49 protein-coding genes (1 of these 49 running past the window's edge) are annotated in these 57,671 nt (G+C 42.1%); 20 read left to right on the forward strand and 29 right to left on the reverse strand.

Going from position 1 to position 57,671, the window contains the following annotated elements; translation table 11 throughout:
* Window positions 1-230: 230 nt before the first annotated feature.
* From MMU07_RS02330 to MMU07_RS02340, 3 genes are all read right to left on the reverse strand, one after another.
* A complete protein-coding gene (locus MMU07_RS02330; RefSeq protein ID WP_241124225.1) occupies window positions 231-881 on the reverse strand; it encodes a sterol desaturase family protein in 651 nt (216 codons plus the stop codon).
* A gap of 135 nt (window positions 882-1,016) precedes the next feature.
* Window positions 1,017-2,174, reverse strand: coding sequence for an N-acetyl-alpha-D-glucosaminyl L-malate synthase BshA (gene bshA, locus MMU07_RS02335; RefSeq protein ID WP_241124226.1), 1,158 nt, complete (start codon window positions 2,172-2,174; stop codon window positions 1,017-1,019).
* Window positions 2,175-2,314: 140 nt separating this feature from the next.
* On the reverse strand, window positions 2,315-5,290 hold the full coding sequence (locus MMU07_RS02340; protein ID WP_241124227.1) for a glycoside hydrolase family 3 N-terminal domain-containing protein: 2,976 nt from the start codon (window positions 5,288-5,290) through the stop codon (window positions 2,315-2,317).
* 164 nt (window positions 5,291-5,454) lie between these two features.
* Between MMU07_RS02340 and MMU07_RS02345 the strand changes: the two genes are divergently transcribed.
* The 4 genes from MMU07_RS02345 to MMU07_RS02360 are packed head-to-tail and all read left to right on the forward strand — an operon-like array spanning window position 5,455 to window position 9,466.
* Window positions 5,455-5,865 (forward strand): hypothetical protein, encoded by a 411-nt coding sequence (locus MMU07_RS02345; RefSeq protein WP_241124228.1) that lies wholly within the window; start codon window positions 5,455-5,457, stop codon window positions 5,863-5,865.
* Window positions 5,862-7,733, forward strand: a complete 1,872-nt coding sequence (gene mutL / locus MMU07_RS02350) for a DNA mismatch repair endonuclease MutL (RefSeq protein ID WP_241124229.1) — start codon at window positions 5,862-5,864, stop codon at window positions 7,731-7,733. The genes MMU07_RS02345 and mutL overlap by 4 nt, the downstream gene beginning before the upstream one ends.
* 3 nt (window positions 7,734-7,736) lie before the next feature.
* A complete protein-coding gene (locus MMU07_RS02355) occupies window positions 7,737-8,528 on the forward strand; it encodes a rhomboid family intramembrane serine protease (protein WP_241124230.1) in 792 nt (263 codons plus the stop codon).
* Window positions 8,529-8,536: 8 nt separating this feature from the next.
* Window positions 8,537-9,466 carry a rhomboid family intramembrane serine protease gene (locus MMU07_RS02360; RefSeq protein WP_241124231.1) on the forward strand — a complete coding sequence of 310 codons (930 nt, stop codon included), beginning with the start codon at window positions 8,537-8,539 and terminating at the stop codon, window positions 9,464-9,466.
* A 118-nt stretch (window positions 9,467-9,584) separates the two neighbouring features.
* Here the strand turns inward: MMU07_RS02360 and rlmN are convergent, their stop codons facing one another.
* The 6 genes from rlmN to MMU07_RS02390 all read right to left on the reverse strand — a co-directional run bounded on the left by rlmN (window position 9,585) and on the right by MMU07_RS02390 (window position 16,818).
* Complete coding sequence (gene rlmN / locus MMU07_RS02365; protein WP_241124232.1) at window positions 9,585-10,646, reverse strand: dual-specificity RNA methyltransferase RlmN; 1,062 nt, start codon at window positions 10,644-10,646, stop codon at window positions 9,585-9,587.
* 109 nt (window positions 10,647-10,755) lie between these two features.
* Window positions 10,756-11,652: a restriction endonuclease gene (locus tag MMU07_RS02370; RefSeq protein ID WP_241124233.1), complete on the reverse strand. Its 897-nt coding sequence runs from the start codon at window positions 11,650-11,652 to the stop codon at window positions 10,756-10,758.
* A gap of 184 nt (window positions 11,653-11,836) precedes the next feature.
* A complete protein-coding gene (locus tag MMU07_RS02375; protein ID WP_241124234.1) occupies window positions 11,837-12,778 on the reverse strand; it encodes a TIM barrel protein in 942 nt (313 codons plus the stop codon).
* Between the two features lie 168 nt (window positions 12,779-12,946).
* Window positions 12,947-14,449, reverse strand: coding sequence for a Gfo/Idh/MocA family protein (locus MMU07_RS02380; protein ID WP_241124235.1), 1,503 nt, complete (start codon window positions 14,447-14,449; stop codon window positions 12,947-12,949).
* A gap of 120 nt (window positions 14,450-14,569) precedes the next feature.
* Window positions 14,570-15,724, reverse strand: a complete 1,155-nt coding sequence (locus MMU07_RS02385; protein ID WP_241124236.1) for an acyltransferase family protein — start codon at window positions 15,722-15,724, stop codon at window positions 14,570-14,572.
* Between the two features lie 113 nt (window positions 15,725-15,837).
* Window positions 15,838-16,818 (reverse strand): S41 family peptidase, encoded by a 981-nt coding sequence (locus tag MMU07_RS02390; RefSeq protein ID WP_241124237.1) that lies wholly within the window; start codon window positions 16,816-16,818, stop codon window positions 15,838-15,840.
* A 230-nt stretch (window positions 16,819-17,048) separates the two neighbouring features.
* Between MMU07_RS02390 and MMU07_RS02395 the strand changes: the two genes are divergently transcribed.
* The 3 genes from MMU07_RS02395 to MMU07_RS02405 all read left to right on the forward strand — a co-directional run bounded on the left by MMU07_RS02395 (window position 17,049) and on the right by MMU07_RS02405 (window position 22,472).
* Window positions 17,049-19,403, forward strand: coding sequence for a TonB-dependent receptor (locus MMU07_RS02395; RefSeq protein WP_241124238.1), 2,355 nt, complete (start codon window positions 17,049-17,051; stop codon window positions 19,401-19,403).
* Between the two features lie 455 nt (window positions 19,404-19,858).
* Entirely contained in the window at window positions 19,859-20,791 is a 933-nt protein-coding gene (locus MMU07_RS02400; RefSeq protein WP_241124239.1) for a dihydrodipicolinate synthase family protein, read from the forward strand.
* A 184-nt stretch (window positions 20,792-20,975) separates the two neighbouring features.
* The gene (locus tag MMU07_RS02405) at window positions 20,976-22,472 is read left to right on the forward strand and encodes a sodium:solute symporter family protein (RefSeq protein ID WP_241124240.1); all 1,497 of its coding nucleotides are present in this window, start codon (window positions 20,976-20,978) and stop codon (window positions 22,470-22,472) included.
* Window positions 22,473-22,628: 156 nt separating this feature from the next.
* Here the strand turns inward: MMU07_RS02405 and MMU07_RS02410 are convergent, their stop codons facing one another.
* The 8 genes from MMU07_RS02410 to gcvP all read right to left on the reverse strand — a co-directional run bounded on the left by MMU07_RS02410 (window position 22,629) and on the right by gcvP (window position 32,810).
* Window positions 22,629-23,867, reverse strand: coding sequence for a purple acid phosphatase family protein (locus tag MMU07_RS02410; RefSeq protein ID WP_241124241.1), 1,239 nt, complete (start codon window positions 23,865-23,867; stop codon window positions 22,629-22,631).
* A gap of 130 nt (window positions 23,868-23,997) precedes the next feature.
* The gene (gene treF / locus MMU07_RS02415; RefSeq protein ID WP_241124242.1) at window positions 23,998-25,521 is read right to left on the reverse strand and encodes an alpha,alpha-trehalase TreF; all 1,524 of its coding nucleotides are present in this window, start codon (window positions 25,519-25,521) and stop codon (window positions 23,998-24,000) included.
* Window positions 25,518-26,756, reverse strand: a complete 1,239-nt coding sequence (locus MMU07_RS02420; RefSeq protein WP_241124243.1) for an MFS transporter — start codon at window positions 26,754-26,756, stop codon at window positions 25,518-25,520. Before MMU07_RS02420 ends, treF begins: the two co-directional genes overlap by 4 nt.
* Before the next feature lie 115 nt (window positions 26,757-26,871).
* Window positions 26,872-28,455 (reverse strand): M1 family metallopeptidase, encoded by a 1,584-nt coding sequence (locus MMU07_RS02425; RefSeq protein ID WP_241124244.1) that lies wholly within the window; start codon window positions 28,453-28,455, stop codon window positions 26,872-26,874.
* A 221-nt stretch (window positions 28,456-28,676) separates the two neighbouring features.
* On the reverse strand, window positions 28,677-29,048 hold the full coding sequence (locus tag MMU07_RS02430; protein WP_241124245.1) for a type II toxin-antitoxin system VapC family toxin: 372 nt from the start codon (window positions 29,046-29,048) through the stop codon (window positions 28,677-28,679).
* Window positions 29,035-29,202: a hypothetical protein gene (locus MMU07_RS02435; RefSeq protein ID WP_241124246.1), complete on the reverse strand. Its 168-nt coding sequence runs from the start codon at window positions 29,200-29,202 to the stop codon at window positions 29,035-29,037. Before MMU07_RS02435 ends, MMU07_RS02430 begins: the two co-directional genes overlap by 14 nt.
* Window positions 29,203-29,345: 143 nt before the next feature.
* Window positions 29,346-29,762 carry a hypothetical protein gene (locus tag MMU07_RS02440; RefSeq protein WP_241124247.1) on the reverse strand — a complete coding sequence of 139 codons (417 nt, stop codon included), beginning with the start codon at window positions 29,760-29,762 and terminating at the stop codon, window positions 29,346-29,348.
* A 156-nt stretch (window positions 29,763-29,918) separates the two neighbouring features.
* Window positions 29,919-32,810 (reverse strand): aminomethyl-transferring glycine dehydrogenase, encoded by a 2,892-nt coding sequence (gene gcvP, locus MMU07_RS02445; protein WP_241124426.1) that lies wholly within the window; start codon window positions 32,808-32,810, stop codon window positions 29,919-29,921.
* Between the two features lie 200 nt (window positions 32,811-33,010).
* Between gcvP and MMU07_RS02450 the strand changes: the two genes are divergently transcribed.
* A complete protein-coding gene (locus MMU07_RS02450; protein WP_241124248.1) occupies window positions 33,011-34,498 on the forward strand; it encodes a M28 family metallopeptidase in 1,488 nt (495 codons plus the stop codon).
* 300 nt (window positions 34,499-34,798) lie between these two features.
* Here MMU07_RS02450 and MMU07_RS02455 read toward each other — a convergent pair whose 3' ends face one another.
* Window positions 34,799-35,119, reverse strand: a complete 321-nt coding sequence (locus tag MMU07_RS02455) for a nucleotidyltransferase domain-containing protein (protein WP_241124249.1) — start codon at window positions 35,117-35,119, stop codon at window positions 34,799-34,801.
* Entirely contained in the window at window positions 35,098-35,424 is a 327-nt protein-coding gene (locus MMU07_RS02460; protein ID WP_241124250.1) for a HEPN domain-containing protein, read from the reverse strand. The genes MMU07_RS02455 and MMU07_RS02460 overlap by 22 nt, the downstream gene beginning before the upstream one ends.
* A 203-nt stretch (window positions 35,425-35,627) precedes the next feature.
* Here MMU07_RS02460 and MMU07_RS02465 point away from each other — a divergent pair, with 203 nt between their 5' ends.
* Both MMU07_RS02465 and MMU07_RS02470 read left to right on the forward strand, forming a co-directional pair.
* Window positions 35,628-37,763, forward strand: coding sequence for an outer membrane protein assembly factor BamB family protein (locus MMU07_RS02465; protein ID WP_241124251.1), 2,136 nt, complete (start codon window positions 35,628-35,630; stop codon window positions 37,761-37,763).
* An 18-nt stretch (window positions 37,764-37,781) separates the two neighbouring features.
* A complete protein-coding gene (locus tag MMU07_RS02470; protein ID WP_241124252.1) occupies window positions 37,782-38,969 on the forward strand; it encodes a Gfo/Idh/MocA family protein in 1,188 nt (395 codons plus the stop codon).
* A 2-nt stretch (window positions 38,970-38,971) separates the two neighbouring features.
* On the opposite strand, the gene MMU07_RS02475 is transcribed toward MMU07_RS02470, so the two are convergent.
* On the reverse strand, window positions 38,972-39,289 hold the full coding sequence (locus tag MMU07_RS02475; RefSeq protein WP_241124253.1) for a sll1863 family stress response protein: 318 nt from the start codon (window positions 39,287-39,289) through the stop codon (window positions 38,972-38,974).
* Window positions 39,290-39,385: 96 nt separating this feature from the next.
* Between MMU07_RS02475 and MMU07_RS02480 the strand changes: the two genes are divergently transcribed.
* Window positions 39,386-39,988, forward strand: a complete 603-nt coding sequence (locus MMU07_RS02480) for a hypothetical protein (protein ID WP_241124254.1) — start codon at window positions 39,386-39,388, stop codon at window positions 39,986-39,988.
* Between the two features lie 3 nt (window positions 39,989-39,991).
* On the opposite strand, the gene MMU07_RS02485 is transcribed toward MMU07_RS02480, so the two are convergent.
* Complete coding sequence (locus MMU07_RS02485) at window positions 39,992-41,782, reverse strand: ABC transporter ATP-binding protein (RefSeq protein WP_241124255.1); 1,791 nt, start codon at window positions 41,780-41,782, stop codon at window positions 39,992-39,994.
* Between the two features lie 144 nt (window positions 41,783-41,926).
* On the opposite strand from MMU07_RS02485, the gene MMU07_RS02490 reads away from it, so the two are divergent.
* The 7 genes from MMU07_RS02490 to coaE all read left to right on the forward strand — a co-directional run bounded on the left by MMU07_RS02490 (window position 41,927) and on the right by coaE (window position 47,107).
* Window positions 41,927-43,027 (forward strand): Glu/Leu/Phe/Val family dehydrogenase, encoded by a 1,101-nt coding sequence (locus tag MMU07_RS02490; protein ID WP_241124256.1) that lies wholly within the window; start codon window positions 41,927-41,929, stop codon window positions 43,025-43,027.
* Between the two features lie 140 nt (window positions 43,028-43,167).
* Window positions 43,168-44,352: a transcription antitermination factor NusB gene (nusB, locus tag MMU07_RS02495; RefSeq protein WP_241124257.1), complete on the forward strand. Its 1,185-nt coding sequence runs from the start codon at window positions 43,168-43,170 to the stop codon at window positions 44,350-44,352.
* Window positions 44,353-44,365: 13 nt separating this feature from the next.
* The gene (locus MMU07_RS02500; protein ID WP_241124258.1) at window positions 44,366-44,668 is read left to right on the forward strand and encodes a YtxH domain-containing protein; all 303 of its coding nucleotides are present in this window, start codon (window positions 44,366-44,368) and stop codon (window positions 44,666-44,668) included.
* A 12-nt stretch (window positions 44,669-44,680) separates the two neighbouring features.
* Entirely contained in the window at window positions 44,681-45,220 is a 540-nt protein-coding gene (locus tag MMU07_RS02505; RefSeq protein ID WP_241124259.1) for a DUF1573 domain-containing protein, read from the forward strand.
* A 3-nt stretch (window positions 45,221-45,223) separates the two neighbouring features.
* The gene (yajC, locus tag MMU07_RS02510; RefSeq protein ID WP_241124260.1) at window positions 45,224-45,538 is read left to right on the forward strand and encodes a preprotein translocase subunit YajC; all 315 of its coding nucleotides are present in this window, start codon (window positions 45,224-45,226) and stop codon (window positions 45,536-45,538) included.
* Between the two features lie 8 nt (window positions 45,539-45,546).
* Window positions 45,547-46,518, forward strand: coding sequence for a YbbR-like domain-containing protein (locus MMU07_RS02515; RefSeq protein ID WP_241124261.1), 972 nt, complete (start codon window positions 45,547-45,549; stop codon window positions 46,516-46,518).
* The gene (gene coaE, locus MMU07_RS02520; RefSeq protein WP_241124262.1) at window positions 46,505-47,107 is read left to right on the forward strand and encodes a dephospho-CoA kinase; all 603 of its coding nucleotides are present in this window, start codon (window positions 46,505-46,507) and stop codon (window positions 47,105-47,107) included. Before MMU07_RS02515 ends, coaE begins: the two co-directional genes overlap by 14 nt.
* A gap of 13 nt (window positions 47,108-47,120) precedes the next feature.
* Here coaE and MMU07_RS02525 read toward each other — a convergent pair whose 3' ends face one another.
* On the reverse strand, window positions 47,121-47,363 hold the full coding sequence (locus tag MMU07_RS02525) for a hypothetical protein (protein ID WP_241124263.1): 243 nt from the start codon (window positions 47,361-47,363) through the stop codon (window positions 47,121-47,123).
* Window positions 47,356-48,330, reverse strand: a complete 975-nt coding sequence (locus MMU07_RS02530) for a tetratricopeptide repeat protein (RefSeq protein WP_241124264.1) — start codon at window positions 48,328-48,330, stop codon at window positions 47,356-47,358. Before MMU07_RS02530 ends, MMU07_RS02525 begins: the two co-directional genes overlap by 8 nt.
* 83 nt (window positions 48,331-48,413) lie before the next feature.
* Between MMU07_RS02530 and MMU07_RS02535 the strand changes: the two genes are divergently transcribed.
* Window positions 48,414-48,908, forward strand: coding sequence for a C40 family peptidase (locus MMU07_RS02535; RefSeq protein WP_241124265.1), 495 nt, complete (start codon window positions 48,414-48,416; stop codon window positions 48,906-48,908).
* Between the two features lie 254 nt (window positions 48,909-49,162).
* Here the strand turns inward: MMU07_RS02535 and MMU07_RS02540 are convergent, their stop codons facing one another.
* The 6 genes from MMU07_RS02540 to MMU07_RS02565 are packed head-to-tail and all read right to left on the reverse strand — an operon-like array spanning window position 49,163 to window position 56,342.
* A complete protein-coding gene (locus MMU07_RS02540) occupies window positions 49,163-50,227 on the reverse strand; it encodes an HmuY family protein (RefSeq protein WP_241124266.1) in 1,065 nt (354 codons plus the stop codon).
* A gap of 23 nt (window positions 50,228-50,250) precedes the next feature.
* Window positions 50,251-52,527 carry a TonB-dependent receptor gene (locus tag MMU07_RS02545; RefSeq protein ID WP_241124267.1) on the reverse strand — a complete coding sequence of 759 codons (2,277 nt, stop codon included), beginning with the start codon at window positions 52,525-52,527 and terminating at the stop codon, window positions 50,251-50,253.
* A gap of 46 nt (window positions 52,528-52,573) precedes the next feature.
* On the reverse strand, window positions 52,574-53,620 hold the full coding sequence (locus MMU07_RS02550; RefSeq protein WP_241124268.1) for a hemin-degrading factor: 1,047 nt from the start codon (window positions 53,618-53,620) through the stop codon (window positions 52,574-52,576).
* Window positions 53,621-53,623: 3 nt separating this feature from the next.
* Entirely contained in the window at window positions 53,624-54,424 is an 801-nt protein-coding gene (locus MMU07_RS02555) for a heme ABC transporter ATP-binding protein (RefSeq protein WP_241124269.1), read from the reverse strand.
* A 1-nt stretch (window position 54,425) separates the two neighbouring features.
* On the reverse strand, window positions 54,426-55,484 hold the full coding sequence (locus tag MMU07_RS02560; protein WP_418884499.1) for a FecCD family ABC transporter permease: 1,059 nt from the start codon (window positions 55,482-55,484) through the stop codon (window positions 54,426-54,428).
* Between the two features lie 6 nt (window positions 55,485-55,490).
* The gene (locus MMU07_RS02565; RefSeq protein ID WP_241124270.1) at window positions 55,491-56,342 is read right to left on the reverse strand and encodes a heme/hemin ABC transporter substrate-binding protein; all 852 of its coding nucleotides are present in this window, start codon (window positions 56,340-56,342) and stop codon (window positions 55,491-55,493) included.
* 397 nt (window positions 56,343-56,739) lie between these two features.
* Here MMU07_RS02565 and atpD point away from each other — a divergent pair, with 397 nt between their 5' ends.
* Window positions 56,740-57,671, forward strand: the 5' portion of a protein-coding gene (atpD, locus tag MMU07_RS02570; protein ID WP_241124271.1) for a F0F1 ATP synthase subunit beta. Its footprint extends 571 nt past the window's final position; 932 of the gene's 1,503 nt are visible here — the first part of the coding sequence; it begins with the start codon at window positions 56,740-56,742; the stop codon falls past the right edge of the window.

The raw sequence follows: 57,671 nt of genomic DNA on the forward strand, positions 1-57,671 counted from the left end.
TATTTCGGAGAAAAATTATTTGACAGACTTATTATTGCGGCAGTTCAGACTTACGTGTGAAGTTAGGGGGAGTCATATTATTTTTTATGTGTATCCGCTTTCTTGCGCGAAGCCAAACAATAATTTGTTGGAGGAGCCATTAAACACCCAGTGGACTGTCGTCTGTGGATGAGTATCTGCATTCTATACAATCTCCTATAGCCCAACTCATAACATTGCGGATACACATGTTATTTTTCTTTTTTAGGCATTGTCCCGAGGATGTAGTCCCAAAGAGGTGAACTGACGCCAAAGGCTACATCAGGGTCTTTGTAATGATGTACTGCATGATTTACCCAAAGGACTTTGAGGAAATTTTTTGGAGGCTGGTATGCATGGACGACATAGTGGACACCCAAGTAGGCGGCGTATCCGAATAAGAATCCCGGAAGGAAATACAAGGCATAATCTCCCATAATGAGAGTGAAAACAGCATAAAAGATCAACACATATGCCGCACTTACGAAAGGAGGCATTGCAAGTCTATCTTTGTCCCTAGGGTAGTCATGGTGAACACCATGTACGCTGTATTGGAGCTTATCCTTGATCGGAGTATCAGGTTCCATGTGAAAAAAATGCTTATGCATCATATACTCCACAAATGTAAAGGCAAAGATTCCCGCGAGCATTACCAAAATCCCAATACTAAAAGAGATGGAAGTAGTCGTTGCTGCAAAATAAAGGCAAACTACAGAAATCAAAAAGAACAAGGTTATCGGAATGAGAATATGGGTTCTTGAAAGTTTTTCCAGAAAAGGATTCTGAAACATCTGGGCAGAACCCATATTGTCAGGCCTGTCCAACCTTCCTATTTTTTTCAATGAACTGGTACTTGTTGGCATAGTTTTAATATTTGAGTTACTGAATAATATCACTTACCCTACTTCAGCTTAAAAAGCTTGGCGGAACTCATATTTTATTTACTTCACAAATCTACATTTAAAACATAATAATCTTAATTAGGAACTAAAAATTCCCTACTGATTCAAAGCAAACTTCATACTCAAGGATTTTGTTTCTTCCAAAGTTTTCAAATAAACCCGCTCATACATCGGGAGTATTTTAGAAACATCAAATTCTTGTGCGCGTGCAAGCGCCCTTTTTTTGAACCCTTCAAGGTTCTTGTCATCAAGGATTTCGAGTGCTTTTTCGGTCATTGTCTTCACATCTCCGATTTTACAGGTAAATCCGGTGACTCCGTCAATGTTCAGTTCAGGGATTCCCCCTGCATCAGAACTCAACACCGGGACCTCACATGCCATTGCTTCCAATGCGGCAAGACCAAAACTCTCCTTTTCGGATGGCATCACAAAAAGATCGGCTACCGAGAGCACTTCTTCCACAGCCTCCAGTTTACCCAAAAACCTGATATCATCACAGGTACCAAGATCCCTACAAAGCCTTTCCATCTTGTCTCTTTCAGGACCGTCACCGACAAGTAGCAATTTGGCAGGTATCTTTTTTCTCAATTCATAAAACACATGGATCACATCCTCCACACGCTTGACTTTTCTGAAATTGGAAGTGTGGACCAAAAGTTTTTCCCCATTTGGACAGATTGCCAGTTTGAAATGTTCCTTCTTTTGTCTTTTAAACCGTTCCAAATCAATGAAATTTGGGATAACCTCAATTTTTTGCTTGATATCAAAGTGTTCAAAAGTGGCTTTCCTCAAATCCTCTGAAACGGCTGTGACAGCATCCGACTGGTTGATGCTGAAAGTGACTACAGGTTCATAGCTTGGGTCTTTGCCGACCAAAGTAATATCGGTACCGTGGAGTGTAGTGACTACAGGAATATAAATCCCCTGCTCTTTGAGAATTTGCTTGGCCATATAGGCCGCTGAAGCATGGGGAATCGCATAGTGCACGTGGAGCAGGTCAAGTTTTTCAAAGTTTACGACATTCACCATTTTGCTTGCCAGGGCAAGTTCATAAGGCGCATGTTCAAACAATGGATAGCTTTTAATATCCACCTCATGGTAGAATAGGTTCTGATTGAAAAAGTCGAGCCTCGTAGGCTGTCGGTAAGTGATGAAGTGGACTTGATGGCCTTCTTTGGCTAGGGCTTTGCCTAACTCAGTGGCTACCACTCCACTACCTCCAAAAGTAGGATAACAAACGATTCCTATTTTCATGCTGGCTGAGATGAATGTTTAATAACAAAAAATTAAACACGCTTTATACATTAAATTGTTCAATTCTTTTGATTTAAAATTTTTATATAAAAGCTGTGTTGCTTAAATCTCTTTGTCTTCCCCTAGGTATTCCACTCCTATCAATTGTCCATGGCTTGGTAAATGATATCATGGATTTCCTGACGGACACCATCTTTGAGTAGCAGGTTGTTTTCTGCGTAGGGGTGGACACGGTTGGAAAGAAATACGTAAATCAGGTTATTATCAGGATCTGCCCATACGCAGGTTCCTGTAAATCCCGTGTGGCCAAAAGTACTTTTGGGTGCCAGGTTTCCTGCACTTCCGCCCTTACCCTTCTCAGGTTCCGGTTTGTCCCAGCCCCATCCTCTTCTGCTTTGCGTGGATTGCCTTTTGGTAAATTCGATGACTGTTTCTTTATCTATAAATTCGACATCTCCATATTTTCCACCATTGAGCATCAGCTGCATCATGACAGCGAGGTCATTGGCCTTCCCAAATAGTCCTGCATGGCCGGCTACTCCTCCATACATGGCCGCTCCCGGGTCGTGTACATAGCCTTGGATCTGTCTTTTTCTAAATGCCACATCGTCTTCTGTCGGGGCAACAAGGTCGATAGGGTATTTATTGACCGGATTGAATGTCATAGAGTAGAGGCCAAGGGGTCCGTAGAGATTTTGTTCCAAAAATTCATCTAAAGGTTGATTTGTCAATTCTTCCACCAAGGCCTGCATCAGGTACATGGTCAGGTCAGAATAGACATATCCATATTTTCTTTTATTGGGCTCGGGTTTTCTGAGATCAGACTTCAGTGTCCATGTCCAAATACTGTCACGAAGAGAATTGATCGCAAACATATCATTGGATACCGGAAGGGAAAAACCTTGCTCCGTCACCGGCCGGTAATATTCAGACTTCCATTGTCCTGCTTCTACTGTTTTGGCATAATGGGGCATAAATGCAACAAGACCTGCCTCATGGGCAAGGATGTCTTTTAATATCAGCTGCTCCTTGTTGGAATTTTGCAATGCCGGAATATAGCGACCTATAGGCCTGTTCATGTCGATCATGCCACGACTTTCCAGAAACATTACCGCCTGCGTCGTAGCCAAAATTTTGGTGATGGATGCAAGATCGTACACTGTCTCGGTGTTTACTGGTTTGGTTTTCTTGTAATCATAGTGGCCGTATGCTTTCTCAAAAACCACCTGACCGTTTTTTGCCACCAGTACAACGCCACCTGGAAAGGCTTCCTTGGCGATGCTTCTAGCCATGATCGTGTCAATTTTTGCAAGTTTCCTACTGTCTAGTCCTTGACTCTCAGGTATACTATAGGAAAGCCTCCCCAATCCCTCCAAATATCCGCCAGTTCCCTGCCTCAGGGTCAGGTTGGCCGACACAGGCAGCATTCCATAGGCATTTCTTGCTCCAAAAATAATTTCAGGCACAAGCCTTTGGGTAATTGGATTATTTTCAAAGGCTACAATGTTGTGCGGCATTTCGGGCAGTGACTTGATGGAATAGGCACTTCCAAAAACTGTCAAAATCACCTTTTTGTCTTGGCTTAATTTTTTGACAAATTCCAAATCGCTCAGACTTACACCAAAATTTCTTTTTGGGGTATTGGTGATTCCCATCATCCCGACGATGACGGTTTGGTATTCTTTCAGTTTGGCAGCCATGTCATTGAGGCTTGCCTCATCTGCACCCTTGCTGATATCAAAATGGTCAAACCTTGCATACTTATCCAGTTTTTTCTGAAATTCAGTACCGTTTCCACCTATGGTAAGGGAAGCCATTCGCTCCATATCAAGGTGCCTCAATGGAAGAAGGTTGTCTTTGTTGGAAGTCACGGTAATGGCTCTTTCATAGAGTTTTTCTACCAACAATGCTGCCTCAGGCCTGTTGATTCTTTCGGCAAGTTTGAAGGTTTCTACAGGTCTCCTTTGGTCCAATCCTGCCCAAAATTTGGCTTTGAGTATTCGTCTGATTTTTTCATCCACATCCTCTTGACTGATCTTACCCTCAGCAATGGCCTGTAGGATAAGTGCTTTTGCTTTAGGAACATCCTGAGAGTAAAGCAAAACATCATTTCCTGCCAAAAGTGCATGCAAATCCACTTCTCCCGGCTTCATGTATTTGGATACACCCTTCATATTCAGTGCATCGGTAAATACAAGGCCATTGAAATTCATTTGTTTTTTCAGTAAATCCGTAACGACATACTTCGAAAGGGTAGTGGCTTTGTTGGTTTCGCTGTCCATACTCGGCACATGCAGGTGGGCGACCATGACGCTCATCAGGTCATTTTCGATCAATTCCCGATAGGGATAAAGATCAATATCCTTGATTCTTGTCTCGGAATGCTTGATGACAGGCAAGGTATAGTGAGAATCTGTCTCGGTGTCCCCATGACCGGGAAAATGTTTGGCATTGGCCATGACACCATTGTCCTGCAAGCCCTTCATGTAAGCCAGGGATTTGCGGGTAACCAATCTTTTTTCTTCCCCAAAAGCCCTGTATCCGATTACGGGATTTTCAGGATTGGAATTGACGTCTACCACCGGGGCAAAATTGATGTGCATCCCCAATTCTTTGAATTGAAAGGCTATTTCTTTGCCCATTTCATAGATAAGTTCTTCATCAGGAAGGGCACCCAAAGTCATTGCTTTGGGAAATCCAATGATCGAATCCAAGCGCATGTTGACTCCCCATTCTGCATCCATGGCAATAAAAAGAGGCATTTTGGCTATAGACTGGTAGTAGTTTGTCAGGTTGGCCTGCCTGACAGGTCCTCCCTGAAAAAAAATCAGTCCTCCAATATTTTGCTCCCGGACAAGTGTGGCTATTTCGTCGATATGCTTTTGATCTTTGTTGGAATAAGCCGCTACCATAAACAATTGCCCCAACCTTTCTTCAAAACCATTTGTCTCAAAAACACTGTCCACCCACTCCATCTGCCTTCCCAGGTTTTGGGAAAGCAGAGGATCCTTTTTATCCAATTTTGAATCCAAGTCGGATTTCTCCCAACCCATCAACGCATCCGACTGAAAAATCACCACCATCCCAAGGAGGACACCCCAAACTTTTACCCGCATGCTATTGTTAAATTTTTATTGCTTAAATTTTAAAATAACTTTGTATCAATATACATCAATTTGTACAAACATATACGAAAAAAAGAAGCCCAAAGTATCAATATGTGATGATTGGGACAGATGTTTTATAATTGAATGATTACCAAATTGAATTTAACCGTCCTATGAAATTACCTTCTTTATTCAGAACAGCCCAACCCATGCGGTTTGATATCAAGCCTAGGTTCTATGATCCTGTCAAAGAGGAAATTGAACAAAGGACCGCTAGGATCAAAAAAGAACTTCAGATGGAAGGAAAGCTTCCTTATGAGGAAGGCTATGATCCCGAAAATGACTCATTCAGGGGTTCTGCCATCCGAGGCGCTTTTACTCAAGGGAGTCCCATTAAGGGAAAAACCTCCACTCCTTTTTCGAATACGGGATTTTTGAGGTTATTGATTTTTTTGGTTTTGATCGCCCTGGTATTTGGATATGTGTATTATGGTCCTGACGCAGTGTATTATCTTCTTTATTTTGCCATAGCTATATTGTTGGTTTCATTGGTTGTAAAGCTTAAGGGAAGGCTCAAACAATGAGTGACATCATTCACCTTCTTCCGGATGCGATAGCCAACCAAATTGCCGCGGGAGAAGTAGTACAGAGGCCGGCTTCAGCCCTTAAAGAACTCCTTGAAAATGCCGTAGATGCCAAAGCCACACAGGTGCAGGTTATCGTCAAAGACGCCGGCAAAACCCTCATTCAAGTTATTGACAATGGCAAAGGCATGTCCATGACAGATGCGAGGATGAGTTTTGAGAGGCATGCTACTTCCAAGATCCGGAATACAGAAGATTTGTTTTCGATCCGCACATTCGGTTTCCGAGGAGAAGCATTAGCCTCCATCGGCGCAGTGGCCCAAGTCGAAATGAAAACCCGTCAAAGCGGGGCTGAGTTGGGCACTGTCATTGTGATGGAAGGTTCGGAGGTAAAAAAACAAGAACTTGTTTCATGTCCTGAAGGAACCTCGATATCGGTTCGGAATCTTTTTTTCAATGTACCTGCCCGAAGAAATTTCCTAAAATCCAATCCCGTAGAGATGCGCCACATGGTGGAAGAGTTTCAAAGGGTGGCACTCTCCTACCCGGAAATCGGGTTTACTTTTATTCAAAACGACCTAGAACTTTTTAGGCTTTTGCCGGGTAAACTCAGCCATAGGATATTGGGGATTTTCGGGAAATCCTATCAGGGACAATTGGTATCCTGCCTGGAAGAAACGCCACACCTGAATGTCCGTGGGTATATCGGCAAACCGGAATCTGCCAAAAAAACCCGCGGTGAGCAATATTTCTTTGTCAACAACAGGTTTATCAAAAACAATTACCTCAACCACGCTGTCAGCAACGCCTTTGAAGGACTGATGTCAAACGACATGCAGCCGTTTTATGTACTTTTTTTGGAAATAGATCCAAGTCATATTGATATCAATGTCCATCCAACCAAAACAGAAATTAAGTTTGACGATGAAAGGACGGTATATGCAGTCGTAAGGTCAGCAGTCAAGCAATCACTTGGCGCCCACAATGTGGTGCCTGCCTTGGACTTCAGCTTTGACGTGAATTTTACCGAAAACTGGAAATCCAATAGCGAGCAAAACGAGGCTGTCCATACTGAAAATACCTTTAAGCCTGATCCCCAAACTCAGGACAACAAATACAAAACATTCCAAAGTCCCGCCTATCAGAGGCAATCTGTTTCAGGTTGGGAAAGGCTATTTGAGGGTGGGGGAAATGCCACAGAAATTTCCAGAGGAAAGGAAATAAGAAATTTGGGAGATGAGGAAATCCTGACCATCTCCTCTAAAGCCAACGAAGATGTTCTCCATTTTCCTGGGGGGAATGCTACCGGTGCGACATTTCAAGTTGAAAATAATTATATTGTAGCTCAAATGTCCACCGGCCTGATGATCATAGATCAACAGTCGGCGCACGAGCGGATTCTATACGAAAGATACCGCAAGCAGCTCCAACAGGCTGCCGGGGCTTCGCAGCAATGTCTGTTTCCTCCCCATATCCAATTGAGTCAGGCGGATTTTGCATTGGTGATGGACATCAAAGAGGAACTGATGAGTCTAGGTTTCGTAGTTGTGGAATTTGGCAAAGACACGGTTTTGATCCAGGGAGTGCCTGCTGACATTCAGGTCAATAATGAAAAGGCCCTTTTCGAAGGATTGCTGGAACAGTTCAAACACTTCAAGTCCGAGCTTTCATTGGATAAAAGAGAAAACCTCGCAAGGTCACTTGCCCGGAGATCAGCCATCAAGCGGGGCAGCAAACTGGATACGTCAGAGATGGAGATTATCGTGGGTCAGCTATTTGCCTGTCAAAATCCAAACTATGGGCTTTCGGGGAACAAAACTTTTGTCAAAATCGATTTACATCAAATTCATGGCTTCTTTACCAGATAGTGTATGTTTAGAAATATCACCCCCATAGTAAAAAATATTTTAATCATAACCGTTGCAGTCTATGTGGTGACGGCGTTTTTGATGCCACAACTGAATGGCCTGCTTGCTTTATATTATGTCAACAGCAACCGGTTCATTCCCACCCAGTTTTTGACGTACATGTTTATGCATGCGGATGGATGGCACCTTTTCAGTAACATGTTTGGCTTGTTTATTTTTGGTCCATTGTTAGAGGAATTTCTGGGTCCAAAAAAAATCCTCACTTTATGGATGGTCTGTGGTGTAGGTTCGGGATTATTGTATTCAGGATATACAGCTTATCAGATGAACAAGCTCGATAATAAAATAAGTGAATTTTATGAGGAGCCTAGTCCAGAACTATTCAACCGGTTTGTGATAGAAAACAGACACCATTTCAAAGCTGCCGTATTTGATTTTATTGATGCCTATAGCCGAAATCCGGAAGATCCGGCTCTTATCCAAAGGGCAAAGGAAAATATGACTGCCACTCGGGACAACCAAGCTAATGTCCCCATGGTCGGTGCTTCCGGCGCTTTATTTGGAGTATTGATTGCTTTTGCCATGCTGTTTCCAAACACACAGCTCTTTTTATTGTTTCCCCCTATGCCGGTCAAAGCCAAATACTTGGTTTTGTTTTATGGTCTTTATACGATTTACAACGTAATTAATAACAACCCACTGGACAATGTAGCCCATTTCGCACACCTCAGTGGCTTGATCGTGGGTGCAGGATTGGTATATTATTGGAAAAAAAGTAGAAAAGATTTTTATTAAAACTGACTATGTACGAAGGATTCTGGTATAACCTCAAAAACGCATTTAAGCTTCAAAACAACAGCTTGTACAAGATCATTGCGATCAACATTCTGGTGTTTTTTGTGATGGTTTTTGTCCGGGTGATCTTAACCTTTTCTGGGGCAGGCAATATTTACGAGAGTTTCAGGTCCCTGCTGATGATGCCGGCGGATTTGCCACAATTGATCATTCAGCCATGGTCTGCATTGACATATATGTTCTTTCACGAAGGAATTTTTCACATCCTTTTCAATATGTTGTTCTTATATTGGTTTGGTCTTTTGCTTTCCGAATATCTCGGAAGTAAAAAATTAGCCAATATCTATATTTTGGGTGGCTTGGCAGGTGGGGTGCTTTACCTTGTGATGTACAATATCTCCCCGTATTTCGCAGATTCTTTACCTACCGCGCGGATGTTGGGAGCGAGTGCAGGCGTCTATGCTGTGGTGGTGGCGGCTGCTACTTTGGCACCCAATACGACCTTTTTCTTATTATTGTTAGGTCCGGTCAAAATTAAATATATAGCCATATTTTACGTGCTGATTGCATTTGTAAATTCTACGGGAAATAATGCAGGAGGTGAATTAGCGCATCTTGGCGGGGCCGCTTTGGGCTTCCTTTATGTCTATCAACTCCAAAAAGGAAGAGACATCGGCTCATGGATACAGGCAATCGGGAATTTTTTCAAAGGAATATTTTCCAGAAAATCTTCCGTAAAAGTCACCTACCGCAAGAGCAAAACCTATTCTTCCGGACAGGATTATTCCAAGACATCTTCCACGAAACCCACCGCAACGAAAGTTGAAGTCGCTACCCAAGAGGAAATTGACTTGATTTTGGACAAAATCGCTGCCAAAGGATATGATGCCCTCAGTAAAGAAGAGAAACGCAAACTTTTTGAATTCAGTAAGAAGTAGGTTTTTGGATGGACAGTTTTTCGATAATCAGTTGGTAGACCTACATTTGGTCATCCCTTATTGATAATTACCGACTTCCTATTCAGAACCGATTCTACCAAAACATGATGGGATTAATCTACCCCAACTGAGCAACTTCATTTTTATTGGCCAACTGTCCACAGGCAGCATCAATGTCCTGACCACGGGATTTGCGGACTTTGGCTACGATACCATTGTTTTCCAATATTCTGACATACATTTCCACGGCATCTTTGGATGCCTGACGGAATTCCCCTTCATCGATCGGGTTGTATTGGATGATGTTGACTTTGGAAGGAATGATTTTGCAGAATTTGGCCAAGGCCCGGGCATGTTCCTCGTTGTCATTGATGCCATCCCAAATCACATATTCATACGTGACTTTCCGCTTGGTTTTTTGGTACCAATATTTCAGGGATTCCGCCAAGTCCTCCAATGGATTGACGTCATTGATCGGCATCAAGCGGCTTCGGGTTTCGTTGATGGCAGAATGCAGCGAAATGGCAAGGTTAAACTTGACTTCATCATCGGCCATTTTTTTGATCATTTTGGGAATGCCGACTGTCGAAAGGGTAATTCTCCTCGCCGCCATACCAAGACCTTCGGGCGAGGTGATTTTATCGATGGCTTCGATGACATTGGCATAATTGAGTAGGGGTTCGCCCATGCCCATAAAGACGATGTTGGTCAGGGGGCGGTTGAAGTAGGTTTCTGCTTCTTCCTTGATGGCGACGACCTGATCGTAGATTTCATCCGGATTGAGATTGCGCATGCGCTTCAACCGGGCAGTGGCGCAGAAATTACAATCGAGGCTGCAACCCACCTGCGAAGAAACACAGGCTGTAATCCGCTTGGAAGTGGGAATCAGGACGGATTCCACGATTTTGCTGTCAAAGAGCTTGACTGCATTTTTGATCGTACCGTCAGATGAGTGCTGCATCAGGTCGACATGGATATGGTTGATGATAAAGTTGGCTTTGAGCATTTCCCGGGTTTCCTTGGAGATGTTGCTCATGTCATCAAAGTTTTTGAGAGACTTGTTCCAAAGCCATTCATACACCTGCTTGGCGCGGAACTTCTTTTCCCCCTTTTCGATAAAAAATTCCTCCAACTGCTCCAAGGTGAATTTTCTGATGTCTTTTTTTACGCTTCCTTCCATTTTGCAAAGGTAGGGGATAAAAAGAACTTGTCCGCCGTGGCGGATTGGAAGATTGTAAAATTGAAAAATTGGAAGATTGGAAGATTAGGGTTTAAGGTTGGGGAATATTTTATTGTTCAATAAAGAAATCTTCATCCAAATGTTTTAATTCATAAGTAGCCTTCACCTGCACTCCAACTTTATATTCTAGCATCAAATCAACAAGTTTATTTCCGTCAATTAAAATAATTTTGTGATGAGCATTTTTTGCTTTTTCGATTGCGCCAATGTCAAATAAAGATGTTGTTACAAAGACACCTTTATTTGTATCCCCGCTCATTGCACCAATAAAATTCCTAATGTCTTTTTCCCTCACTTTATTTTCTGTAAACCTTTTCGCCTGAATAAAAATCTTATCTAAGCCAAGTTTATCTTCATTTATTATTCCATCAATTCCTCCATCTCCTGACTTGGATGTTTCCACAAAGTCACCATATCCCATTTTTTTAAGCAGAATTAAAATAACCTTTTCAAAATAATATGGGTCTAGAGATTTTAACTTGAACAGTAATTCATTTTTCACTTCAGTTTCAATCTGCCCGAACCCTTGATCGATAAGATCCTGTGGAGAAGCGTTTGTTAGTTTTTTTATCTCTTGAATTCCATTTGAATTTCCTGAATATTCACCCGAATAGAATTTAAAGAAATCCTCTGAATCTTCAACTTTATCGAGAGTCAATTCTCCTTTCTTGTTTAATCCCTTTTCAGTTATACCAACAAAACCTCTTTCGGGATAATGGATAAAGCCACCTTTCTTTAGGTAAGATTTTCCCCAAGCTATACGGTTATTGATTAAAATTTCACCAGACTTGGTTTTTTCTTTGAGTAATTCTTCAGGTAAATGTGAATAATATTTTTGTATAACCAGTTCTTGTAATTCTCTTGTATGGATTTTCTCTCCATTACTTAGGACATCCAAGATAGGATTAAATGTTTCATGGAATTTCGGCAATTCTAAGTCTTTCATTTTATTTGGGTGATAATATGAGGTACTCAATTTTAGGCTTCCTAGGAAAATTGATGATTTCCTATGAATTAACAATTTGGCTATTTGCATTTTGGAACAAATGACAAATTAGGACTTGAATATCAACTAATATCCAATATCAATCAATATCAAATCCTAATTTGTATAAATTAAAATATCCTTGTTACCCCTTCATCAAGTCCCTCAACTCCGTCATGGTATTCCTGATATCGACGATGCTTTCCCATTCACGATCTTTTTCGCCATGCTCGATACCCACATAACCATGATAGTTATGAGAAAGCACTATTTTCATCATCCTGCTGTAATCCAGCGGAGATTCCTTGCCCCTGTCATCCCAAACCGTTGGCTTCAGACTTACGCCCTTTGCCGTAGGCATCAGCTCATCGACCCCGCGATAAGAGTCATAGGAAACAACCCTTTTGTCATCTGAATGGATCCTGAAATTGCCAAAATCAGGCAAAGTCCCTGCCCTTCTGTGGGCGGTCTGTTTGATCAATTCGGCAAGCCATTTGGCATTGCTGGAAAATCCTCCATGGTTTTCGATCACTACATTGATGTCAAAATCATCGGCAAACTCACACAATTGCCTCAATCCTGAACTGCAGACATCAATCGCCTGCTGTTCAGCTTTTGGATCCTCGCTCCATGGTACTGCGGTGTAGGCATTGACACGGATCGAGTGGCATCCCAAAAACTTGGCGGCCTCCACCCACTTCTTATGGTTCTCAACTGTCTGCTTGCGCTCTTCGGATGTGGCTGCACCCAGCATGCCTTCTCTGTCACACATGATCAAAACCGAAGTGACTCCCTCGCCTTCTGCACGGGTTTTCATTTCCCTGAGGTAGTTCATGTCTTTGGCTTTGTCCATAAAGAACTGGTTGACATATTCCACCGCATCGATGCCGTGCTTCTTGGAAAGCATGGCAAAGTCGAGGTGGTCCATTTTTCCGGCGAAAAGCAACCTGTTTACCGACCATTCGGCGAGTGAAATCTTGAATAAGGGATCTTCATTTTTCATAGAAAATGCAAATTGGGGAAGGCCAAAAGTCAGTGCTGCTGCAGCGACTCCTGTTGTTTTTAGGAAATTTCTTCTGTCTTTCATGTTTTGGAAGGGTTGGTTAAAAGTTAATTCTTTAGGCACTCAAATCGGACCTATAAGCCGGAAATTCTGATCCAAAACAGTTGGAAGTCGGAAGACGGAAGACCGATGTCAGCGACTTTTTAGCATTGAACCATGAATCTTTTTTCATTTACTTTTTAATATATGAAATCAGATTTCCCAACCGGGTCTGTAGTCACGTGTCAGGAATTTATTGGCATTTTCATCATTGGTGATTTTAAGGGTAGCGGCGTCAAAGTCCACTTTTTTATTTGCCCGCAAGGCTACTGCCCCGAGATTGATGGTATCGGTGATGGTTTGGGCACGGATAAAACTTCCTGGAGTCTGTTGGCCCGACAAGATGGCTTCGACCCAAGCGTCAGTATTACGCACAACCGCCCTTGAATCTATCCGCTCCGAAGCAGGTCTTTGGCTCATTTTGCTTTCAGGAAGCAACACGGGATTTTCACCCCTGAAACCACCGAGGATTTTACCTTTTGTCCCCACAAGCATCAAACCTTCTTCGGGAGTATCCCTGCCATCCATTTCTAGTTCCTCGCATGCAAATGGCTTCATCCCCCCATCGTACCAAAACAGGTCAAATGCCGGCAATGCTGCCTGTTCGGGAAACCTCCATTTGATCATACTGCTCGCGGGAAATGCGACATCGTTTTTGACCCATTGATAGACTTGGTTGATTTCCTCGCGGGAAGTGGTACCGAAAGCCCTTGCACTCAAAGGGGATTTGGTGATTCCCAAAGTTTCAAAAAGGGGAAACAAACTGTAATGTCCCATGTCTGCCACAGAACCTCCACCAAACTCATACCATCCACGGAAGACATTGTGGGTATAGTTGGGATGATAGGGCATGTCAGGTACAGGCCCGAGCCACAGGTCCCAATTAAATCCTGCAGGAATTGGCTTCGGTTCGGTCGGTCTTTTGGTCCACTGTTGCCACACAGGACGGTAAGACCAATTGTGGATTTCGGTCAGGTCGCCGATCAGACCTTCATCCATCCAAGCTTTCAACTGCCGGTATTCAGGTCGGTCTGACCAAGCCAAAAGATGGGTAATCACCCCGGTTTCCTTTGCTTTTTCGATGACTTTTCTTCCTTCCAATAGCCGGTTGGAAATCGGTTTGTGGGTCACCACATGGATTCCCTGAGCCATGGCCGCCAAAGCAATCGGCGCATGGGTATGGTCGGGTGTCATGATTTTGACGGCATCGATCCCTTTTTCTTTGGCAAACATTTCCCTGAAATCTTCATAGGAGGCGCAGCCCTTGTATTTTTTGGCAGGTTTGTTCTTGCCGTAATATTGCTCCACATAAGCCTGTCCGACATCCCGGCCTCCGGGGATTCCGGGAACATTGTCCCACCAAGTGTCATCTCCCAAGACTTTGCGGATGCCATTGGCGGACCAATCGATATAGCCGGTGCTGTATTTGTTGGAATCACAGACTGCCACCACCCTGACTTTTGGGTTTTGGAGCAAATCCCCCATTTCACGCAGGCCTTGGGTGCCGCAGCCAATGTTGGCCACGGTAATCTGATCAGAGGGAGGAATCTTGCCGCTTCCGGCGATAACATGGGATGGGACGATGGAGATGGTCGCTGCTACTGCAGCTGCCGAACCGATAAATTCTCTTCGGTTGATTTTATTCGATTGATCCATTGGGCTTACGTTATTGAAGGTCAATAATTTAGGCAGTTGGAGCCAAGAATCAAAATCAGGAAATATTTTTCTATTTCCACTGACTTACTAAATATAAATTCTCAATTAAAAATCAGAGGTTCAGGAAACAGAATTCTTCAAAGAATTCATTGAAACCACTTTAACCTTCCCCTTCAACCCAAACAAGGGCCTGACCCAATTCCATCTCCTGATACCGAATTCGTAGATCAGCCAGGCTATCCCAAAAGTTCCGATAGACATAAGAGAAAATTTGACAAAAAGTCCCAAATCTGCATGCATCAGGAAATATCCCAATGTGATGGTGATGGTCTGATGGAGGATGTAAAACGGATAAACAGCCTCGTTGGCATAAGTAAGTTGCGCACTTGGCTTGTTGAGGTAAGCGGCAGCATAGCCAAAGAGTACCAAAATCCAAGCCCAAAGGTTGATGACTTTAAAACCCGCCTCGACAAAATGCACCAAAGTCGAATCTTCATAAAGCTGCCTCAAACCAACCATCAGCGTAAATCCGACCAAACCTAGATAAAGGTATTTTCGACGGTTTCCCTCCACTGCTTTCCAAAAGATATCCTTAACGGATATCAACAGAAAACCATAGAAAAAGAAAGTGATGAAATTGATGATATTGAACCAATCCCCGACCAAAGCATGGGTAGACGGAAAGAATGGTTCCACCAAAGATTCCCAGATATAAAGCGGAATCACCAGCCAAAATAAGCCAAATGGTTTTGCCGCCAACTTGCGCATTCCTCTCAGAATCCCCGCCTGTGGATGGTCTCTGAGGTACAAAAAGACCGGAATCAAAACCAAAGAAAACAACAGCAGATAAGGCAAAAACCAAAGGTGGTGCCAGGAGAAATTTCCTTCCGGATAGACTCCGATAAATGCTTCCGAAGGCCAAAAGTCGAAATACCCTCCACTGAACTGTCCCTTGTCCAAGCGCTCAAAGTATACCTGTGGCGGTACTATCAGGATAATTCCGGCGATCAATGGAATCAGCAGCCTTGCAATTCTTTCTTTGGCAAAAGCTCCGCTGCTTCTTTTTGAAAGTGCGTAATATGTGCCCATTCCCGAAATCACAAACAGGATGGGCAGACGCCATTGGTTTACAAAAAGCATCGGCCAACGAAGGTTGGGATAGATGATGTCATTTTTGATATGCCAACCCCAAGGGACGAAAAACATCCCCACATGGTAAAAAATCAACAATCCAAAAACGATAACTCTTAGCCAGTCTAAGTCTTGTCTTCGCATGATTTTAGATTTTTTATCCAAAGATTCTTTCCTTTAAATATAACAGGGGTAAGGCTTTCTTAGAAATTATCAGATGTTTTTGGACATGATTTTTTGGGACTGAATAAAACTAATCAATCTTCAATTCCCAGCCATTCAAATACATCATCAAAATTTACAGTAACAGAAGAATTGCCATCAGGGTGCAGATTTGGGAAAATTGTCAGGCTGTTTTCCCTGTCCATCAGCAAAGCTTTTACAAAATGAAGCTTATGCCCTTCTGCCAGGCTTTGTTGTCCTTCCAGAAAAGCCCTTCCTGCTGTGGTATTGCCGAAGCTTTGGGTGTTGGGCCTTTTAAGTATTGCGGCAAATAATTGTTCGCCTTCCCTACATGTAGACCTGTCAATCAAGACCGCAACTTTAGGTAAAGGAGACAAGACTTCCAATGCATTTGGAACGGTCACTTTTTGGACACCACCTATAAAGGATGCGCCGTTTGTATATTCCCACTGTTCCTTTTTATTGTCATTATAAAAAAATGCCCCCAAAACCCCTTCTCCAAGCAAAGGCCCCAATCCGGCCAACATTCCTTCAAAGCTCCCTTCTGTCAGGCTTCTGAGGTCTATGATCCAAGCATCTGTCCCTTCCAATTCTCTTGACCTAATTTGATCCTGAATGGCAATAGCCAAATCTTCGGGACTTAAACGGGAGGTAGGAATGTCCAAATACGCTATGTTTTTGGGTAAAGAGGGTGTTTGCTTTTGCCCTAGAATACAATCAAAGGCATTTTTGTCTCCTGCTACAATTTCCCCTCTTGAGTTGACCACATAACCTTTCTCATCCCCAATCAGCTCAAACACTTTATCTATTGCGGCATAAATATCCTCGATTTTCCTGGCACCCTTGGTCAAATCCGATATTGCCTGATCAATTTGGGATTTCTTTATAGTATAATTGTAGCTATATGAATCCAAAAAATCATTTTCAACCACCTGAAGAAATTCATTCAAAAAGGCCTCTGCTTCTGGAGAAATAGTTTCTTCATTTTTATCCTCAGTTTCCTGACAGGAAAAAGTCAGCACAACGATAGCTAGTATTGAAAAAAATCGCTTCATATGGTTCCCGTTATATCTTAGAATATTATAAAATATACTGTTAAATTCAAAAATTCAAAGAATTTTTTGAAATCTTGGATGATGATTTTTTTATTGAATGGCAATGATTTAATATTCCGTTGATGTGATTTATTTCCCTTTTGAATAAAAATCATGATTATACCTAACTTCTTTAAGTAAAGCTGGGTTAATATAAGCATGCAAAATTTTAATTTTCAAATTCTATTTCAATGAAATTTCTCCCCTGCTTAAGCTTTCCCAATTATTTGCTTTTAAGCATATTTTGTTTTTTACCATTCATTTCAAATGGACAGGATCAATCATTTACGATCAAAGGAACAGTCATCGATGCTGATTCCAAACAGCCGGTGCTCTTTATGCAAGTCGCTCTCTTCAAGCCGGGTGCTGATACTCCGTTGACTTTTTCCGATACCAAAGACAATGGGGAATTTTCACTTTCTGCACCAAATGGCAATTATGAATTGAATTTCTACCTGATTGGGTATGACAAGAAAACCATTACCGACATTCGCTTGAACGGCAATACCGATCTTGGAAAAATCGAGGTCAAAAGTGAAAACCAAAATTTGGAAGAAGTCGTGGTACAATCCACCAAATTCCCATTTCGCGCGGATGTGGAAGGCATCACCATCAACCCAGAAGCCAATATGTCTAACCTCGGAGGTACCTTGCTTGACATCCTGAGAAACACGCCTTCGATCAGTGTCAGTGATGATGGTACGATTGCGCTGAGGGGAAGTACCGGAACCAACATCCTCATCAATGGACGAAACTCATCTTTGACACAAAATCTTGATCAGCTGCCTGCAAGTGCTGTGGAGCAAATCAAAATCATCAACAACCCCAATGCAAGGTTTGACGCGGATGCTGAAGGCGGTGTGATAGACATTATCCTCAAAAAAGGAGAAGACCTCGGCACCAATGGAAGTGCAGAACTTACTTATGGAACAAGGGGAAGGATGAATACCGGAGCGAGGTTCAACCACCGGACTTTCAAGTACAATCTTTACGGGGGATACAATTTCAGAGATTGGAGAAATGTCGGTAAAAGAACTTCCGACAGGATACTTTTCGAAGAAGATGAACGCCTCCTACAGGAAACCGACATGGAATCCCAAAATATCGGACATACTTTCAACTATGGCGGGGATTATTATTTTGGCAAGAATATCATCAGCTACGAAGGGGTTTTCACTACCAATGTGGACAGTCAGATCAACACTTTGTATTCCCAACTCAGCAGGAATTCTACGGGAGAACCTATTTTGGATTTTGTTAGGAGAAATAATGAGACCGAAGACGATGACGGTGTGGACAATGCCATTATCTACGAAAGGACATTTGACAACCCCGATCAGTCATTCCGATTTTTGGCGAGCAGTTCTTACAGAAACCAATACAAGGTTCAGAATATTGATATTTTCAATAATTCGACTGACGCAAATGAAGAAAACCGCACCGGTCAGGAGCGGGGATTTACGGATGAAACTAGAAACATTTACGTTTTTCAGGCAGATTATATCCATCCTATTTCTGAGCAAAAGAAAATAGAAACAGGCCTGAAATCCATTTTGAGGGAGTTTGACAATGATTTCATTTTCCAGAGATTTCAGGAGGGCAACCAGGATTTTGTTACCGACCCCAATGTCAGCAATAGGTTTATCTACAAAGACCAGGTTTATGCGGGATACTTTATCTACGCGGCATCTTCCGAAAAAATTGATTATTCTTTTGGACTGAGGGGAGAATATACCAATCTCAACACCGAACTGATCAATACCAATGAGATCAACCGGCAGAATTACCTCAATCTGTTTCCAAGTGCGCAAGTGCTGTACAAAATGGATGAGGAAAATTCCCTGAAATTTACCTACAGCAGAAGGATCGACCGGCCAAGACCTTGGAGACTCAATCCATTTCCTGACATCACCGATTCACTCAGTATCCGAAGGGGCAATCCAAACCTTCAGCCGGAGAAAATCCATTCACTCGAGTTTGGCCACATGCTCAACAGGGCAAAATCAAGCTTTACCACCAATGCATTTTTCAGACATGTAGATGGGCAGGAAGACATGATTACCATCATTAAGGATGGGATTTCCTACATTCAGCCTGAAAATCTGAACACGGCGGTATCTTATGGATTAGAGTTGATTGGCCTGGGGGAAATCACGCCATGGTGGAATGTCAGCGGTGGTCTGACCATGTTTAGGATCATTGTGGATGGTTCCAATGTCGAAAATGGAGCGATCAACAAAGGTTTTGCCTGGAACACCAAACTCACAAGTGACTTCAAACTTCCTTGGGGAATCAATTTCCAGATCGTGGCCAATTATGATTCTCCCGAAATCGAAGCCCAAGGAAGGGATTTAGCCCAATATTTTATTGATGCCAACGTAATGAAAAACTTCTTCAAAAACAGAGGAAGCCTCGCTCTGAGTGTAAGAGATATTTTCGATACGAGGAGATTTGCCGGTGAAAACAGGACTGCGGCATTTTCACAGGATTTCTATTCCAAGATGGAAACAAGGATATTCTTGTTGAGCGCCAAGTTTAATTTTTGATTGAGGATCATGTATTTCTTTTGATTCCCAGAAATTAAAAAACGCGGGTATTGAAGTTTACTTTGTAGGCGTAAACTAGTTTACGTTCGTAATGTAAACTCATTTACTTTTGTGGTGTAAACTTTTTGGATTTTTGTAATCGGTAAATCCTAATTTTCAGAAAGGAATGACGGTTGGTGGTGCGTCATCTTGAATCCGAGGTACGAGGATGAAAGATCTCAGAATAATGAGACACTTCTCCGCCGCGGCGGATCAGTGTGACGACTCCGACATAACATCGTTAAAAATTAAAATGCTGAGGACTCCGGATGACGGAGGAACTACCGTGTTCAATCTCTGATAAATAAGGGGTCTGTAAGAGTGCCAGAAGGAAAATCATATTTAATTTTATAAATTGTGAGCCTTCCCAAATTATAATGGGCTAATCTTTGATATTCTTCTTTAAACCTTAAATAATGATTGAAAGCAGCAATGTCCCGGCCTTTGAAGGCATCATGGTTCCGATGGTGACACCTCTACTTTCCAATGGGGAATTGGACAAAAAGGGCGTCGAAAGGGTCGTCAAACACTTGGTCAACGGTGGCGTTCAGGGTATTTTCATTCTTGGGACTACCGGTGAAGCCGCAAGCCTCAAGCCTGCAATAAAAAAAGACCTGATCGAAATCTCCTGCAAAGAGGCCAATGGAAAAACGCCCGTTTTTGTGGGAATTACCCATACAGCTTTGGAAGTCAGTCTCAAACTGGCAAGGTCTGCCAAGGAAAACGGCGCTGTAGCAGTGGTAGCTGCATTGCCCTATTATTTTGCTTTGGATCAAGATGATATTTTCCATTACTATGTGAAGCTAGCCGACCATAGTCCGCTGCCTTTGTTTTTGTACAATTATCCGGTGATGACCAAGTCTACCATTGCTCCCGAAACGGTGCTGAAGCTGGCAAAACATGCCAATATCATCGGATTGAAAGACAGTTCGGGCAATGGCGTTTACTTCCAGAAATTGATCCCCATCAAACAGGAATACCCTGAATTTTCCTTGCTTGTCGGCCCTGAAGAAATGTTGGCGCAGGCCATCCTTTCAGGCGCGGACGGAGGAGTCAATGGCGGTGCCAATATTTTCCCTTCGCTGTATGTCAAGATGTTTGAGGCTGCAAAAGCGAGGGATTTTGAGAAAGTCGATCAGATCCAATCTCTCATTTTGGAGATTTCAAACGGCCTATACAATTCCAGTCCAAAGAGTTCAAGCTACCTTTGCGGCGTCAAGGAAAGTCTCTATTTTTTGGGGATTTGTGAACCCCATCTTGCGCCTCCGCTACTTCCCGTGGACAGAAAGCACAAGGAAGACATCATTCAAAACCTGGAAAGAATTCTCCTGAATATCAGAAATGTTTAAAATGTATGTTCGCAATGATGCCAGTAAATAAGATATCTATTCTAATTCTGGTATGCGGACTTAAAAGCCCGGTACATCTGTCTTCCGACTTCGGCCTTCCGTCCCGTTTGAAGAAAAATATGGGTTTCCTGGCCGAGAAGCGGATAACCATAATGCTTAATCCCTGAATTCTGTTTTCCAAACCATGAAAATCCACAGCCTCGACTTGATCGTTTTCCTGATTTATATGCTTGGAATCGTTGGTTTTGGGGTTTCCTTTTACTTCAGAAAAAATTCGGCAGCTGATTTTGTCACCGGCGGGGGAAAATTACCGGCTTGGGCTTTGGGGATGTCGATTTTCGCCACCTACGTGAGCAGCATCAGTTTTTTGACATTGCCGGGAAGCGCCCTTCAGGGCAATTGGAATGGATTTGTTTTTAGCTTATCGATTCCTGTCGCTGCCTTCATCGCTGTCAGGTATTTTGTCCCCCTCTACCGAAAACTCCAAAATCCTTCCGCTTATGCTTTTTTGGAGGAAAGGTTTGGTCCTTGGGCAAGGATCTATGCATCGAGTTGCTACCTCCTCACCCAACTCGCGAGGATGGGCGCCATTTTATACCTTTTGGCTTTGCCTATGCATGTGCTGTTTGGCTGGAACATTCCTTTGATTGTCCTTTTTACCGGATTAGGAGTGGTGGTCTATGCGGCTATGGGCGGGATTTCGGCGGTGGTTTGGACGGATGCTGTACAGGGAATTGTCCTGATTGCAGGTGCTGTGGGCTGTTTTGTTTTGATTGTCTTCCAAATGCCGGAAGGAATCACGCAGATTTGGGATATCGCCCGGAGAGACAGCAAACTCTCTTTGGGAAGTCTTTCCTCGGACCTCGGGCAAAGTACCTTTTGGGTGGTTTTGGTCTATGGTCTATTCATCAACCTTCAGAATTTTGGCATTGACCAAAGCTATATACAGCGGTATAAAAGTGCCAAAACAGAACAGGAAGCCAAAAAATCCACTTGGCTCGGAAGCTTGCTTTACATTCCCGTCTCCTTGCTTTTCTTCGTGATTGGGACGAGTCTGTATGCTTATTACCAAGTATTCTCCGACTCCTTGCCACTTGAACTCCAAAGTATTGAGCAAGCCGATAAAGTTTTTCCTCATTTTATTGCAACGGTTTTGCCACCGGGAATTTCAGGATTGGTGATTGCTGCCATTTTTGCCGCCGGGATGAGTACCGTTTCTACAAGCATCAACAGTTCGGCAACGGTCATTCTCGAAGACCATTTCAAAAAATACATCCAACCTAATCCTTCTCAAAATATCCAAATCAAGGTTTTGCATGTAGCATCTTTGGCAATGGGAATCACAGGACTTTTGGTCGGATTGGCCTTCAACGGCGTGGAAAGTGCTTTGGAGGCTTGGTGGGCTTTGGCTTCGATTTTTAGCGGAGGCATTTTGGGTTTGTTCTTTTTGGCACTTTTGGGAAAAACCAAAACCAACGTTCCCCCCATTGCAGCAGTCCTTTCGGGATTGGCAGTGATTGCGTGGATCAGCTTGGGAGAATTCCTTCCCGACACAATCAGGCCTAACTTTACGCTGCATAAAAATTTAGCCATCGTCTTTGGAACAATGGCCATTTTCATGATGGGGTTTTTGCTTGGATTGGTTTTTAATCCAAGCAAAAGGGAGGAAAAAGTAATTTAAAATATGTGTACGGAATGATGCCTGTGAAAAGGTGATTAAATATAAATCATGATATGAAAATGAAATGTCCGGTACATCTGTCTTCCGACTTCGGTCTTCCGTCCTGTCTGTGTTATAAAATTGGTTTTCTGGCAAAGAAGATTATGACTATATAATTTAATCCTCTTTTTTTGCCTCTAATGGTATTTCAGGAAAAGAATCGATGACATTTCCGTCTTCATCTATCGAGACAAAACTCCAACGATTTTCTTCCACTGTGAGCAGCGTAAATGCCCTGATAGATTGGGCTTTGTTCAGGTACCAAGTACTGTCGACAGAATGGATTTTTCTTGGCGTAACTCCATACGAACCGTCACCTACATAGATGATCCCGTCTTCGTGGACTTCCATATTCTTGATCGGAAAGGTCCTTTTGTAAGCATGGTCATGATTTTCAAAGGCGATCTCCACACCGTTTGCCTCAAAGATCGGTGTCCAAGTTTCCCTGACCAAGGTCTGTACCCTATCGCCATATTCCCTCACGGAAGGATAACCCGGAACATGGTAAATAGGAATTTTATGATTTACATTTTTCCTATCTTCTAAAGTTTTTGTCAACCATTCTGTTTGTACTCCAGGAATCGGGTTGGAATGCTCTGTGTCCAAAATGATCAAACTCAGGTATTCGCCAAAGTCGAGGACATTGTATCCGGGTTGGCCGGGGAAAGAAAATAGGCTGTAAAAATAGGGTGCGATCCGTGCCCTGAATTCATTGTTTTGGACGTAACCTTGGTGCTTGGTATAATAACCGCCTACCACTTCATGATTTCCCGCTGCCACAATGCAGGGCAGAATTCTATTGTCGGCCGTCACCAAGGTGGTTTTATAGGCATCAAACCAATCGTAAATCCTTTGGATATTTTCGGCAAGGCCATTTTCGTAAGCCATGTCTCCTCCGATGATTACAAAGTCCGGATCTTGCACAGCCACAACGCGGTTGGTTTTCTCCAACCATTCCTTTTGGTGCATGGAATCTCCTCCGATGGCGATTTTGAGGGATTTGTTATTGAGGTTTTTTGGAAGGGTTCGAAAGTAGTAGACCGATTCCGATGAAGCAAACTTGAGTTCATATTCGGTATTGGGCTTCAAACCCTGAATTCCAACCCGATGGATATACCTTGGGGAAAAAGGATAAGGCAGCACATCACTTTCAAATGAATGCCACTTCTCTGTTCCTTTCCTTCTGAAATACAAAGTCGTCGGATTGATCTCATCCATGTGCCAATCCACATCCATTGTCGTCGTCGGATCCGAAGTCCAAGTGAGGTAGAAGGCATGGGGTTCAGTTTGGGCAAAGCCTAACTGGGCTATGAGGACAAAGCTGAAGAGGAAAAGGATTCTTTTGAAGTTTGTCATGGGAGGAAATGGTTGGTATTGGAATCTAAAGCTAACGGCTAAAATTAGGGTTTCAAAAAATGGTTGAAAATTTAACTTTGGCATAATAACCCCCCAAGGCTTCAAAACCTTTGGAGGGTTGATTTTTCAATTATTGGTTTTCCCTTAGCCATTCTTTCATCGCCAAGTATACACCATTTGTCCAACCGAATCCATCCTGAACCGGATATTCACCTCCCCCGGCCTCTAGGCTGAGGTCCTCCACGTTATATTTTTCCATCATCTTTCCGGTACGGTCAAAAACCGATTCGTTGAGGTAGGTCCATCTTTCCGCCAAAGTCTTGGCTAGGTCTTTTCTGCCATAGTTGAGCATGGCCTGAAAACCAATCCACTGTAGCGGCGCCCAACCGTTGGGAGCATCCCACTGCTGTCCAGTGTTGAAATTGGTTGTCACCAATCCTCCCGGCTTCAGGAAATTCTTTTCAACATATTCCAATACCCGAGCTCCTTGTTCTGAAGTGGCCATTCCGGAATACAGCGGATACAGCATGGCCAGCGAAGGTCTTCCTACTTTTTCCTTAAACTTTATATGGTAATCGAGATAGATTCCTTGTTCCTCTTCCCAACAATACCGCTCAATTCCCTCCATCCTGTTTTTATGGAACAGTTCCATCCTGGTGATTTCTTTGGAATCCTCTTTCTCGAGCTTCATTCCCTTGATGATAACCCTCTCAGTTTCGGCAAGCAGCACATTGAGGTCAATGGGAATCAAGGCAATGGTCTGCACACTTCTCAGGTCATTGGGGTCATAGAGCCAACGTGAACTGAAATCCCAACCTGATTCACAGGCAGCCCTCAGGTTACGGAAAAGCTTTTCCGGGAAGCGGGTGGATTGGTCAGAAAGCTCCACATCCTCCACAAAGGATTCTGCCCTTGGGGTATTCTCATCATCCCAATACCTGTTCAGCGCGGTGTCGTCATCCATCCTGACGACACGGTTATAGTATTTTCCAGGCAAAGGAATCTCTGTTTCCCCTTCAATCCAGAATAGATATTCCATCCATATCTCAGGTTGGTATTTCTTGATGATTTCTTCGTCTTCTTTTGCTTCAGCCAACAATTCCACCATTTTGGCAAAAAAAGGAGGCTGCGATCTCGATAGGAAGTAAGTCCTATTGCCATTGGGAATATGGCCGACGGTTCGGATCAGATGGGCAAAATTATCCACCATGTTTTCGATCAGGTCAGTTCTTCCCGAGACTTTCAACCCCAACATGGTAAAATAACTGTCCCAATAATAGATCTCCCGAAACCTTCCACCCGGCACAATGTAAGGATGTGGCAAAGGTATCAGACTGGAATTTTCAACTTCTTCATCCGCTTCTCTGGTAAGGAGATCCCATTGCAACTTGAGCCTGTCCTCTAGGTTGATGGCTTTGGGGAGATTGAGTTTTTTGTATTCCGGTTCTTCGGGATAATCAAAGTTTTTATCAAGAAATGATTTCAGGTCAAATCCCGGGGTTTTAATTTCCTCGTAAAAATCCTTCAAAATGTCATGGACATCCCGTTTGGGAATGCTGTCCACGAAAGTCTTGGAATCAGGAAAAACCCCGCTCATCTGGATCACTTCAAAAAGTTCCAGGTAAATGTCTTCCGGTTGTTCGTAAAATTTCATGCTGCTTGTTTCCTGACTTGAATGTTCAACAAAATTAATATGAGGCAAAGTCCTACAATAGGAATAAGTGAAAAATAAAAAGCGGTTGTTCCTCCGTAAGACTCAAAGATATTTCCAGCGATGATCGATCCGGTTGTCCCGCCCAAGGCAGAAAATACCACAATCAGGCCTGACATCGAACTTTGCATATACCTCGGCAGTGCACTCAGTACAACGGAATTGATCGTGGGATAAATCGGTGCCAAGAAAATCCCCAATATGGGAAATAGGTAAACAACAAAAGGAGCATTGAACCAGGTGATGGTTTCATTCATGACAGGTTGATCAGAAGTGAGGGGCAAAGTCAGCAAAACACAGGCTCCCACAAGTATGGTACAGGTCAGCGTAAAGGTGAGCCAATGGATTTTTTTCAATACAAACCCTGCAAGCAACCTCCCTATCGCCAATGCTCCTGCCAAAACAGCGCCGGCTTGAATCCCCATACTTGCCGGGACTTTCAAGACATCCTGATAGAATGTCGGCGTCCAGGTCATGAAACTTTGCTCAATAAGTACAAACAGAAAAGCCGAGGCGGCAAATACCAAGACAAGCGGTTTGGCAACGAGTTTGATCATGTCGAAGAATTCATCAGAAGCTTTGGTGTTTTCCCTTTTGGATTCAGTTTCGTTGATCTGGGCAAAAAAGAGCAACAAGGCAGCTACCAAAGTCATTGCCCCGAGGTACCAATAAATGTTCAGCCAAGATTGGGAGGTAGGGTCGCTGTCGTTGACAAACAGGCTAAAGAATACATTGCCAAGCAATACCCCGACCATAAAGAATCCCTCAATGGTACTCATCAGGCTGCTGTGTTCTTTTGGAGAGTCAGTCACCAATCCGATCGTCGCAAAGACGCTGACTTTGATGATCGCAAAGGAGACTCCGACCACGGCAAACAAAACTTTGAAATACCAGAACTCATCGGCAATCACCGGCATCAGAAAGCACATGGCCGCCACTGCAAACAAAGCGATCAACATGCCTTTTCGGATACCGAGTTTGGGAAGAAAGGAAGCGACTATAAAAGAGAAAATGGCAATAGGCAAATCCTTGAAACCTTCCAAAACCGAAGCTTCAGCCTTACTGACATCGAAAGTCCGTTGAACCTGTAGGATGACCGCCCCCACCGAATTGAGCAACACGGCGAATACCATATAGTTGAAAATCAGGGAGAGCCGGACGAGTAATTTTGAGTTCATAGATGATGGTTCACGAAAAGGTACGATTTTAGATTTCAAATCCCACAAAGACACAAAGCCACAAATTATTAATTCTCTTTGTGTCTTCCTGACTTTGTGGGCTTTTTTTCTTCAATTACTTTTCCAGCAAGTACCACCCACGTGGGTCGACCTCAACCGGACCTGCACTTTTTACCACAACAGGCTTGGCAGAAAGCACATGTCTTTCCATTCCATTGGAAGTCCGGATCTCGACAGGCATGGAAAATGTGATATTGGGCAAACTCACAGCATAGCCTTTTTTCCCTTTTTTGGATACTTTGACTTTTGGGATGCGGATGCTTTTTAGGTACATGTCAAAAAACCCTTCCAGATCCTGTCCTGTGTAATGCTGCACAAAACCTGTGAAGTCGTCCGTTTCTACAAGGTTTTCATAGATGAATCTTTCGTCAGAAGCAAAGGCTTTGAGCATCGGAAAAAAGACCTCATCTCCCAAATAATACCTTAAAGAATGGATGATAAAAGCTCCTTTGGTATAAATCTCAGGATGGTAAGCATAGTCCGAAGTGGAATTTCTCGGCGAAACAACTGGTCTTGCATTGGCGATTCCTTTTCGGACCGAAGCGACTTTTTCTAGGTAGGCTTCTTCCCCGCCATGCTCTAGGTAAAACAACCAATCCCCATAAGCCGTCAGCCCTTCGTGCAACCAAAAATCTGCCCAATCCTTCACAGAAACCTTATTCCCAAACCATTCGTGTCCGAGTTCGTGGTGCAGCAGCCAATCATATTGAACTGTCCCCATGGGTACAAACTGGAAATTGTTTCCATAGGCATTGATGGTCTGATGCTCCATGCCGAGATACGGGGTTTCGACTACCGCGATTTTGTCATTGGGAAACGGATAGGGTCCAAAATATTTCTCCAAAGTCTTTGCAGAGTTGTCCAATACATCCAAAAGCGCTTTGGCTTTGTCCCTGTTTTCTTGCAGGACATAGACATACATCGGGATTTCGGTCCCGTCGGAACTTGTGAAAGTCTTGGTTTCCTGATGGAACACACCCAAAGTAAAATTAACGTTGTAATTGTTGATGGGATATTGGGTAGTCCAATGGTAGGTTACTTTTCCATCGGATTTTTTGGTGTCCACAAGCCTCCCGTTGGATGCTACAAAATAGGGTTCAGGTGCAGTGAAAATCAGGTCCACGCCATTCAGCGGTTCACTCGAAGGATGGTCAAGGCTGGGCATAAAGATTTTGGCGCCTTCGTTTTGGGAAGACAAGCCCATCCAATGGTTGCCCAATTGGTCAATTTCCCATGTAAAACCACCGGTCCATGGAGGACGGATGGCGATCGGAGTTTTGCCTCCATAGTGGATCTCCACGTCCTGACAGGTGCAGTCTATCGGAAAAATATCCAACGTATCCCCAAAATGGAGGAAAGCGATTTCCTTTCCATCCATGATGATTTTGCTGACTTGATATTCTTCGATAAGATTTAGTCTCAAGGTGTCCAATTTCTCTTTTGAAGAAAAAGTAACCCTGTTGAAGCCTTGGATTTTCTGTTTTTCGGGAAAAATCTCCAATTCAAGGTGGTAGTGCATTACCTGAAACTTTGCCTGCAAAGGATCAATCGGCCCACCCCAAGCCCAGTTTTTTTGGATTTGCGAAAAAGCGAAATTTGAGGATACGAGTATGATAAAGATAAACAAGGTGCGCTTCATGGTTTTGGAATTGGTAGTAGGAATGGCAATACCGAAATTCAATTTGGTGAAAAGAGAGGTAAAAAAGAAAGGGAATTATTCATTATGGAACAGATAGGGAATCTCTCAAATTATAATTTTTAAAATTTCGTAAAAAAAGAGCCTGAAATATAGGATAATTTACCCTTTACAATAGAGAAATATTCATTGGAAAATGAGAGGGAGAAAGGTCGAGCCTTACTTTACTTTTCATAAAAAATAAAATCGAGCGGCTCGATATTCTTGAACCCTTTATCTGCTGAAATCAGTGGTATATCAAGATACAATGACGTTCCGGCTATTATGCTATCCGGCAATTTGATAGGATAATTTTGTCGAAGGTCTATGGTGAATTGTTTGATACCTGCTGTGATATCGATGATCGTGCATTGTGACAACAATATATTTATTTTACTTTTTTCCTCTTGGGAAAGAGGCCTGAAACTGTAAAGCTCAAGTTCAGTAACGAAGGAAACATATATATTCTTTCCTTCTAATATGCTTACCAATGTGGAATCTCCCTGCATGAGATAAAGTAAGACATTTGTATCTACCATCAACTTATTTCCATTCATCACGAAGCTTTTTTTGGATTTCCATTGGGCTTTCATCAAGATCAATAATGCCCGAAAAATTAGAAGCCTGAAATCCTTTTTTCTTTTTTGTGGAACCAGCTAAGGTTTTTTGAATTTCTTCTTTGGTAGAACCTTTTTTGATAACTCTTAACATGTTGTATAGATTTTTCTGTGAATATAATCCAATTTGATCAAAAAGCTGTTTTGGTCGCCCCTCTTTAATTCATAATTAAAGTTTCTTTGGGTCTAGATATAAACCCATTGAATCCGAGACACAAAAGATTAGTTTATTTAATGCTATTTTGAAATCCTAAATATTAATGTATCAAAACTATCTTCCTTTACTATTGAAATAAAATTTGAATTTGAGCTTTTCAAGATTAAGTCTCCCGGTTCCAAGATATTCCGAATTGAAATTGACCCATTTGATTTTATTTCAGAAGAAGTTGATACTCCTCTTTTTGAACCATCCCAAAGTTGAAAATAAACTGAATTACTGCTTTCTCTAAAACTCGATCCAAAAAATGGATCCCTTAAAACAAGAACATTTGAATTTAAACTGTCGCTAAAACTTATAGATAAATACTCTTCATTAATCTTTTGTATTAATTTCCTGTTTTCCTTTAAATCATACCTGTATTTTAAGTAGACCATACCTCCGAAAATCAAAAATACCACTAGATTCGCTACAACTTTTTTCATTACTTCTGGCATAATACCTGATTCTAAAACCCATCAAATAGATCCTCAATTTATTTAACTAAACCGAAACAACCTATCTCTTTAAAAAACTAAACTCATTTACCAAACTGATAATTCCAAAAAAAAAGGAGCCTCTCAGCTCCTTTCTTTATTTTTCAAATGTTATACTTATGCCTCAGCCTCTACATATTCCTCAACAGGAATACAGCTGCAGACAAGGTTTCTGTCACCGTAGGCAGAATCGATTCTTCTGACGGTTGGCCAGAATTTATTCCCTTTCACATATGGCAACGGATACACTGCCTTTTCCCTTGAGTATGGGAAATCCCAATTATCTGCCAAAGCCAGTGCTGCTGTGTGCGGTGCATTTTTCAAGACGTTGTTTTCTTTGTCTGCATTGCCGTCAGCAACTTCCTGGATTTCATGTCTGATGGCGATCATCGCATCACAGAACCTGTCAAGTTCAGCCATGGTCTCAGACTCCGTCGGCTCGATCATCAGCGTTCCGGCCACCGGGAAGGAAACTGTCGGCGCATGGAAACCATAGTCCATCAACCTCTTCGCAATGTCTTCCACCTCCACACCAAAATCTTTAAATGCCCTGCAATCCAAAATCATCTCGTGTGCAGCCCTGCCGTGGATCCCTGTGTAAAGGATAGGATAATGCGCTTCCAATCTTCCTTTGATATAGTTTGCATTCAAGATGGCGATTTTAGTGGCATTGGTAAGTCCTTCTCCTCCCATCATCGCGATGTAAGCGTAAGAAATCGGAAGGATGCTTGCACTGCCAAAAGGAGCTGCAGATATCGCGTGGATCGCTTGTGTTCCGCCTGTCTGCACGACAGGATTTCCAGGAAGGAATGGCACCAACTGCTTGGCCACACTGATGGGGCCCATACCAGGTCCACCGCCACCGTGAGGAATACAGAATGTTTTGTGGAGATTGAGGTGACAGACGTCAGCACCGATTCTGCCCGGGCTGGTCAGACCAACCTGCGCATTCATATTCGCTCCATCCATATAGACCTGACCGCCGTTGTCATGGATGATCTGGCAGATTTCTTGGATAGCCTCCTCAAATACCCCGTGGGTAGAAGGATAAGTGACCATCAAGGCCGATAACTCATTGGAATGCTCTTCGGCTTTGGCTTTCAGGTCTGCGACATCGATGTTGCCTCTTTCGTCACATTTCACCAAAACTACCTTCATTCCCGCCATCACAGCAGAAGCAGGGTTGGTACCATGGGCGGAAGTTGGGATCAAAGCGATGTTCCTGTGGTGATCGCCACGGCTCATGTGATAGGCCCTGATGACCATCAGACCGGCATATTCGCCCTGGGCACCGGAGTTTGGCTGCAAAGAAGTATCTGCAAAACCGGTGATTTCAGTTAGCCAATTTCTCAGATTTTGGAACATTTCATAATATCCTGCTGCCTGATCTTGTGGACAGAACGGATGGAGCTGACCAAATTCCGGCCATGTTACAGGAATCATTTCGGTGGTGGCATTGAGTTTCATGGTACATGAACCCAATGAAATCATCGAATGAACCAAGGAAAGGTCTTTATTTTCCAGTCTTTTGATATACCTGAGCATCTCGTGCTCTGAGTGGTATTGGTTGAAAACCGGATGCGTCAAATAATCGGAATTCCTTTTGATGCCTTCCGGAAGGTTGATCTCAAGTCCTTCGATCAATTCTTCCCAAGTTGATTTTATCTTTTGGTTGGTAGATTTTGCAAAAACCTCCACGAGGGTTTTGACATCCTTTACAGTTTTGACCTCATCGAAGGAAAGTAAAATCGCGCCTTCTTCGTACCTGAAATTCAATTCTGAAGAAACAGCAAACGCTTTGATTTTGGACTGCTGAACTGAATCGGTTTTTATTTTGATGGTGTCAAAAAAGTTTTTGTTCATCTGCTCAAAACCAATTTCTGCAAGGGCTTTGGCTGTCAATTGCGCCAAGCCATGAGTTCTCAAAGCGATTTCTTTCAAACCCTTTGGACCATGATAGACGGAATACATCCCCGCCATCACTGAGAGGAGTACCTGCGCAGTACAGATATTGGAAGTTGCTTTTTCTCTTTTGATATGTTGCTCACGGGTCTGTAGCGCCATTCTGTAGGCTTTATTTCCGTCTCTGTCTAGGGAAACACCGATGATACGACCAGGAACCTGTCTTTTGTAAGCTTCTTTGGTAGCAAAAAAGGCAGCATGCGGACCGCCATAACCCATTGGGACACCTAACCTTTGGCTTGTGCCGACCACAACATCAGCTCCCATTTCTCCAGGAGGAGTCAATAATGTCAAGCTCAATAAGTCAGAAGCAAAGGCGGTCAAAACATTGTTCTCTTTTGCAGCTGCTACCAAATCAGCGTGGTTGATAACTTCACCATCCATGTTTGGATATTGGACCATTACCCCAAAAAGATTAGGATCAGTCAAGTCCAAAGTGGAAAGCGGTGCAATCACCAATTCGATGCCTATAGGAGCCGAACGGGTGATCAACAAATCCCTTGTTTGTGGGAATATTTTTTCATCAACAAAATAGGTATGTGCGTTTTTCTTTTCCTTCGGCTTGGAAGCATAGAGCATCGTCATGGCTTCGGCAGCAGCTGTGGCTTCATCAAGAAGGGATGCATTTGCCATCTCCATTCCTGTAAGGTCCATGACCATGGTCTGATAGTTGATGAGCGCTTCCAAACGGCCCTGGGCGATTTCTGCCTGATAAGGCGTGTAGGCGGTGTACCATCCCGGATTTTCCAAAATATTTCTCAAAATCACTCCCGGCACGATGGTATCATAATAACCCAATCCGATGTAAGATTTGAATATCTTATTTTTAGAAGCCATTTTTTTGAATTCCTTCAAAAATCCTGCTTCGGATTTGGCCTCGGGAAGGTCCAAAGGTTTCTCCAATTGGATGGATTTGGGGATAGTTTGATCAATAAGTTCGGTCAGGGAAGCTGCTCCGATTTTACTCAGCATTACAGCGATTTCATCAGCTGAAGGACCATTATGCCTATTTTCAAACTTTGTAGAGGTATTGAGATTAATCTTCATGTCGATAAATAAGGTGGGATTTACTTGGGTTATATTCTCCTCGATTTTTGGTTGTGCAAAGGTAAGAATTATTGAATGATTATGGATTTCAAAATCGAAGAAATACACCCAGTAAACATCCAAATTGATAAACGGTTTTAATGTAATTGGAATTATTTTTATGTTTAAATCCTTAATTTGAATTAGCTCAATTATAACTTATGAAAAAAAGAATTTGGATATCGGGAGCATTATCTCTTTTGCTTTCATTGAATCTATCTGCACAGGATGCCACCGCATTAAAGTACGCTTCGACCATCACAGCTGCTGATTTAGAAAAACACCTCACTTACTTGGCCTCCGATGAATTGGAAGGAAGAAACACAGGAGATAAAGGCCAAAAAATGGCAGCAGAATACCTTGTTGAATTTTATAAAGGATTGGGATTAGCAGGTCCTGTTGACGGTTCTTATTTACAGAAATTTAACCTAGTATCGGTCTCCTATCCGGAAATAAACCTTACCGTTGGAAAGCAAAAATTGGTCAACAATGAGGATTTCGTGTTTCTTGGTGATGGCGATCTAAAAAAAGCTGCCAAAGCAGAATTGGTTTTTCTTGGTCTCGCATCTGAAGAAAACATGAAGAAAGTGGATGTAAAAGGAAAATTGGTTGGACTTTGGGCCATTGGTGCACGGTCACAGACTGTAATCCAGGACATCATGAAAGCCGGTGCGGCAGGAATCGTTATCGTGACCATGGAAGGTCAGGCAAACTTTGACCGGATCGCAAACAGATACAAGTCTTTGAGCGGTTCAGGCAGGTTGGGGTTTGAAGAACCTACCAAGCAAGAACCTGTTTTCTTAGTGAGCAGTGATAAAATGGCAGCTTTATTTGATACTCCGGTGGAAACATTGAAAGAAGCAGCTAAAAACAATCCTGAATCTATCAAGGCGCAGAAAGCGAGCTACCTAATCAAAAAACAAAACAAACTCGTTCCTACTGAAAATGTCATGGCCTACCTTGAGGGTACGGATAAAAAAGAGGAAGTATTGGTGATTTCTTCGCACTATGACCATGTCGGCATCAACAGCAAAGGTGAAATCAACAACGGCGCTGATGATGACGGTTCGGGAACAGTTTCTGTCATGGAGATTGCAGAGGCTTTTGCCATAGCCGCCAAAGAGGGGAAAAAGCCAAGAAGAAGTATTTTATTTCTTAATGTAACGGGAGAAGAAAAAGGCCTTTTAGGTTCCGAATATTATGCCGACCATCCGATTTTTCCCTTGGAAAATACTGTCAACAACATCAACATTGACATGGTAGGCAGGATTGATTATGAATATCAGAATGCTGAAAACAAGGATTATGTCTATGTCATCGGTTCGGAAATGCTTTCTTCTCACTTGAAAGTCATCAATGAATACAATAATATCACTTATACCAACCTGATCTTGGATTACAGGTACGATGCGGCAGATGATCCTAACAGGTTCTATTACAGATCAGATCACTACAATTTTGCAAAGCATAACATTCCTGTGATTTTCTTCTTCAATGGCGTGCACGACGATTACCATCAACCAACGGATACGGTTGACAAGATCGAATTTCCTCTGATGACCAAAAGAGCAAAATTGATTTTCCATACTTCTTGGGATCTTGCCAACAGGGCTGAAAGAACGCCTGTGGATGGGACTAATGATAGGTAGTTGATCAGATATTAATTGATATTGGATATTGATAGATATTGATTAGGATTTAACCGTGATCGATGCTTCAAATTGCTCCATTTAGGTTTGAAGTTTTTGCAATAAAAAAAACAAATAGCCATTCATTTCTTTGATTCAAATGATTCTGACCTTTCTGGTTTTTCCAAATCAGAAAAAGCAAAATCAAAAGGGTTAGAGGGGTGAATGGCTTTTTTTTGAACAATTTTTTTATCCATCTACTTTAAACTTCAAAAAAATGGGCGAAGGTTAAATGGATTTTTGAAAAAAGAAAAAAGAGTTTCAGGAGACCAAATCAAATTTGATTTCAAGGCCGAATTTCAAAACTTCGTTGGCAAGCGGGTTTGATTCCACAAACTCTTTTTCTCTAAAGGGATGTGGTTCAATCCTGCTATCGATTGTCCTTCTGATTTTCATCAATTCAACTTGCTTTTCTCTTGTATTTGGAAAATCGTTCAAAATAACAGCAATATCGATATCACTTTCTTCAATCTGGGATCCTTTTGCAAAAGAACCAAACAAAAAGAAACGAGCATCACTATGTGATTCTAATACCTTGATAGCGAATTCCTTGACGATGTTTATAATTTCCTTCCTATCCATTCCCTTAAAATAGTGATTTTTTCAATCCAATTGATGGCAAATTCCCGATTACAAGTCTTGTAAAATTCTTTTTTATAATCATCATACCTTGCGGCCAAATTAAAGCTCGTGATTTCGTCCAACCAATCTGAATATTCAACATCAATATCCAATCCACTAAGCTCTGCCAATCTAAATAAATTATGGGTAAATGGAGGATGATTCTTATGTTTCTTTACGTAGTAAGCTTTTAAGATTTTTTCAACAGAAATATGTCCCAAAAACAAGGACCAATGATAGGTCTTTGACTCAAATAACTTTTTCATGGTTTCAAAATCTTCATTAGATGTTTCAAGCCAATGCGAAACAACTTTATCATAATCTTTGATTTCTTCTTTTTTACCCATCTAGACAAATCTAAAAAAATCAACCTAGATCACCTCCAAACTGAAATGAATTATTTCTACCCAAAAATATTTTTAAATTGGATCTCTGATAGCCTCCAATGAATCCAAAACTGATTTTGAATATGAAATTTCCCAAAATACCATTATCCCTACTTCTAAGTATTTTTCTCCTTTCTTGTTCTGAATCCGACTCCTATAAGCACCTGGACTATTCCGGTTGGGAGACTTTTGGCGGAACCAAGGATGCAGCACGTTATTCTTCGCTTGATCAGGTGAACAAAGAGAATGTCAAAAATCTGGAAGTTGCATGGATTTACCATACCTCGGATTCTACCGCCAGGTCACAGATCCAATGTCAGCCAATTGTAGCGAATGGAATTCTTTACGCCACTAGTCCGCAATTGAATGTTTTTGCTTTGGATGCGGCTTCCGGGAAGTTACTTTGGCGATTCAATCCCTATCAGATGCTTGGTGGACAAAACTCCTGGGCCGGAACCAACCGTGGGGTTACTTATTGGGAAGAAGGCGAGGATCGGCGCATCATTTTTTCTGCAGGGAATTGGCTCATGGCATTAAATGCCGATGACGGCAGACCGATCACCACTTTTGGGGATGCCGGCAAGGTGGATTTACAAAAGGAGCTTGATACAGATTTACAAGAATTCCTGATCGTATCTAATACTCCCGGAGTGGTATACAAGGACAAACTGATTTTGGGCATGCGGCTTTCGGAAGGATTGGATGCCGCACCGGGGCACATTCGTGCATACAACATCAAAACAGGAAAGCGGGAATGGATTTTCCATACCATTCCGCATCCTGGGGAATTTGGCAATGATACCTGGCAGGAAGAATACAGGGAGTTGATCGGTGGAGCTAACAATTGGGCGGGAATGAGTCTGGATGAAGAAAGAGGAATCGTCTATGTTCCTACTGGTTCGGCGACTTATGATTTTTGGGGAGGTTACCGACATGGCCAAAATCTTTTTGCCAATTCCCTTATCGCTTTGGATGCAAACACCGGACAGCGGATCTGGCATTTTCAGGCAGTCCACCATGACATCTGGGACAGGGATTTCCCTGCCAATCCAAATTTAATCAGAATCAAAAAAAATGGGAAATGGTTAGATGCCATCGCACAGACATCCAAGCAGGGATATGTCTATACTTTTGACAGAGTCACCGGAGAACCGGTTTGGCCTATCGAAGAACGGGAAGTTCCCCAATCTGACATTCCCGGCGACCAAAGTTGGCCCACTCAACCGCATCCGACTTTGCCCGAACCATTTATGCGGATGGTATATGAAGAAAAAGACATCCTGAACCTAACTCCCGAGTGGGAACAGGATATCAGAAAGAAGTTGGAGAATGTGAAATATGGCCATATGTGGCTACCTCCCAGCGAGCAACATGGGATTGTGCTTTTCCCGGGGATGGATGGAGGTGCGGAATGGGGAGGCTCCTCATTTGACCCATATACGCAGACCATGTATGTAAATGCCAATCAGATCCCTTGGGTGATCCGCATGACAGCAAACCCAAAATTTGAAAATATCGGTCAGGGCATTTATGTAAACTATTGCGCCAATTGCCACGGAATGTCAAGAAAGGGAAATCCTCCTAGCATGCCGGCTATTGAAAATCTGAAGGCAAAATACACCAATACATCACTTTCAGATCTTTTGAAAAGTGGAAAAGGAGCCATGCCGGCTTTTGCACATATCCCTGAGTCAGACAGAAAGTTGTTGGTAGATTACCTCATGGGGATCGAAGAAAATGCCGGTGCAGAAAAGAAGGAACTCGAAGGCGGAAAAGAAAAACTCAATCCTCAATACTATATGAATGGCTATTCCAGGTTATTGACTGAGGATGGCTATCCTGGCATCAACCCACCTTGGGGCACGCTGACGGCCATTGACATGAATACCGGAAGAATTAAATGGCAATCTATCTTGGGGGAATTTGAGGAACTGACTGCAAGGGGAATCCAAGCGACCGGCACCGAAAATTACGGGGGGCCTGTTACCACCGCAGGTGGATTGGTGTTTATCGCCGCGACCAAAGATGAGAAGATCAGGGCATTTGACAAGGATACCGGAAAAGTCCTTTGGGAAGCCCAACTTCCGGCTGCAGGCCATGCCACTCCGGCTGTCTATGAAAAAAATGGCAAACAATACCTCGTCATCGCCTGCGGGGGTGGAAAAGGAACAAAATCGGGCGATGCATATGTGGCTTTTGCATTGCCTGACATAAAATAACAATAACCCAAAAAACACATGAAAATCGCAGTTCTCGGTTCTGGATTTATAGCTAGGTTTTATGCTGAATCTCTCCATGCCCAAAGGAGAAAAGATCATATTCATATGGTGTATTCACGAAGCCAGGCCAATGCGGGTAAGTTTGCGGAGGATTATCATCTCTGCTATTCTACCTCTGACATGTGGGAGGCAATTTCTCATCCTGAAACAGAAGTCGTACTGATTGCTCTGCCCAATCACCTTCACTTGGAAGCAGTACTTGCATGTGCTAAGGCAAAAAAGGCAGTATTGTGCACCAAACCACTTGGAAGAAACGCCAAAGAAGCCAAAGAGATGTTGGATGCGGTGGAAGCTGCAGGGATTTTTGCCGGATATTTAGAAGACCTGTGCTACACACCAAAATTCCTCAAATCTGTAAAAAGCATCGAGGAAGGTAACATCGGCAGGGTTCTTTGGACCAAATCCAGGGAAGCACATCCCGGTCCTCATAGCGATTGGTTTTGGGATAAGGAAAAATCAGGTGGCGGTGCCATCATAGATCTTGGCTGTCATTGTGTGGAAATTGGCAGGAATTTTATCGGGAAAAATATCAAACCCCTAGAGGTAATGTGTTGGGCAGATACGCAAGTGCACCCTATAGAAGCCGAAGACCATGCCATCGGTTTGGTCAAATATAACAATGGGGCTATCGGTCAATTTGAGGTTAGCTGGACATTTAGGGGAGGAATGGATTTAAGAGATGAAGTGATGGGAACAGAAGGAACAATATGGCTCAATAGTTTTTTGCGGACAGGATTTGAGATGTTTAGCACGGGTAAAGGAAACAGCTATGTAGCCGAAAAAGCTGAGTCAAACTCGGGTTGGTTGTTTCCCGTGGGGGATGAAGCCCACGAACTTGGCTATCCCCATATGTTTACGGATATGTTTGAGTCTTTGGAAAAAGGAATTCCTCCCCGGGAGACTTTTTATGATGGATATGTGGTCAATGCAATTTTGGACGCAGCATTTCTTTCTGCCAAAACCAAAAAATGGGAGCCGGTAATTATCGAAGATTGGCGTGGAGATGAGGGGAACTCCTTATCCGGTAAATTTCAGGAATTTGACAAAGATCATTTCCTAATCAAAAAAGAAATCCTCCCTTCGGGCGTCTCTAAGCTGATTTTGAAACACAAAACAACAGGGGAGGTCATCCAAAGGGAGGTATAAATTTATTTTTTGCCCAAAAGTGTTTTGACACCTTCTAAAAGTTGCTTGAATCCTTCCTTGAAATGTTCTTTGGATTCTTCAATGTTTGGTTCTAGTTCTTCTTTCTTTTCTTGGTAAAGTTTTTCAACTTTTTCCTTGCCTTTTTTGAACTCAGCTTCCAAAGTCGTCCTTTTTTCCTTCAGGTCATCGATCTTTTTTTCAATCTCAACCTTGGCCTCCCCGCCTGCTTGGGTTCCTTTTTCAATTAATTCCTCTATTTTAGTACCTATATCACGAAGAATAGATTCTACTTCTTCAAATCCTGTTTTTTTGGCTTCCATAATGGTGTTGTTAGATTAAATATAAAAAATACAATGGTCTCGAATATACTAACTAAGCTACAAACTACCAGCAAACTCAAATATAATTTGTTTGAAATGACAGAGGCACTTTTCCTTGATTTGGAAAAAATAAGTGGTCAATTAGCAAAGGAGATCGTTGAGGCCAACAAAGAAGGAATTCCAATTCCTATAAAAGTCGAAAGGACAAATCCGTTTGAATTTATCTTTAGGATAGGAGGAGATGTATTGATTTTCATCCTGCAGAGCAATATTGTCAGGCTACCTGATGAAAATTACCTCAGCAAATCAAAGTACCTGAAAGATGATGTAACCCTGAGGTATTTTGGACAGATTCTCATCTACAATTTTTTGAGTGACACCATTGATTTTGGGAGGCTTGAAGATCCTGGTTACCTGATAGGAAGGATCATGCTCAACAAGGAAAATAAATTCTTCCTTGAAGGGGATAGAAAAATTGTTTTTAATTTTCCCGAACTCAAAGAAAACCCAATTAATCCTGAGAAGATGCGTGATTTTGTGGAAGAACTGGTGGTATCGGCCTTGGAAAATGACTTGCTGGCCCCCGCCTTTACAGACATCATGCTGATCACTTATCAACAAAAAATAGAACACATCTCCGGTTTAGGCAATCCACAAAAAATCGGGTTTGATTTTTTTGCCAAAAACAAAGACAAATGATAATTACTCTTCGACAGTATCCACAGAATGAGTCTGCTTTTCATAAAGATCGGCATATACTCCTTTGAGGTTTAGCAGGTAATCATGGGAGCCTTGTTCTACCATTACCCCATCATCTAGGACAATGATTTTGTCGGCAAGTTTGGCAGAAGAAACCCTATGGGAGATAATGATGGAGGTTCTGTTTTCCATGATCTTTTTGAGGGAATTCAAAATCGCATTTTCTGTTTTGGTATCTACAGCGGACAGGCAGTCGTCGAGCAATAAGATACTCGGTTCTTTGGCAATCGCCCTTGCAATTGATACCCTTTGCTTTTGGCCACCGGAAAGCGTAATACCCCTTTCCCCAAGCTTGGTCTCGAATCCCTGTGGAAAGTCGATGATATTGTCGTAGACATCAGCGTCTTTGGCTGCTTTTTCTACTTTTCCTTCCGCAATCGTATCCAATCCAAACCCGATATTGTTGGCAATGCTGTCGCTGAAGAGAAAAACATCCTGAGGGACATAGCCTATCTGTCGTCTGAGGGAGGCTACATCATAGGCTTTGATGTCTTTTTTGTCGATCATAATTTTACCATCAGTCGCATCATACATCCTCATGAGGAGGTTTGCAATAGTAGACTTGCCTGAACCAGTAGTACCGATAATAGCCAAAGACTCACCTGAATCGATAGAAAAACTCAATTTGTCAAGTGCCTTGATGCCTGAATCGGGATAAATGAAACTTAAATTTTTGACTTCAATATCACCTCTAATTTGATCAATTAGATATTCTGTACTGACGATGTCATTTTTTTCATCCATAAACTCATTGATCCTGGTCTGGGATGCGGCCGCACGCTGTATAATGCTTGTGACCCATCCCAAGGATGTCACAGGCCAGGTCAGGATATTGACATAAAGGATAAATTCAGCAATCACACCATAGCCTATCGTTCCCTCAATAACCTGCATTCCTCCTACATAGACGGTTATCAGCGTGCTGATTCCGATCAAACCCATGATCAGAGGAAAAAACAAGGAATTGACCATGGCCAAATCAATTGATTTTTCTTTATAATCCTCACTTGCTTTGGTAAATTGGGATGTACTGTCCTCTTCCCTCACAAAAGCCTTGATGACCCTGATTCCTGAAAAGGCTTCCTGCACAAAAGTGCTCAGCCCTGAAAGGCTTCTTTGGATTTTTTCGGAGCGTTCGTTGATCAGATTGTTGACATAATAGATACTGATAGAAAGGATCGGCAATGGCAAAAGCGAGTATATTGTCAATTCTACATTGACTGTCAGCATATAACCGATCACCATCGGAAATAAAAATAAAAGCGTCATTCCATACATGATTGCCGGACCGAGGTACATCCTGACTCTGCTGACGTCTTCCGATATCCTTGCCATGAGGTCACCTGTGCTGTTTTTGCGGTAAAAGCTCAAAGGAAGGGTTTGGTAATGTTCGAATATTTCATTTTTCATGTCATATTCGACAAGCCTTGACATGATGATGATCGTCTGTCGGATTAGAAAAAGGAAAAAACCCCTCAACAGTGCCATTACCAAGATCAAAACTCCAAAAATGAGTATGTATTTCATGAATTCACCACGGGCTGCAGAAGCCAATTCTCCATCGGCAAATACCCGATAGAAGGCAAAACTCTCCACAACATAATCTATGGCAATTCTTACAAGCTGGGCAGGAATAATTACAAAAACATTGGAAATGATAGTAAATAAGATTCCCATTAGGAGATATCCCTTATATTTTACAAAATATTTATTTAGGCGCCAAAGTGATTTCACGAAAGAAAAATTTTTAAAACTCTTGATTTCTTTTATAATACTCTTTTAATTGCGTTAGAAAACCTCATTCAAAATATATAATTTTGTCCTGCGTTTTTCAAACATCAATCCCAAATATAACACATTAAAAAATTCCAAGTTCAAATGCTAGAGATTAAAACTGAGGAAAAAGTGAGGGAAGGATCCATATATGGACAGATCACCTCTCTCGGACATGAGCAGCTAGTCGTATGCTACGATGAGCCGACAGGCTTAAAAGCAATCATTGCCATTCACAATACAGTATTGGGACCCGCTCTGGGCGGCACAAGAATGTGGAATTATGCTTCCGAAGCAGAGGCGATTACGGATGTATTGAGGCTATCAAGGGGAATGACATTTAAAGCAGCTATTTCAGGACTCAATATTGGAGGAGGTAAGGCTGTTTTGATCGGAGATCCAAAACTGAAAAATGAAGCCTATCTCCGAAGGTTTGGCAAGTTTATAAACAGTCTAGGTGGAAGATATATCACCGCAGAAGATGTCAATATGAAAACCAGCGATATGGAATATATCGCCATGGAGACCAAATACGTAACAGGTTTGCCAGAGGTAAGAGGCGGAGGAGGCGATCCGTCGCCCGTCACAGCATATGGTACTTATTTGGGCATGAAGGCTGCTGCCAAAAAAGCCTACGGTTCGGACAGTCTGGAAGGAAAGAAGATCGTGGTTCAGGGAATAGGCCAAGTGGGTAAATACTTGGTGGAATACCTTGTTAAAGAAAAGGCTCAGGTATTCATCACGGATATTTTCGAAGAAAGACTAAATCAGGTAGCCAAGGAAACAGGAGCGACAGTAGTGGATCCCAGTGGCATTTATGACATGGACATGGATATCTACGCGCCTTGTGCCTTAGGAGCGACAGTCAATGACCAGACCATCGACAGACTCAAATGCCAAGTAATCGCCGGGGCAGCCAACAACCAACTTCAGGACGAAGCTATACATGGAAAAATACTTTTGGAAAAGGGGATTACATATGCTCCTGATTTCCTGATCAATGCGGGCGGATTGATTAATGTTTATGCGGAATTTGTAGGCGGATACAACAGAGAACTCACCTATAAGCATGCTGAAAAGATATACGATATCTGTACATCCATCCTAGACAAATCCGAAAGGGAAAACATCCCATCCCAACAGGCCGCAACTGAAATGGCTTGGAGCAGGATTGAAGCCATCGGCAAAGTAAAATTGCCATATTGATATACTTCCAATAAAAGCCACCTGATTTTTCAAATTTTGAACTGAATCAGGTGGTTTTTTGTAAGCTTAAAAGGTTAAAACAAGATTCATTTCCTAACCTTCCCCAAATTGAATTATATTTACGTTCTTTTATTTCAGGTATGTTAAACAGACGAATACTTAGGGTCAAGGCTTTCCAAAACCTTTATGCCTACGAGCAGTGCCGGGCTTCCAATTTCAATCTCGCAAAAGATCAAATCAAAGAGGCCTTTTTGCCTGATCTAAACAGTATGGAGGTACAGGATAAGAATTTGCTCAAAAAAGAATCCGCCATCACCACGGAGATTTTTATCAACAACCTGAACAGCGATACGCTGATCTCAAAAAGCGACACAAATGATAGAATTCTAAAGGAAGCAAGGAGAGCGATCAATTTCTACCATACCGCCAACAAGAGGGACTTTGATTTTTTAGCTAAAAACATGGTTGCCTCGGCTGAAAGATTGCCACAACTCTACCTTTATTCAATCGAACTTCTGATAGCATTTGCAGACCATGTAGGAAGTGAAGCGGAGAAAAAAAAGAAATATGCTTCAGACAAAATCCTGCTTACGGAAGGAGACTTGAACTTTGCAAAAAATAAAATACTCAAAAAAATCAGAAATTCTACCGAATATAAATCTGCCGTCACAAGACAGCATGTGGATATCGGAGAACTCGAACTTGAGATCAAAGAATGGTTTAGAGATTATGTAAAACCATTGGAAGCTTATCAGAACTATATCAAACTCTCAGCCCCGACACTAGAGGACGATTTCGAGATTGTGGATGAAATTTTGAAAAAAGTTATTTTCAAAACTGAGGCGATATTGAATTTCTTTTCGGAAAAAGATTTTAATTGGACCGAAAACAAGTCGATCGTGCGCAGCTTGGCATCAAAAGTGCTGAAGAATGTGAAGGATCACTATGATTCCTCAGAGGAAGTCCTTCCCGAAATCGCCATCAACTGGGAGGATGACAAGGAATTTTTCCAAAATATCTTTAACTTGACAGTCGCAAATGACGATGCCAATAAAGATTTGATCTCAAAAAGAACGCAAAATTGGGACATCGAAAGAGTGGCCCAGACAGATAAAATCATCATTTCGATGGCGATTACAGAAATGAAAAATTTCCCAAGTATTCCTGTCAAAGTAAGCATCAACGAATACATTGACATATCAAAAACATACAGTACCCCAAAGAGCAAGCAATTTGTTAACGGACTTTTGGATGTTTTGTCAAAGGAATTAACAGAAAACGGAGAAATCCGTAAAAGTGGAAGAGGACTATTGGACAACAAATAAAAATATCAAAACAATGAGCAAAAATTCAAACGCATGGATTGCATTACTTGTCGGGACAGGCATCGGTGCAGCTTTAGGGATTTTGTTTGCTCCCGATACAGGTAAAAATACTAGGGACAAACTTTCCTATCAGCTCTTCAAATACAAAGAAGAACTTGAAAAACTAATCAACGACTTGATTGACGGGAAAAACCTTCCTTTTAATGAAGCAAAATCAGAAGGAAATAAGGTTATTTCGGATGCAAAAAATAAAGCCGAGAACTTACTCAGCGATGTAAATAAACTTATCGAACAAATCAACAGAGAAGCTAATTAACCCCTATTTATTATGAAATATTTCAGATTATCAGCACTGACCCTTGCCGTAGCTTTGATGGCGGCAAGTTGCGAAACCAAAAAAGATGACCAATCAGACAAAATTGCTGCTTTGGAAGAAAAGCTTGCAAAACTTGAAGCTGCACAGCCAGTGCCTAGCAATGTTACCACTGTTGCTGACGCTGACCCAAGTTCTTTAGGCCAATTTGGTTTTTCCGAAATGGAATACGACTTCGGTACCATCAACGAAGGAAAAGTGATAGAGCATATTTTCAAATTTACCAATGAAGGACAGGCGCCTTTGGTGATTTCCAACATCACCGCATCATGTGGCTGTACAAGCCCTGATTGGACCAAAACACCAGTCAAACCGGGTGAAGAAGGTTTTGTCAAAGTGGTATTTAATTCTACTGCCAAAACAGGAACCCAAGCTCCTACTGTAACCATTCAGGCCAATACAAATCCTAATGTGACAAGGTTGAGGTTGAAAGGAAATGTAACACCAAAGCTAGCAAGCGCAAACCCTAACCAATTGGGTCCTGTAAAGAAATAATCTATGAACAAGCAGATTTTATTGCAGTCCTTTATGAGTACTGAGATCATGGGACAAGTTTTCCTTTTCGGATCCATCATTCTGATCATGTATTTCTTCATGATCAGACCGCAACAGAAAAAACAAAAAGAGACTAAAAACTTTCTTGATTCAATCAAAAAAGGAGATACAGCAGTCACAATCGGAGGGATACATGGAAAAATTTATTCCATTGAAGGAGATACCGTAACCTTGGAATTGGATAAAGGAATGAAGTTGAAGGTTGAAAAATCTGCGATTTCAGCTGATTTTACCAAAAAAGCCACAGGAATCAAATAAAACTCAACTTGGCCAAGCTTACGAAACTCCTCACGAATCTTAATCCACAAAAGATTGCAAACATGAAAGTGGCGGCGCTGTGTTTTTTAGCAGCCGCCACTTTTTGGGTTTTAAATGCACTCAACAAAGACAATTACAATACTGTCGTGGATTATCCCATCGAAATTGTTTTCGATGATACGGAGTTTATGCCAGTTGAAAAACTTCCTGAAAGAATCAAAATTGAGATCAACGGTAACGGTTGGGATTTATTGAGAAAGTATTTCAAAATCAATGAAAGTCCATTTTTGATCGAAATCAATAACCCCTCCACAAAAAATTATATCCTGACATCCGAACTTAGGAGAACTCTTGCCGAAAACCTTACACCCTCGGTTTTGGTGTCGATGGTCACAGATACGGTCAAATTCAACATTGATAAAGTAGTGACAAGGAAAGTCAAAATTGAAATTGACACTACTGCTACCACCCTAGCACAGAATTTCAGACTTGGAAGTGCCATTGGTATTGATCCGCCCTTTGTAGATATAAAGGGACCAACTTCTGTCCTTCAGGAATTGGATGGGATCTTAAAAGTGAAATTGGAGGAAGATAAAATCAACAAAGATTTCAACAAACTTATCCCACTTGTTTTGCCATCGGCTTATACTGATTACCTCACATTGGAAGAAGAAAGTGTTCAAGTCAAATTTGAGGTGTACCAAATGCTCGAAGGAAACAAAAGGCTGAAAATCCAAATGCTCAACTTTCCAAAAAATGTCAGTCTTGCACAAGAACCTGCTAATATCATCATGTCATATTTCATTGATGAAAGGAAAGTCGGAGAGCTAAGCAAATATGAATTCGAAGCAGTTTTAAATTATAGCACCCGTGACCGGGAAGACAGTACTATCTTCGTCGAGGTAAGACCAAAACCGGCATTTTTAGAAAAAATCAAATTTGAACCCGAGGTTTTGAAACTTAAGTATGACGTACCATAAGCCTTTGTTGGTAGGAATCACAGGAGGAATCGGCTCAGGAAAATCTACTGCTGCCAAGATTTTTTCAATTTTGGGAATCCCCGTTTATTATGCAGATGACAGGGCCAAGTGGCTCATGGCCAATAATGAGGATTTAAAAAAAGAGATAAAAGATAACTTTGGACAGGAAAGTTATTCCGAGACAGGAGTACTCGACAGGGCATTTTTGGCATCACAGGTTTTTTCGGATGAAAAAAAAGTAAAAACCATCAATGGACTTGTACATCCTGCTGTCAAAGTTGATTTTGAAAAATGGGCAAATGCCCAAAATACTCCCTATGTACTCAAGGAGGCGGCTTTACTTTTTGAAACCGGGTCTTACAAAGACCTTGACAAGGTCATCACTGTATCTTCTCCTATCCGAATCCGCATTTCCAGGGTATTGATGCGCGATCCACATCGGAATGAAAAACAGGTAAACGACATTATTGACAAGCAGCTCCCTGATGAAGAAAAGAACAAATTGGCAGATTTCGTTATCAAAAATACCGACAACAAAATGCTGATACCCCAGATTCTGGAAATCCACAGAAAACTTTTGAATCTTTGATTTTTAAACCGATTCAGACAGACAACTGAATCTGATCGAGATAGAATTTCATGCGGGTATGCTGGTGGTCCAAAAAATCAATTTTGTCAATCTTATCCAACTTATGGTTATAAAAAACCTCTATGTATTCATCTTCAAGAAGATAGAGGTTTACTTTATGTGTATAATATCGAATTCCTACCACAAATGTCCCTTCTGTATAAAGCATGTGGATCTTTTTGTGAAGCGGTAATATGTTGAAATCTTCTTTACTCATTTTTCAGTGCAGCCAATTCCATTTCAGAGGCAATATAGCCAAAAGCGGACCAATATCCCGACGCGATGACATTTTCAAAAATGGATTTTGCTTTTACTGTATCACCTTTTGACAAGTAATAATTGCCCAATCCATATCCCTGGGTGACATATTGCAGCTTTTGATCTTCCGATGCGGCGTCCACATCCATCAGGTCTTCAGGTTTTAACTGCCCCTTATACATCAATATCCTTTTGAAGTAGGCATCATTTTCCACTATCGTCATATTGGTATTTACGGCTTTGATTAGGCTTTGGGCCTCTTTGGTTTTTCCCAATTTGACCAAAGTCATATAGTACCAATCCAATGTGGCCACGATCAGGTCATCATTGTCGGACACTTCAAGGCACTTTTGGTAAGCCTCCAGAGCTTTTTCCCAATCTCTTTTTAAGTAGTAAGCCAATCCCAAATGGTACCATACGTTAAATTGTCCATTGGAAAGCGGAATATTCTGCTTGTTGGGCATCCCGTCCAGTTCGATCTGTAGGGGAAGGTTTTCCATCAGTTCCGCTGCTTTCAAAAAATCAAGAATCGCAGGATCAAATTCCCGAATTGAAATAAACCTATGCCCTCTATGCCGCAGTGGTTCAAAATTTTCAGGAAACTGTTTGGCGGCCTTGCTGAAAGTCCGGATGGCTAGGTCATACCTTCCAAGATATGCTTCTCGCCTGCCTATCCAAATCAGATTTTCAAGACTTGGATCTTCCCCATACAATTTTTCAGCCTCTGTCAATTTCTTGATTTGACCGATTTGAGAAGAGGTATCAATGTCAGTATACAAGGAATCTCCAAGAAGGCCAATCCCTTGAAAAACTTTCGATTCCAGGACAATTTGATTGTCCGGGATCTTCGTTTGGCTTTCAATATTGTCCCTGCAACCAATAAACAACAGCGGAACTATTCCGAAAAAAAGAATTTTTTTTAACATCAGAATAAAATTTTTAAGACCTATAAATCTTTGAAAGACTAAAATTGGAATGTATTATTGAATTTAAAATATTTCGGTTACAAATGAGTAGAAATTCAAGAGAAAAATTAAGCTTCTTTTCACATCAAATATTACCGTTACTTTTTTGCCTGGTACTTCTTGGAGCTTGCTCGTCCAGTAAAAATCTCAGGAAACAGAATGTGAACAAAGTCGTCGAAACGGCGAGAAGCTACCGTGGCACTCCTTACCGCTATGGTGGTACTACTAGGTCCGGGATGGATTGCTCAGCTTTGGTCTACCATTCTTTCTACAGTGTGGGAATAAATATGCCACGGACTTCAGAAGCACAAAGCAAAGAAGGGAAAAAAGTACCTGGTAATAGCCTTGAAAAGGGGGACCTTATTTTTTTTGCGACGGGGAAGAAAAAAAAGCAGGTAACCCATGCCGGAATAGTCACGGACACGTCAAAGGGAAATATCATTTTTATCCATTCCTCCACTTCCCTAGGGGTCACAGAGGATAATCTAAATCAAGCTTATTGGTCCAAAGCGTTTTTGTTTGGGAGGAGGATTTTCTAGTTGGTTATTTGGTAAGTGGTTGTTGAGTTGTAATTGTTGTAGTGGTTGTAATTGTTGTTGTAGTTGTCTGCTTCGCGATATCATATCATAACCAAACAGTGTCTAGGTCTCCCTTTTTATTTCAATTTATTTCAACCGTATTTCCACTTTATTTCAATCTTATGTCTCTCGCTTCTCGTCTTGTCTATAAACAAAAAACACAGGCCCCATTCCTGGAACCTGTGGTGGCTATATAAATAAAATAACTATTTAATTTATCCGGCTTTCACCAATGCATATTCAAATGATGGTCTGCCTCTTTCACCATCCTTGGTCAATGACAAAAATCTAACCTTATAATGATTCCCGTTGACATCTTTCAGAATATAATACCTGTCAATTCGTATAGACGGAGCAGAATTGGGGCCTCCACCTCCACGCCAACTGGATCCAATAGTAAGTCTGTTATCCGAATTTAGGGTCAATGAGGCAATATTTTGTTCTGTAAAATTATCGTAAGCGATATCCGATTCCAAAACCTGAACCACACTGACACCACCATAAATATTGTGGTAGACAAGGTCCTGGAAGAAATAAGCCAATGTTCCATTTACTGCTTGACCAAAAGGTATTACCGATGTCCCCGCTGTCCATACAAAATCCCAATTTTGTTTTTCGGGTTCTACCGATACGACTCCTTCCTCAAAAGAAAAGTAAACCAAGTTGAGATTTGGATTCTTAGTGATTTCTACAGAAGTGAAAGTAGTGGCAGTGATATCAGCATGCTGCAAGACATATTTTCCGTCTTTACGGAGAAGCCTGATTTTTTTCCAAGGTCTTGCTTCTGTTCCGCTGCTACCCCTGTTAAGAATATAGACTTTATTTTCACCATCCGTAGCACTTACAGGTTTGATTACAGGATTGGAGAGTGGATTCTGAGCATTATCCGCATAAAGGATGCTTCTGAGGTTTGTAAAGGTGAGTTCAAGCTCTCCGGAAGTTCTGAGAGGCGCTGCTAGGGCTTCACCGACGGTATTGATATCTGAACTTGTCGTTTCATAAGCCAAGGCTCCCGTGGTACCATTGATCAAAACCTTGAAATCCGATCCTGTATGGAATGCCAAGTCCCATTTTTTTCTTCCCACTGCGAGCTGTTCCTCTTTCCGAAGGTTGACAAAGACCATATTTGGAAAGGTGGCTCCACCTCCGTTGATTTCTATAAATCCTTCTTCGGCAGGAGGAAGTTCTACTATAGGGTCTTCTTTTGGTCCGCAGGAAATCATTCCCACTGCCAGCACCAAAGCCGTGAATCCGAGCATAGGTAATTTTAATCTGTTCATATTAATTGTGATTTTGTGATTGTTTATTTTGATAATTGGTAAGTCAATCCTAGGAAGTAAGAGCGTCCATATCCCATAGGCCTCTGAGGCCCTCCTCCATGTGCACTTCCGCCTGCGGAAGTACTGAGGATAGTAGTGACATCGAGGAGGTTTCTTGCGCCAAAATTTATGGAAAGGTTATCGCCAAGCTGTTTTCTGAAAGTCAGGTCCATCCAGTGGAAACCCTCTAACCTGATTTCTCTTGGCACTTGGTTACCATTGCCATCTGTGGCCATTTCAAATCCCGGCAATGCCCCTGTCCACTTGTAAAATAGATTGACATGGGTTTCTATTACGGAAATGAGGTAAGTAAGCGTGGTGTTGATTTCTGTGGTGAAAAGCATTTCAGGAATCGTTGTCTGTTCTGCAGAAAGCATATTGTACCTACCGATTCTGGAAATCCCTATTTCACCGCTGAAGTTGTGGTGAATAAATGACTGATTGAGCATCAGTCCTGCTGTACGGTAAGAATCAAGATTAAACAAGGTGGTGATCCTCGGATCCGCAGGATCTATTCCAAAAGAAATCTTGTCAGAGACATCGTTATAAAACCCACTCAAGACAGTTTTTTTGAAAAAACCTCCTTGATTTTCTTCTTGTTGAAAATTCAGTGATCCGTTAAAGCTATGGGAAGTTTCAGCCCTGAGATTGGGATTGCCCATGATGGAGTGGCTTGCATCAAAGAAATCAAAATACAGTTCCCTGATAGAAGGTGCCCTGAATCCTCTTGCATAGGACAACCTCAAATCCAGAACTGGTGACAGGACAAATTTGGTATTCAGAGACGGTATCACAGGAGGTGCCTGATAGGCAGAATTATAGGCTTTTCGGATTCCCGGACGAATTTTGATTCTGTCAGAAGGAGACCACTCCCCTGTCAGGAATGCCGCATAATCCTGAATACCTTCATTTTCACTGATTCTTTCGCCTGAGCCTCTTTCGGTATTGATGTCTATACCTGGTTGGAGGCTAAGTTTGGGGGACAACAGCCATTGCCCGATCATTCTCCAGGTGAATCCCTGATAGGCAATACCTGCCTGAGACCCGGGTGCTGCAGAGAGATTTGTTTCATTCGTCCGAACATTGGTTACCCATGTCTCCGTCTCTCTTCGATAATCTGTATAAGCCCCCTGCCAAGAAAGCTTGAAGGTCGGTGTCCAATCCCATTTACCATTAAGGCGATGCATCCAACGGGTGGTAATAAAATTTCTGTCAATAACTTCCAGCCTGTTTTCCGGTCCAAAAGAGCTAATGGTTTCACTTAATATGTCCAAAGCATAATCTATGTCAAAACCCTTGACGCTCGTTCCCACAAAGAAATTTCCCATATCCTGATCTCTAGGAAGCCATTCAAATTGTCTTCCAGAGTGATTGCCTTTCCAACCCCCGAATCTGTTTTGAGTAAATCCTCCCCCGATTTTCCATGGTTTTTCAAATGTGTAAGTACCGGATACATTTCTGATATGATTGCCGGCACCGGCCATAGGACTGTAAGATTGTCCCACAGTTTCTTCCTGAAGGCGTGTCTGAATAGAATAACCTGATCGTTGTTTTGGGTTTTTAGTAATGATATTGATCACTCCTGCTAAAGCATCCGCACCATAAACTACCGACATAGGGCCTTCAATGATTTCGATTTTCTCTATGGTATTGATGTCAATCTGATTGATATTGACTTCATTGGAAACCCCCTGCCTTCCCACTATGGGTACGCCGTCAAGGAGGATTTTCACATTCTGTCCTGACATTCCCATCATTTCAAGATTGCTCGTACCTAAGGCATTATCTTGGGAAAAGCGGATTCCGAGTTCTGTATTGAGGACTTCCTGAATGTTGTTGGCAGCTCGGTTTTGAATAGTAAGTTTATCGATAGACCTGACTTGATAGACAGAATTTTTAACTGTTTCCATCCCAAAATTACCCGTCACCACCACCTCGCTGAGTTCAGATACAGCCTCTTTCATCTCGATCCTGATAACACCATCTTTCTGATTGATACTATAGTCTACCGTTTCAAATCCCAAGGCTGAGATTTTGATATTCTGATTTTGAGGTTGAGACTCAAATGTAAATGCACCTTCGGCATCAGCCACAGTACCTTTCCCATCAGAGAAGATCACTGATGCAAAAGGAACAGGCCTACCCTTTTGATCTACCACAAGGCCTTTGACCTCTTCACTTGCGAATACAGGATTGGCAGAAAAGAGAAAAGCCAATAGGAAAATCCAGTTCTTAATTTTATTTAGATCAATTCTATTCATTATAAGAAAATTTTTTCGGCGGGGATTTCACCCCGCCGAAGGGGTGTTATAAGCGATCAATAAGCTGCTTCCAAGTATCCAATTGTGGGATTCCAGGTTTTCTCAATCCAAAAAACTGAGCAATCATTTCACCTTCTTTGTCAAAAAGCTCCAAAGCGGAAACCAAGCCATCCGAGGTGTTTTTGTGCACCACAAAGGCGGAGTCGATGATGTCTTCATTCAGATGCATATTAAAATCAGGATCCATGACATTGAGCCAATTACCCATCTGACGGATAGTTCTCACCTTCCCCTGATGGATCTGTATATTGCCTTTGTTTCCGGCAAAAATCATGATCGGCATTTTTTCTGCTGAAGCAGTCTCTACTATTTTCCTCGCAGAAAGCCTATCCACTTCGTAGGCCCATTTGTCATTGATCCACTTTACGGCATCAAGTCGATGAACATTGTACTTTCTCAGCATGCCAAAAAAATCATGGGTATCCTTCATATTTTCCCAATCATGGGTAAAAGATTCCAGGTCAATTTCCTTGGCAAATTCAGGTTTGGGAAAGGCCTCTATTTCCAATTCCATACTTTGCTCTTCGCTCGTGAAATCAATCAGGATTTGGTCATAGGCATCTTGATTGCTTTTTTCTTGTAGGAAAATTTTCAAGACAGCGTCGCCAGCTTTGTCAAAAAACTGGAAGGATCTCATCTCTCCCCTTGGAGTATGGTTGGTAACAGCAAATCCAAATTTCCATGCGCTGAAAAATATCCGCTGCTCAATAGGACCGATTACAGTGGCTACCTGATTGGGAGCCTGTCCCATTAAGTCTATTTTCTGAAAGTTACCTTTATGCTCCAAGACACATCCTTCGTTTCGGGTCAATGCCATGACTTTACCGAGACCTTTACAGGCAAGGATGAGCTCTGCAAAGTTTTGATTGAGCCGTATAGCATCTGAACCAATAGTGGAAGCGATCAACTCCGCTTCAGAAACACCCAACTTGTGAGCGGCATCTCTTGCCCGTAATTGAGGCTGTTGTTTTTTAAGGTCTTCCCATGCTTCTTTCAAGGGAGCTACTGAGGAAAATTGCATCGTGGATTCCATAGTTTATGCAAGTTTGATTTCTAAATGATTTTGAATAAAAGGGATACTTTGAATGATCATGGGAGAATCTTCCGATCCGGAGAACACTTGAATAGGATGCTCAAACACCTCTTCGAGATTGGAAGCACACATGACTTCTTTGACAGGGCCTTGGTGAAGAATCCTACCTTTTTTGAGAAGGATAACCTTGTCAGCATAGTTGGCGGCAAGGTTGAGATCATGCAAAATCGCAAGTACGCCGATATTTCTTTTTTTGATTTTGTGTATTATCCTGAGTACGTGATGCTGCAAAGCGATATCCATACTTGAGGTAGGCTCATCCAAAAGTAGGTACCTAGGGTATGGTTTTTTGTCCCAAATCTGGGTCAGTACCCTTGCAAGTTGCACCCTTTGTTTTTCCCCGCCTGAAAGGTTCCCATACAGTTGGTCTTTGAGGTGCCATGTTTGGGTTTCGCTCATGACTTCTTCCAAAAGGTCCTGCCTATATGAATCTCCACCTGACAACAAGCCCAACTCAACCACCTCCATAGCTTTGAAAGGAAAAGACAATGAACTATGCTGTGGCATAACAGCCCTAACTAGCGCAAGATTTTTGGCAGAAAATCCATTGATAGGAGATCCATTATAGTCCACTTTTCCATATTTACAGGGAATTTCTCCCGCCAAAACTTTAAACAAAGTGGACTTCCCTGCTCCATTGGGGCCAAGGATTACCGTTAGTTCGCCCGGAGCGAGCGAAACATTAGCCTTGTCAACTATGGGCATGTTCCGGATGCAGAAATGGATATCGTTTGCTTGTAGCATATCAGGATCTGATTTTTTTAACATTAATAATGAGCCAAATAAAAAATGGAGCACCGATGATGGCAGTGATGATTCCGATAGGCATCTCTGAAGGCATGACAATAGTACGCCCCAATAAATCCGCGAAAGTCAATAACGTAGCCCCAAACAGGAAAGAACCGGGAAGTACCAGCCTATGGTCTGCGCCAAACATCATTCTAATGAGATGGGGAACAATGAGCCCTACAAATCCAATGGTCCCTGTGAAGGAAACAGCAGTTCCCACAATCAGGGCACTCGAAAAGAGTAGGATGTATTTAACTTTCTGGACATCCACTCCCATGTGAAATGCCTCATTTTCGCCGATAGAAAGGGCATTGAGGTTTTTGAATTGAGACATAACCAATAAAACCGGGCCTGAAATAAGCAAAAAGGAAACTCCGACTTTGCTCCAATTGGCCCCACCGACATCTCCCAAACTCCAAAAAGTAAAATTCCTCAAGGCGGCATCGTCAGCATAAAAGATAACAAGCCCTATCAGTGCTCCCGACAGTGCATTTAAGGCAACTCCTGCGAGAATCAATAAAGAAATATCTGTCTTACCGGCCCAACTCCCCATTTTGTAAACCAATAGGGTATTGATCAGACCTCCAAGGAAAGCAAAAAGAGGCAACCCAATCCCACCAAAGTAACTTAGAAAAGGAAGTGTACTGCCAAATACAATGAATATTACCGCAAACAAAGCCCCCCCACTACTTACACCGATGAGACCTGGTTCTACAAGTGGATTTCTAAACAATCCCTGCAAGGCTGCTCCGGTAATGCCCAGTCCTCCACCTACCAAAATCGCCATCAAAATTCTTGGAAGGCGGATATGGAGAAGGACATTGGATTGCTGTTGGGAGAATTCCGTCAATTCCAAACCAATGGAATCCAACAAAATACCCAATACATTGTATAAGGGAATTTGGAATGCTCCCAAAGACAAGGATAAGAGCGACATCATCGCCAAGGCGAGTCCCATCGACCCTAGAACCAAGTTTTGGGTTTTGTTTTTACGGTATGTCAGTGTTTGTATCAAAACAAGTTAATTTCTAACAGCTTTTGCAAGTTCCAAAGCAGCTTTGCCTACCCTAGGGCCGAATCCCGAAAGGTATTGTCCATCCAATGAAATGATCTGATTCTCTCTGAAAGCGGTGGTATTTTCTATTCCCCTGATATTTTTGACTCCATCCATTCCACCTATCGATTGGATCCCTGAATCAAAAAATAGCAGGTAATCCGGATTCATGGAGACCAAAGCCTCCGGAGTCAAGGGGATAAAATCTTTGAACCCTTTACCTACATGTTCTATTCCTGCCATATTGAGCATGGATTCGGCAAAAGTTTCCTCCCCGGCAACAAAAATCATCTCCTGACCTCTTGCCATTACAAAAGCCATATTGGGTTTTGCGGGTTGGTCTTGTAGATAATTCCCCAATTCTTTCATATCAGACTCGATAGCAGCATTGATGGCTTTGCCTTTATCAGAAACTTCCAGGTAATCGGCTATTTCTGTTACAATTCTGTAGGTGCCGGCAATATCCTTTGGTTTTTCAAAAAACCTAATTTGAAGTCCCGCGGCTTCCAATTGCTTGACCACATCCTCAGACATATAACCCTCCTCAGCCAAGACCAAATCGGGACCTAAAGCAAGGATTCCTTCCGCTTTGATCTGATTGCGGTAACCTATTGAAGGCAAATCCTTCATTTTGGCAGGATAGGTAGAGGTAATGTCAGTCGCGATGATATCTTCTGCGAATCCCAGTTCGCTCACCACTTCTGTAATGGTACCTCCTGCTGTGATTATTTTGACTTTTTCTGTGGAAACTTCGGGGTTTTTAGAAGTACAACCGAAGACAATTATTCCAAGGAGGAATAGACTTACCTTTCTTATCATTATTTAGATTGATTTAAAATAACAGGACAAATATCATTCTATTTGGACTTAATCCAAATTAATTTTAATTGATATTTTCTATGAAAAACTGAAAACTATCATTCATTTACTGAATTTGGGTTTTAATAGACTTTGTCTATTAGGGTATTCATTGGTCAGGAATTCAATTGAAACAAATTATATTTTGTCTGACCTAAACTTGAATGGATAGCCGGGGCATTTCCTTTTAAAAACTAAAATGATCCTTTCAGTCAAATAGACAAAAAATGTATTTCATAGCTGAATAGTCCAAAAACAAAGTGGATTATATTTCCAAACATCCTTTGGTATTAAGCTTTTATAATTAATTTTGCATTCGAATTTTAAAGCATCAATCCTTTTTACATCAAAATAAAAAATGGCAAATATTGGTAAGATAACTCAGGTAATCGGCCCGGTGGTGGACGTCTCCTTCGCAGGAGGAAAATTACCAAAGATTCTGAACGCCCTTTCCATTACCAAAGAAGACGGTTTGGTAGTCGTATTGGAAGTTCAGCAGCACCTAGGTGAAGACAGAGTCAGAACCATTGCGATGGACGCGACTGAAGGTATGGTTAGAGGTCAGGAAGTTACCGATTTGGAAGGTCCTATTTCTGTTCCTACCGGTGAAGCGATCAAAGGCAGATTGTTCAATGTGATAGGACAGGCAATCGATGGTCTTCCTGAAGTGAAGTCAACCAAAAGAATGTCAATTCACCGTTCTGCACCAAGGTTTGAAGACCTTTCCACTGCGACTGAGATCCTTTACACAGGAATCAAAGTATTGGATTTGGTTTGCCCTTATGCAAAAGGTGGTAAAATCGGTCTTTTCGGTGGTGCCGGTGTAGGTAAAACCGTATTGATCCAAGAATTGATCAACAACATTGCAAAAGCATATTCTGGTCTTTCAGTATTTGCGGGTGTCGGAGAGAGAACACGTGAAGGAAATGACCTTTTGAGAGAAATGATCGAGTCAGGCATCGTAACCTATGGTGATGATTTCCTTCATTCATTGGAAACTGAAGGGGGATGGGATCTTTCCAAAGTAGACATGAAAAAATTGGAAGAATCCAAAGCTACTTTCGTTTTTGGTCAGATGAATGAGCCTCCCGGAGCCCGTGCGAGGGTTGCCTTGACAGGTTTGACATTGGCAGAATATTACAGAGATGGCGATGGCGAAGGAACGGGAAGAGATATACTTTTCTTCATTGACAATATCTTCAGATTTACACAAGCTGGTTCTGAAGTATCTGCCCTTTTGGGAAGGATGCCTTCAGCGGTAGGTTACCAACCGACATTGGCCACAGAAAT

The sequence above is a fragment of the Cognataquiflexum nitidum genome, from assembly GCF_022538055.1.
Taxonomy (GTDB): Bacteria; Bacteroidota; Bacteroidia; order Cytophagales; family Cyclobacteriaceae; genus Cognataquiflexum; species Cognataquiflexum nitidum.

What these genes read in the sequence shown, in the direction of transcription:
- MMU07_RS02345 (WP_241124228.1), top strand. Translation starts at nt 5,455, where the DNA reads ATGAAATTACCTTCTTTATTCAGAACAGCCCAACCCATGCGGTTTGAT.
- treF (WP_241124242.1), bottom strand. Translation starts at nt 25,521, where the DNA reads ATGAAATTTTACGAACAACCGGAAGACATTTACCTGGAACTTTTTGAA.
- MMU07_RS02500 (WP_241124258.1), top strand. Translation starts at nt 44,366, where the DNA reads ATGAGCAAAAATTCAAACGCATGGATTGCATTACTTGTCGGGACAGGC.
- mutL (WP_241124229.1), top strand. Translation starts at nt 5,862, where the DNA reads ATGAGTGACATCATTCACCTTCTTCCGGATGCGATAGCCAACCAAATT.
- MMU07_RS02355 (WP_241124230.1), top strand. Translation starts at nt 7,737, where the DNA reads ATGTTTAGAAATATCACCCCCATAGTAAAAAATATTTTAATCATAACC.
- MMU07_RS02525 (WP_241124263.1), bottom strand. Translation starts at nt 47,363, where the DNA reads ATGAGTAAAGAAGATTTCAACATATTACCGCTTCACAAAAAGATCCAC.
- MMU07_RS02455 (WP_241124249.1), bottom strand. Translation starts at nt 35,119, where the DNA reads ATGGATAGGAAGGAAATTATAAACATCGTCAAGGAATTCGCTATCAAG.
- MMU07_RS02535 (WP_241124265.1), top strand. Translation starts at nt 48,414, where the DNA reads ATGAGTAGAAATTCAAGAGAAAAATTAAGCTTCTTTTCACATCAAATA.
- MMU07_RS02505 (WP_241124259.1), top strand. Translation starts at nt 44,681, where the DNA reads ATGAAATATTTCAGATTATCAGCACTGACCCTTGCCGTAGCTTTGATG.
- MMU07_RS02450 (WP_241124248.1), top strand. Translation starts at nt 33,011, where the DNA reads ATGAAAAAAAGAATTTGGATATCGGGAGCATTATCTCTTTTGCTTTCA.
- MMU07_RS02430 (WP_241124245.1), bottom strand. Translation starts at nt 29,048, where the DNA reads ATGAATGGAAATAAGTTGATGGTAGATACAAATGTCTTACTTTATCTC.
- yajC (WP_241124260.1), top strand. Translation starts at nt 45,224, where the DNA reads ATGAACAAGCAGATTTTATTGCAGTCCTTTATGAGTACTGAGATCATG.
- MMU07_RS02470 (WP_241124252.1), top strand. Translation starts at nt 37,782, where the DNA reads ATGAAAATCGCAGTTCTCGGTTCTGGATTTATAGCTAGGTTTTATGCT.
- rlmN (WP_241124232.1), bottom strand. Translation starts at nt 10,646, where the DNA reads ATGGAAGGAAGCGTAAAAAAAGACATCAGAAAATTCACCTTGGAGCAG.
- MMU07_RS02360 (WP_241124231.1), top strand. Translation starts at nt 8,537, where the DNA reads ATGTACGAAGGATTCTGGTATAACCTCAAAAACGCATTTAAGCTTCAA.
- MMU07_RS02380 (WP_241124235.1), bottom strand. Translation starts at nt 14,449, where the DNA reads ATGGATCAATCGAATAAAATCAACCGAAGAGAATTTATCGGTTCGGCA.
- MMU07_RS02540 (WP_241124266.1), bottom strand. Translation starts at nt 50,227, where the DNA reads ATGAACAGATTAAAATTACCTATGCTCGGATTCACGGCTTTGGTGCTG.
- MMU07_RS02400 (WP_241124239.1), top strand. Translation starts at nt 19,859, where the DNA reads ATGATTGAAAGCAGCAATGTCCCGGCCTTTGAAGGCATCATGGTTCCG.
- MMU07_RS02565 (WP_241124270.1), bottom strand. Translation starts at nt 56,342, where the DNA reads ATGATAAGAAAGGTAAGTCTATTCCTCCTTGGAATAATTGTCTTCGGT.
- MMU07_RS02440 (WP_241124247.1), bottom strand. Translation starts at nt 29,762, where the DNA reads ATGCCAGAAGTAATGAAAAAAGTTGTAGCGAATCTAGTGGTATTTTTG.
- MMU07_RS02385 (WP_241124236.1), bottom strand. Translation starts at nt 15,724, where the DNA reads ATGCGAAGACAAGACTTAGACTGGCTAAGAGTTATCGTTTTTGGATTG.
- MMU07_RS02390 (WP_241124237.1), bottom strand. Translation starts at nt 16,818, where the DNA reads ATGAAGCGATTTTTTTCAATACTAGCTATCGTTGTGCTGACTTTTTCC.
- MMU07_RS02375 (WP_241124234.1), bottom strand. Translation starts at nt 12,778, where the DNA reads ATGAAAGACAGAAGAAATTTCCTAAAAACAACAGGAGTCGCTGCAGCA.
- MMU07_RS02545 (WP_241124267.1), bottom strand. Translation starts at nt 52,527, where the DNA reads ATGAATAGAATTGATCTAAATAAAATTAAGAACTGGATTTTCCTATTG.
- MMU07_RS02425 (WP_241124244.1), bottom strand. Translation starts at nt 28,455, where the DNA reads ATGAAGCGCACCTTGTTTATCTTTATCATACTCGTATCCTCAAATTTC.
- MMU07_RS02395 (WP_241124238.1), top strand. Translation starts at nt 17,049, where the DNA reads ATGAAATTTCTCCCCTGCTTAAGCTTTCCCAATTATTTGCTTTTAAGC.
- MMU07_RS02410 (WP_241124241.1), bottom strand. Translation starts at nt 23,867, where the DNA reads ATGACAAACTTCAAAAGAATCCTTTTCCTCTTCAGCTTTGTCCTCATA.
- bshA (WP_241124226.1), bottom strand. Translation starts at nt 2,174, where the DNA reads ATGAAAATAGGAATCGTTTGTTATCCTACTTTTGGAGGTAGTGGAGTG.
- MMU07_RS02435 (WP_241124246.1), bottom strand. Translation starts at nt 29,202, where the DNA reads ATGTTAAGAGTTATCAAAAAAGGTTCTACCAAAGAAGAAATTCAAAAA.
- MMU07_RS02550 (WP_241124268.1), bottom strand. Translation starts at nt 53,620, where the DNA reads ATGGAATCCACGATGCAATTTTCCTCAGTAGCTCCCTTGAAAGAAGCA.
- nusB (WP_241124257.1), top strand. Translation starts at nt 43,168, where the DNA reads ATGTTAAACAGACGAATACTTAGGGTCAAGGCTTTCCAAAACCTTTAT.
- MMU07_RS02370 (WP_241124233.1), bottom strand. Translation starts at nt 11,652, where the DNA reads ATGAAAGACTTAGAATTGCCGAAATTCCATGAAACATTTAATCCTATC.
- MMU07_RS02420 (WP_241124243.1), bottom strand. Translation starts at nt 26,756, where the DNA reads ATGAACTCAAAATTACTCGTCCGGCTCTCCCTGATTTTCAACTATATG.
- coaE (WP_241124262.1), top strand. Translation starts at nt 46,505, where the DNA reads ATGACGTACCATAAGCCTTTGTTGGTAGGAATCACAGGAGGAATCGGC.
- MMU07_RS02340 (WP_241124227.1), bottom strand. Translation starts at nt 5,290, where the DNA reads ATGCGGGTAAAAGTTTGGGGTGTCCTCCTTGGGATGGTGGTGATTTTT.
- MMU07_RS02530 (WP_241124264.1), bottom strand. Translation starts at nt 48,330, where the DNA reads ATGTTAAAAAAAATTCTTTTTTTCGGAATAGTTCCGCTGTTGTTTATT.
- MMU07_RS02490 (WP_241124256.1), top strand. Translation starts at nt 41,927, where the DNA reads ATGCTAGAGATTAAAACTGAGGAAAAAGTGAGGGAAGGATCCATATAT.
- MMU07_RS02555 (WP_241124269.1), bottom strand. Translation starts at nt 54,424, where the DNA reads ATGCTACAAGCAAACGATATCCATTTCTGCATCCGGAACATGCCCATA.
- MMU07_RS02405 (WP_241124240.1), top strand. Translation starts at nt 20,976, where the DNA reads ATGAAAATCCACAGCCTCGACTTGATCGTTTTCCTGATTTATATGCTT.
- gcvP (WP_241124426.1), bottom strand. Translation starts at nt 32,810, where the DNA reads ATGAAGATTAATCTCAATACCTCTACAAAGTTTGAAAATAGGCATAAT.
- MMU07_RS02480 (WP_241124254.1), top strand. Translation starts at nt 39,386, where the DNA reads ATGACAGAGGCACTTTTCCTTGATTTGGAAAAAATAAGTGGTCAATTA.
- MMU07_RS02460 (WP_241124250.1), bottom strand. Translation starts at nt 35,424, where the DNA reads ATGAAAAAGTTATTTGAGTCAAAGACCTATCATTGGTCCTTGTTTTTG.
- MMU07_RS02330 (WP_241124225.1), bottom strand. Translation starts at nt 881, where the DNA reads ATGCCAACAAGTACCAGTTCATTGAAAAAAATAGGAAGGTTGGACAGG.
- MMU07_RS02465 (WP_241124251.1), top strand. Translation starts at nt 35,628, where the DNA reads ATGAAATTTCCCAAAATACCATTATCCCTACTTCTAAGTATTTTTCTC.
- MMU07_RS02475 (WP_241124253.1), bottom strand. Translation starts at nt 39,289, where the DNA reads ATGGAAGCCAAAAAAACAGGATTTGAAGAAGTAGAATCTATTCTTCGT.